Annotated in this window: 48 protein-coding genes, 3 tRNA genes, 2 rRNA genes and 1 pseudogene (2 of these 54 running past the window's edge); 27 read left to right on the top strand and 27 right to left on the bottom strand. The window is 64.1% G+C overall.

Annotated elements, in window-relative coordinates; genetic code table 11:
• The 3 genes from ACWPMX_RS09295 to ACWPMX_RS09285 form a co-directional block, all read left to right on the top strand.
• Positions 1-1,238: ribosomal RNA gene (locus ACWPMX_RS09295) — 23S ribosomal RNA — on the top strand; it begins 1,568 nt to the left of the window's first position.
• 152 nt (positions 1,239-1,390) lie between these two features.
• Positions 1,391-1,505, top strand: a 5S ribosomal RNA gene (rrf, locus tag ACWPMX_RS09290).
• 256 nt (positions 1,506-1,761) lie between these two features.
• Positions 1,762-1,838, top strand: a tRNA-Met gene (locus tag ACWPMX_RS09285).
• A gap of 140 nt (positions 1,839-1,978) precedes the next feature.
• On the opposite strand, the gene ACWPMX_RS09280 is transcribed toward ACWPMX_RS09285, so the two are convergent.
• The 7 genes from ACWPMX_RS09280 to ACWPMX_RS09250 all read right to left on the bottom strand — a co-directional run bounded on the left by ACWPMX_RS09280 (position 1,979) and on the right by ACWPMX_RS09250 (position 9,913).
• Positions 1,979-2,269 carry a TauD/TfdA dioxygenase family protein gene (locus ACWPMX_RS09280; protein ID WP_455699744.1) on the bottom strand — a complete coding sequence of 97 codons (291 nt, stop codon included), beginning with the start codon at positions 2,267-2,269 and terminating at the stop codon, positions 1,979-1,981.
• A gap of 5 nt (positions 2,270-2,274) precedes the next feature.
• The gene (locus ACWPMX_RS09275) at positions 2,275-4,533 is read right to left on the bottom strand and encodes a TonB-dependent receptor (protein ID WP_455699743.1); all 2,259 of its coding nucleotides are present in this window, start codon (positions 4,531-4,533) and stop codon (positions 2,275-2,277) included.
• Positions 4,534-4,731: 198 nt separating this feature from the next.
• Complete coding sequence (locus ACWPMX_RS09270; RefSeq protein ID WP_455699742.1) at positions 4,732-5,727, bottom strand: YeiH family protein; 996 nt, start codon at positions 5,725-5,727, stop codon at positions 4,732-4,734.
• 2 nt (positions 5,728-5,729) lie between these two features.
• Complete coding sequence (locus ACWPMX_RS09265; protein ID WP_455700758.1) at positions 5,730-7,022, bottom strand: MFS transporter; 1,293 nt, start codon at positions 7,020-7,022, stop codon at positions 5,730-5,732.
• Between the two features lie 2 nt (positions 7,023-7,024).
• On the bottom strand, positions 7,025-8,074 hold the full coding sequence (locus ACWPMX_RS09260) for a 3-keto-5-aminohexanoate cleavage protein (protein ID WP_455699741.1): 1,050 nt from the start codon (positions 8,072-8,074) through the stop codon (positions 7,025-7,027).
• A 16-nt stretch (positions 8,075-8,090) separates the two neighbouring features.
• The gene (locus ACWPMX_RS09255; RefSeq protein WP_455699740.1) at positions 8,091-8,939 is read right to left on the bottom strand and encodes a TauD/TfdA dioxygenase family protein; all 849 of its coding nucleotides are present in this window, start codon (positions 8,937-8,939) and stop codon (positions 8,091-8,093) included.
• Positions 8,936-9,913, bottom strand: a complete 978-nt coding sequence (locus ACWPMX_RS09250; protein WP_455699739.1) for a quinone oxidoreductase family protein — start codon at positions 9,911-9,913, stop codon at positions 8,936-8,938. Before ACWPMX_RS09250 ends, ACWPMX_RS09255 begins: the two co-directional genes overlap by 4 nt.
• Before the next feature lie 109 nt (positions 9,914-10,022).
• On the opposite strand from ACWPMX_RS09250, the gene ACWPMX_RS09245 reads away from it, so the two are divergent.
• From ACWPMX_RS09245 to ACWPMX_RS09235, 3 genes are all read left to right on the top strand, one after another.
• Positions 10,023-11,039: an AraC family transcriptional regulator ligand-binding domain-containing protein gene (locus tag ACWPMX_RS09245; RefSeq protein ID WP_455699738.1), complete on the top strand. Its 1,017-nt coding sequence runs from the start codon at positions 10,023-10,025 to the stop codon at positions 11,037-11,039.
• Positions 11,040-11,844: 805 nt separating this feature from the next.
• On the top strand, positions 11,845-12,591 hold the full coding sequence (locus tag ACWPMX_RS09240) for a cytochrome c oxidase assembly protein (protein WP_455699737.1): 747 nt from the start codon (positions 11,845-11,847) through the stop codon (positions 12,589-12,591).
• Positions 12,588-13,259 (top strand): cytochrome b, encoded by a 672-nt coding sequence (locus ACWPMX_RS09235; protein WP_455699736.1) that lies wholly within the window; start codon positions 12,588-12,590, stop codon positions 13,257-13,259. The genes ACWPMX_RS09240 and ACWPMX_RS09235 overlap by 4 nt, the downstream gene beginning before the upstream one ends.
• 13 nt (positions 13,260-13,272) lie before the next feature.
• On the opposite strand, the pseudogene ACWPMX_RS09230 reads toward ACWPMX_RS09235, so the two are convergent.
• A pseudogene (locus ACWPMX_RS09230) lies at positions 13,273-13,833 on the bottom strand (c-type cytochrome); the annotation flags it as partial.
• Positions 13,834-13,872: 39 nt separating this feature from the next.
• On the opposite strand from ACWPMX_RS09230, the gene ACWPMX_RS09225 reads away from it, so the two are divergent.
• The 8 genes from ACWPMX_RS09225 to ACWPMX_RS09190 all read left to right on the top strand — a co-directional run bounded on the left by ACWPMX_RS09225 (position 13,873) and on the right by ACWPMX_RS09190 (position 22,574).
• Positions 13,873-14,247: a c-type cytochrome gene (locus ACWPMX_RS09225; RefSeq protein WP_455699735.1), complete on the top strand. Its 375-nt coding sequence runs from the start codon at positions 13,873-13,875 to the stop codon at positions 14,245-14,247.
• Positions 14,240-15,265 carry a cytochrome c oxidase subunit II gene (locus ACWPMX_RS09220; RefSeq protein WP_455699734.1) on the top strand — a complete coding sequence of 342 codons (1,026 nt, stop codon included), beginning with the start codon at positions 14,240-14,242 and terminating at the stop codon, positions 15,263-15,265. Before ACWPMX_RS09225 ends, ACWPMX_RS09220 begins: the two co-directional genes overlap by 8 nt.
• Positions 15,262-17,805 (top strand): cbb3-type cytochrome c oxidase subunit I, encoded by a 2,544-nt coding sequence (locus tag ACWPMX_RS09215; protein WP_455699733.1) that lies wholly within the window; start codon positions 15,262-15,264, stop codon positions 17,803-17,805. Before ACWPMX_RS09220 ends, ACWPMX_RS09215 begins: the two co-directional genes overlap by 4 nt.
• A complete protein-coding gene (locus ACWPMX_RS09210; RefSeq protein ID WP_455699732.1) occupies positions 17,805-18,086 on the top strand; it encodes a hypothetical protein in 282 nt (93 codons plus the stop codon). Before ACWPMX_RS09215 ends, ACWPMX_RS09210 begins: the two co-directional genes overlap by 1 nt.
• 70 nt (positions 18,087-18,156) lie before the next feature.
• Positions 18,157-18,594: a DUF2231 domain-containing protein gene (locus ACWPMX_RS09205; RefSeq protein WP_455699731.1), complete on the top strand. Its 438-nt coding sequence runs from the start codon at positions 18,157-18,159 to the stop codon at positions 18,592-18,594.
• Positions 18,591-19,913 (top strand): PQQ-dependent sugar dehydrogenase, encoded by a 1,323-nt coding sequence (locus ACWPMX_RS09200; protein ID WP_455699730.1) that lies wholly within the window; start codon positions 18,591-18,593, stop codon positions 19,911-19,913. The genes ACWPMX_RS09205 and ACWPMX_RS09200 overlap by 4 nt, the downstream gene beginning before the upstream one ends.
• Before the next feature lie 74 nt (positions 19,914-19,987).
• Positions 19,988-21,835 (top strand): ABC-F family ATP-binding cassette domain-containing protein, encoded by a 1,848-nt coding sequence (locus ACWPMX_RS09195; RefSeq protein WP_455699729.1) that lies wholly within the window; start codon positions 19,988-19,990, stop codon positions 21,833-21,835.
• A 196-nt stretch (positions 21,836-22,031) separates the two neighbouring features.
• Complete coding sequence (locus tag ACWPMX_RS09190) at positions 22,032-22,574, top strand: pseudouridine synthase (RefSeq protein WP_455699728.1); 543 nt, start codon at positions 22,032-22,034, stop codon at positions 22,572-22,574.
• 9 nt (positions 22,575-22,583) lie between these two features.
• On the opposite strand, the gene ACWPMX_RS09185 is transcribed toward ACWPMX_RS09190, so the two are convergent.
• Genes ACWPMX_RS09185 through ACWPMX_RS09175 form a run of 3 tightly spaced genes read right to left on the bottom strand, consistent with a single transcriptional unit; the run spans position 22,584 to position 25,502 of the window.
• On the bottom strand, positions 22,584-23,729 hold the full coding sequence (locus ACWPMX_RS09185; protein WP_455699727.1) for a JmjC domain-containing protein: 1,146 nt from the start codon (positions 23,727-23,729) through the stop codon (positions 22,584-22,586).
• Positions 23,730-23,737: 8 nt separating this feature from the next.
• Positions 23,738-24,007 carry a hypothetical protein gene (locus tag ACWPMX_RS09180; protein WP_455699726.1) on the bottom strand — a complete coding sequence of 90 codons (270 nt, stop codon included), beginning with the start codon at positions 24,005-24,007 and terminating at the stop codon, positions 23,738-23,740.
• Positions 24,008-24,038: 31 nt separating this feature from the next.
• Positions 24,039-25,502 carry a helicase HerA domain-containing protein gene (locus ACWPMX_RS09175; RefSeq protein ID WP_455699725.1) on the bottom strand — a complete coding sequence of 488 codons (1,464 nt, stop codon included), beginning with the start codon at positions 25,500-25,502 and terminating at the stop codon, positions 24,039-24,041.
• Between the two features lie 161 nt (positions 25,503-25,663).
• Between ACWPMX_RS09175 and ACWPMX_RS09170 the strand changes: the two genes are divergently transcribed.
• On the top strand, positions 25,664-26,461 hold the full coding sequence (locus tag ACWPMX_RS09170; protein WP_455699724.1) for a crotonase/enoyl-CoA hydratase family protein: 798 nt from the start codon (positions 25,664-25,666) through the stop codon (positions 26,459-26,461).
• On the opposite strand, the gene ACWPMX_RS09165 is transcribed toward ACWPMX_RS09170, so the two are convergent.
• Positions 26,462-27,163, bottom strand: coding sequence for a thioesterase family protein (locus ACWPMX_RS09165; RefSeq protein ID WP_455699723.1), 702 nt, complete (start codon positions 27,161-27,163; stop codon positions 26,462-26,464). It lies immediately after the preceding gene.
• Positions 27,164-27,415: 252 nt separating this feature from the next.
• On the opposite strand from ACWPMX_RS09165, the gene ACWPMX_RS09160 reads away from it, so the two are divergent.
• From ACWPMX_RS09160 to ACWPMX_RS09135, 6 genes are all read left to right on the top strand, one after another.
• A tRNA-Cys gene (locus ACWPMX_RS09160) sits at positions 27,416-27,489 on the top strand.
• 62 nt (positions 27,490-27,551) lie between these two features.
• A tRNA-Thr gene (locus ACWPMX_RS09155) sits at positions 27,552-27,627 on the top strand.
• A 108-nt stretch (positions 27,628-27,735) separates the two neighbouring features.
• Entirely contained in the window at positions 27,736-28,125 is a 390-nt protein-coding gene (locus ACWPMX_RS09150; protein WP_455699722.1) for a response regulator transcription factor, read from the top strand.
• Positions 28,126-28,127: 2 nt separating this feature from the next.
• Complete coding sequence (locus ACWPMX_RS09145; RefSeq protein ID WP_455699721.1) at positions 28,128-29,144, top strand: YaiO family outer membrane beta-barrel protein; 1,017 nt, start codon at positions 28,128-28,130, stop codon at positions 29,142-29,144.
• Positions 29,141-30,172 (top strand): HEAT repeat domain-containing protein, encoded by a 1,032-nt coding sequence (locus tag ACWPMX_RS09140; RefSeq protein WP_455699720.1) that lies wholly within the window; start codon positions 29,141-29,143, stop codon positions 30,170-30,172. The genes ACWPMX_RS09145 and ACWPMX_RS09140 overlap by 4 nt, the downstream gene beginning before the upstream one ends.
• Positions 30,169-31,611: a glycosyltransferase family 2 protein gene (locus ACWPMX_RS09135; RefSeq protein WP_455699719.1), complete on the top strand. Its 1,443-nt coding sequence runs from the start codon at positions 30,169-30,171 to the stop codon at positions 31,609-31,611. The genes ACWPMX_RS09140 and ACWPMX_RS09135 overlap by 4 nt, the downstream gene beginning before the upstream one ends.
• Here ACWPMX_RS09135 and ACWPMX_RS09130 read toward each other — a convergent pair.
• From ACWPMX_RS09130 to ACWPMX_RS09115, 4 genes are all read right to left on the bottom strand, one after another.
• Positions 31,608-31,889, bottom strand: coding sequence for an Hpt domain-containing protein (locus ACWPMX_RS09130; protein WP_455699718.1), 282 nt, complete (start codon positions 31,887-31,889; stop codon positions 31,608-31,610). The two genes, ACWPMX_RS09135 and ACWPMX_RS09130, sit on opposite strands and share 4 nt — an antisense overlap.
• The gene (locus ACWPMX_RS09125) at positions 31,886-32,248 is read right to left on the bottom strand and encodes a response regulator (RefSeq protein WP_455699717.1); all 363 of its coding nucleotides are present in this window, start codon (positions 32,246-32,248) and stop codon (positions 31,886-31,888) included. The genes ACWPMX_RS09130 and ACWPMX_RS09125 overlap by 4 nt, the downstream gene beginning before the upstream one ends.
• Positions 32,245-34,353, bottom strand: coding sequence for an ATP-binding protein (locus ACWPMX_RS09120; protein ID WP_455699716.1), 2,109 nt, complete (start codon positions 34,351-34,353; stop codon positions 32,245-32,247). The genes ACWPMX_RS09125 and ACWPMX_RS09120 overlap by 4 nt, the downstream gene beginning before the upstream one ends.
• Positions 34,354-34,419: 66 nt before the next feature.
• Complete coding sequence (locus tag ACWPMX_RS09115; protein WP_455699715.1) at positions 34,420-35,142, bottom strand: Crp/Fnr family transcriptional regulator; 723 nt, start codon at positions 35,140-35,142, stop codon at positions 34,420-34,422.
• A 96-nt stretch (positions 35,143-35,238) separates the two neighbouring features.
• Between ACWPMX_RS09115 and ACWPMX_RS09110 the strand changes: the two genes are divergently transcribed.
• Positions 35,239-35,469: a hypothetical protein gene (locus ACWPMX_RS09110; RefSeq protein WP_455699714.1), complete on the top strand. Its 231-nt coding sequence runs from the start codon at positions 35,239-35,241 to the stop codon at positions 35,467-35,469.
• Here the strand turns inward: ACWPMX_RS09110 and ACWPMX_RS09105 are convergent.
• Both ACWPMX_RS09105 and ACWPMX_RS09100 read right to left on the bottom strand, forming a co-directional pair.
• Entirely contained in the window at positions 35,466-35,606 is a 141-nt protein-coding gene (locus ACWPMX_RS09105; protein ID WP_455699713.1) for a hypothetical protein, read from the bottom strand. The genes ACWPMX_RS09110 and ACWPMX_RS09105 overlap by 4 nt on opposite strands.
• Positions 35,607-35,732: 126 nt before the next feature.
• Positions 35,733-37,256, bottom strand: a complete 1,524-nt coding sequence (locus ACWPMX_RS09100; protein WP_455699712.1) for a CpaF family protein — start codon at positions 37,254-37,256, stop codon at positions 35,733-35,735.
• 151 nt (positions 37,257-37,407) lie between these two features.
• On the opposite strand from ACWPMX_RS09100, the gene ACWPMX_RS09095 reads away from it, so the two are divergent.
• The gene (locus tag ACWPMX_RS09095) at positions 37,408-38,424 is read left to right on the top strand and encodes a glycosyltransferase family 4 protein (protein WP_455699711.1); all 1,017 of its coding nucleotides are present in this window, start codon (positions 37,408-37,410) and stop codon (positions 38,422-38,424) included.
• On the opposite strand, the gene ACWPMX_RS09090 is transcribed toward ACWPMX_RS09095, so the two are convergent.
• From ACWPMX_RS09090 to ACWPMX_RS09065, 6 genes are read right to left on the bottom strand one after another with little or no spacing between them, the layout of a single operon-like run.
• Positions 38,421-39,485, bottom strand: a complete 1,065-nt coding sequence (locus ACWPMX_RS09090; protein ID WP_455699710.1) for a hypothetical protein — start codon at positions 39,483-39,485, stop codon at positions 38,421-38,423. The genes ACWPMX_RS09095 and ACWPMX_RS09090 overlap by 4 nt on opposite strands.
• A gap of 30 nt (positions 39,486-39,515) precedes the next feature.
• A complete protein-coding gene (locus ACWPMX_RS09085; protein WP_455699709.1) occupies positions 39,516-41,360 on the bottom strand; it encodes an ABC transporter ATP-binding protein in 1,845 nt (614 codons plus the stop codon).
• Between the two features lie 22 nt (positions 41,361-41,382).
• Positions 41,383-43,416 carry an HAD family hydrolase gene (locus ACWPMX_RS09080; protein WP_455699708.1) on the bottom strand — a complete coding sequence of 678 codons (2,034 nt, stop codon included), beginning with the start codon at positions 43,414-43,416 and terminating at the stop codon, positions 41,383-41,385.
• Complete coding sequence (locus ACWPMX_RS09075) at positions 43,413-44,504, bottom strand: glycosyltransferase family 4 protein (protein ID WP_455699707.1); 1,092 nt, start codon at positions 44,502-44,504, stop codon at positions 43,413-43,415. The genes ACWPMX_RS09080 and ACWPMX_RS09075 overlap by 4 nt, the downstream gene beginning before the upstream one ends.
• A complete protein-coding gene (locus ACWPMX_RS09070) occupies positions 44,504-46,150 on the bottom strand; it encodes a hypothetical protein (protein WP_455699706.1) in 1,647 nt (548 codons plus the stop codon). The genes ACWPMX_RS09075 and ACWPMX_RS09070 overlap by 1 nt, the downstream gene beginning before the upstream one ends.
• Positions 46,151-46,207: 57 nt before the next feature.
• Positions 46,208-47,221, bottom strand: coding sequence for a glycosyltransferase family 2 protein (locus tag ACWPMX_RS09065; RefSeq protein WP_455699705.1), 1,014 nt, complete (start codon positions 47,219-47,221; stop codon positions 46,208-46,210).
• Positions 47,222-47,395: 174 nt separating this feature from the next.
• Between ACWPMX_RS09065 and ACWPMX_RS09060 the strand changes: the two genes are divergently transcribed.
• From ACWPMX_RS09060 to ACWPMX_RS09050, 3 genes are all read left to right on the top strand, one after another.
• Positions 47,396-48,295, top strand: coding sequence for a DMT family transporter (locus ACWPMX_RS09060; RefSeq protein WP_455699704.1), 900 nt, complete (start codon positions 47,396-47,398; stop codon positions 48,293-48,295).
• 93 nt (positions 48,296-48,388) lie between these two features.
• A complete protein-coding gene (gene glmS, locus ACWPMX_RS09055) occupies positions 48,389-50,212 on the top strand; it encodes a glutamine--fructose-6-phosphate transaminase (isomerizing) (protein ID WP_455699703.1) in 1,824 nt (607 codons plus the stop codon).
• Between the two features lie 286 nt (positions 50,213-50,498).
• Positions 50,499-52,865 (top strand): putative bifunctional diguanylate cyclase/phosphodiesterase, encoded by a 2,367-nt coding sequence (locus ACWPMX_RS09050; RefSeq protein ID WP_455699702.1) that lies wholly within the window; start codon positions 50,499-50,501, stop codon positions 52,863-52,865.
• Positions 52,866-52,883: 18 nt separating this feature from the next.
• Here the strand turns inward: ACWPMX_RS09050 and purQ are convergent, their stop codons facing one another.
• Positions 52,884-53,561: a phosphoribosylformylglycinamidine synthase subunit PurQ gene (gene purQ, locus ACWPMX_RS09045; protein WP_455699701.1), complete on the bottom strand. Its 678-nt coding sequence runs from the start codon at positions 53,559-53,561 to the stop codon at positions 52,884-52,886.
• Positions 53,561-53,800 (bottom strand): phosphoribosylformylglycinamidine synthase subunit PurS, encoded by a 240-nt coding sequence (gene purS / locus ACWPMX_RS09040; RefSeq protein WP_455699700.1) that lies wholly within the window; start codon positions 53,798-53,800, stop codon positions 53,561-53,563. The genes purQ and purS overlap by 1 nt, the downstream gene beginning before the upstream one ends.
• Before the next feature lie 289 nt (positions 53,801-54,089).
• On the opposite strand from purS, the gene ACWPMX_RS09035 reads away from it, so the two are divergent.
• Positions 54,090-56,297 carry a TonB-dependent receptor gene (locus tag ACWPMX_RS09035; RefSeq protein WP_455699699.1) on the top strand — a complete coding sequence of 736 codons (2,208 nt, stop codon included), beginning with the start codon at positions 54,090-54,092 and terminating at the stop codon, positions 56,295-56,297.
• On the opposite strand, the gene ACWPMX_RS09030 is transcribed toward ACWPMX_RS09035, so the two are convergent.
• A protein-coding gene (locus ACWPMX_RS09030) for a M16 family metallopeptidase (RefSeq protein WP_455699698.1) crosses the window boundary here: on the bottom strand, positions 56,291-57,435 show its 3' portion. The gene runs 1,693 nt beyond the window's last position; only the last 1,145 of its 2,838 coding nucleotides appear in the window; its start codon lies beyond the right edge, outside the window; it ends in the stop codon at positions 56,291-56,293. The genes ACWPMX_RS09035 and ACWPMX_RS09030 overlap by 7 nt on opposite strands.

The following is a 57,435-nucleotide window of genomic DNA, read 5'->3' as shown; positions in this document are numbered from 1 at the left end:
TCAGGTAGAGTATACCAAGGCGCTTGAGAGAAGTATCCTGAAGGAACTCGGCAAATTGCCTCCGTACCTTCGGAAGAAGGAGGCCCCATCTTAACGCAAGTTTTGGTGGGGGGCACAGGCCAGGGGGTAGCGACTGTTTAGCAAAAACACAGCACTCTGCTAAGTCGGCTTCAAGACGACGTATAGGGTGTGACGCCTGCCCGGTGCTCGAAGGTTAAGAGGAGGAGTGCAAGCTCCGAATTGAAGCCCGAGTAAACGGCGGCCGTAACTATAACGGTCCTAAGGTAGCGAAATTCCTTGTCGGGTAAGTTCCGACCTGCACGAATGGCGTAACGACTTCCCCACTGTCTCCAGGATATGCTCAGCGAAATTGAATTCTCCGTGAAGATGCGGAGTACCCGCGGTTAGACGGAAAGACCCCGTGCACCTTTACTGCAGCTTCAGAGTGGCATTAGGAAAGAGTTGTGTAGCATAGGTGGGAGGCTTTGAAGCCAGGGCGCCAGCCCTGGTGGAGCCATAGGTGAAATACCACCCTGCTGTTTTCTGATGTCTAACCACGCACCGTTAGCCGGTGTTGGGACCCTCTGTGGCGGGTAGTTTGACTGGGGCGGTCGCCTCCTAAAGAGTAACGGAGGCGCGCGATGGTAGGCTCAGGACGGTTGGAAACCGTCTGCAAGAGTGCAATGGCATAAGCCTGCCTGACTGCGAGATTGACGAATCGAGCAGAGACGAAAGTCGGTCATAGTGATCCGGTGGTCCCTCGTGGAAGGGCCATCGCTCAACGGATAAAAGGTACGCCGGGGATAACAGGCTGATGATTCCCAAGAGCTCATATCGACGGAATCGTTTGGCACCTCGATGTCGGCTCATCACATCCTGGGGCTGGAGCAGGTCCCAAGGGTTTGGCTGTTCGCCAATTAAAGTGGTACGTGAGCTGGGTTCAGAACGTCGCGAGACAGTTTGGTCCCTATCTGCCGTGGGCGTCGATTGTTGAGAGGAGTTGCCCCTAGTACGAGAGGACCGGGGTGAACATACCTCTGGTGTACCTGTCATTCCGCCAGGAGTGCAGCAGGGTAGCTATGTATGGACGGGATAACCGCTGAAAGCATCTAAGCGGGAAGCCTCCCTCAAGATAAGCAATCATCGAACCGTCGTAGACCACGACGTTGATAGGCCGGGTGTGGAAGTGCAGTAATGTATGGAGCTAACCGGTCCTAATAGTTCTGATCATGCTTGAGAATTCCACCATCAACGACAGGCCTGTAAGGGTGCCCACAAAAGGTAGTACTTTTGCGGGATCCCAAAGGCTTGTCTGGAGGAAAGATCAGCCAGACGCTCATCAAGAAACAACACGCATCGATTAAAAACCCGCGCTCCGCCGGCTCTATTGCTTGGTGGCCATAGCGTCTGTGACCCACCCGATCCCATCTCGAACTCGGCCGTGAAACCGGACAGCGCCGATGGTACTAACGCTCAAGCGTTGGAAGAGTAGGTCGTCGCCAGGCATTAAAGCCGGCGGGGCGCGGGTAGGGTCCTATCAAGGTATTACTTTGATGGGTGCCCGAATGCCCATTTACGATTTCAAAAGCCGCTGCCGGTGCGAACCGCGCGGCGGCTTTTTCGTCTCCGGCGGCAGCGCTGGTGGCGGATCGCCGTACGGCTCCCCAGGAGTCGCAACGCCGAACGGTTGCCCGAGCGTATGCGAGGACAGCCAAGCCGACGCATGTCGGCGCCGGCGCTTGAGGCGAAACAAGTAGGTGCCGCGGGGTGGAGCAGTCCGGTAGCTCGTCAGGCTCATAACCTGAAGGTCGTTGGTTCAAATCCAACCCCCGCAACCACCGGTCCAAGCGAAAACAATAACTTAGCGCCGCTTGGCGCGATTGCCTCGTCGGATTGCCCCGGCCTCGCGGCTTGGGGCATTTTGTTGTTTTTGCTTATAAAACTGGCTCACGCGGATCTATCGAAATCCGACCATCCTTCAGGTTGATGACCTGAGGAAAGTTGGTGGAGAAATCCTCGCGGTGGATTGGGGGTGGTCGGGATCGCTGCCCGCCACTGGGTGTTCCTCCAGTTCGCCGAAGCGCCGGGCAAAGGCCACATGATCGGCGCGTGTGATGTCTTGATCGCGCAGGAAGAGCATGCGGTGGTGCAAAAGCAGCGCCCTCATTTCCGCAAACAGCGTCTCGTCGCGAGCCGCGTCGGCCAAGCTCACCCCCGACAGCTCGGCCCCGATCGCGGGACTGAGCTGTCGTATTTGAATCGCGCTCATTTTTCTCAGAATCGGAAGGTTGCACTAGCTCCATACGTGCGTGGTTCGCTCGCCTGGATGCGGTTGGCGGTACTGCCGGGGAAGACGGTATTGTTTAGGCCGAGTGCTCCTGCCAGCGGCTGGTAGACCGACAATGGGCGATAGTGGACGTTGGCAAGGTTCCGCCCGAACACCGCTATCGTCCAGCGATCGTCCGGTCCGTTGAGCGCAAATCGCGCGCCCAAGAGGACATAGCCGTCTGCGAGCGATTGGGGGTTCGCATCGTTCTGGGTGCCCACGTACTGGTCTGACACGAACGAAATGTTGCCGTTGAGGGCCCAGTTCATGCCACTCGCCCCGTTGTCGCCCGATACGTCGACACCCACGTTGCCGACGAACTCGGGTGAGAACGAATTCGGCTTGCCAGTAAGATCCTGCGTGCCGGTCAGGCCCGGCAGGTTCGAAGCTGTGGGGTATGAGGTGAATTCGGAATCGAGATAAGCGAGCGAACCGGTCACCTTGAAGTTGCGCGACGGTGCGACGATCATGTCGTATTCGAAGCCTTGCTGTCGCAGATTGCCCGCATTGCGGACAATGAAGCTGACCCCGTCGAACGCGCGGTCCTGGAACCCGGCGATATCCATCCGGTAGAACGTGAGGTTTGCGGTGAGCGCTTTGTCGAGCCAGCTCGACTTGATGCCGAGCTCGTAATTCTTGACGGTTTCGCGATCGAACACGCGGCGTTGCGGCAAGAAGACGCCATTCACGGTCGTCAGGTTGGTTGCGCCGCCGCCGGAATTATAGCCAGCCGATTTGTATCCGGTGGAGTGATTGGCAAAGAGCAGGATGTCCTCGGTCGGCTCAACGTTGAGCGAGACGCGGTAGGTGAAGCGGCCTTCGTCGATTTCCGGGAAGGTCAGCGACTCCGGCGCGCGCAACGTGAGCGTAAACGGACTTGAGAGCTGCGCATACGTTCCGCGCTTGCGATCCTGCGTGTAGCGTCCTCCCAGGGTCAGCGTGGCCTTCTCGCCGAAATGCAGATTGCCCTGCGCGTACCCTGCCAGGCTGCGAACGTTCTGGAACACATTCTGCACGGTCGCGCCGCGGCCGTTGGCCGTGGCATAATAAGCCGTGCACGCGGTGCGCCCCGCGCCCGCGGGGACCAGGACATTGCAGAAGCTGGTGCCCAGGCTCAGCTGCTCGCCGATCCGGAAATCTTCTTCGAAATAATACAGGCCGGCAACCATGTCGAACATGCCATTCAGCCAACCGCGCTCGGGGGAGATGAACTGCATTTCGTGGTTGTGGCTGTCGGTCTTGAACACGCTCTCGCGGTCCGACAACGAGACCGGAAAATAGATGATGTCGCCGTCGAGTTGTTCGTTGTCCCACACTCGGTAACTGTTGATCAGCTTCAGTGTGCTGTCGCCGACATCGAGCGATGCGGTGCTCGAAACCCCCCAGTTCTTGTCACGCAGTCCGGTGGCCATGAACTGGTTCATCAGCCGGTCGTTCAGGTTCGTGTCCGGACCGCCGTTGAAGGCTGCCTGGACAAACGCCAGCCGGGCCGGGCTGATCGAATTCGCATCGAAGTCGAAATTGGCAACCCCGTCACCTTTCATTTCGGTGTAGTCGCCCCGAACGATCCATTCGAGGTTGCCCAGGTCCGCCCTGACCGAACCGCGGAAGCCGAAGTCGTCGGATCCGCCGTAACGATTGCCGTCGAGGCGGTTCTTCCACGCTCCCTTGTACCATTGGCCGAAGCCCGCCACGCGCGCGGCGACATTCGCGCCGAGCGGTACGTTGACGTGTCCGGACACCTTGTACCGGTCGAACGAGCCGACCTCGCCCGACACCTCGCCGGAAAACTCGTTGCGCGGCAGTGCCGTTCGGAGAGACAGAGCGCCCACGCTGGCGTTACGGCCGAACAGGGTGCCTTGCGGGCCGCGCAGGACCTCTACCCCGTCGATATCCAGGAAAGAACCAAGCACCGAACCCGAACGAGGTACGTAAACGCCGTCGACGAACACTGCGACGCTGGGCTCGATCAGGGTGTTGGCGAGTGCCCCCACGCCGCGGATACCGATGCGGGTCGAACCGACGTTTGAAGACCTTACCGTCTGGAAATTGGTTGCCACCCTGCCAAGATCGAGAACCGTTTCGACGTTGGCGTTTTCCAGCGTCTGCTCTGAGAAAGCGGCAATGGAAATCGGCACGTCCTGCACGCTTTCCGAGCGCTTTTGCGCAGTGACGATGATTTCGGCTCCGGACCCGGTTTCCGACATGCTTGCATCTGGCGCTGCTGCGTCCTGAGCGATGGCAGGAAACGCCCAACCAGTTGAAACGACGATCGCAATTAGGCTCGAACCGAGCCGCACTTTAGCATGAAGCATATTCGTGATCCCTCCCAGACCCCGCTCGCGAATTACACCTCACAACGGACGACGTTTTCACTTTTGGCGACAGGAAGTTTGCATTTCGCGTCAAAGCAATCCGATCGCCATCGCTCCCAGCACCAGCAACGCAAGCAATGCCGCTTCGCCGATCATCAGTAGCGTGGGCCTCCAGCCGAGTTGAACCATTGTGCCGATACGCGTCTTCATACCGACGCTGGCGATGGCGGCGACAAGGCAGGCCCGTGACGCGTCGTTGCCGATCTCGACGAGTGCAACCGGCAGCACGAACGCGCTATTGAGCAAAACGAACGCCAGGAAAGCGATCACGAAGCCGGGGAGGAGTGGTGGCCGGTTGGCCACCTGCGGCTCTTGCCTGCGGGTGACGAGCCCCGCTACCATCACCACCGGCAGCAACATCGCAACGCGCATGAGTTTGACGATGGTAGCCGTGTCGCCCGCTTCGCGAGAAATCGCATATCCTGCGCCGACCACCTGTGCCACGTCATGGATGGTAGCGCCTATGAAGACACCCGCAGCGCGGTCGTTCAGGTCGAGGAAGTGCGTGATCGAGGGATAGACGATCATCGCGGCGGTCGACAGCACCGACACTCCGATCACGGTAAAAAGCGTCGCCTGCTCCCGCTTTTCATGCGCCGGCAGCGCCGCCGAAAGCGCCATCGCCGCGGAGGCCCCGCAAATTGCGGTGGCGCCGCCCGACAAGAAGCCGAACAGGGGATTGAATCCCATCAAGCGTGCCATTGTTGTCGAAATGCCGATCGTGATTGCGATCAAGGCGGCGATCGTCGCGACCGGCGTCCAGCCGAGGGCCGCAATCTGGCTCCATCCGATTTTCAGCCCGAGGAGCGCAACACCCAATCGTAGAACGTGCCTGGCGGTAAAATCGAGACCCGCGGCGAGACGCGGATCGTCGGTGAGAAAATAGAACGCCATGCCGAGAAGCAGGGCGTACAGCATAATCGGAGCGGTGTAGTGCTCGGACAAGAATGCGGCAGCTGCCCCGATGACCAGTGCGCACGCCAGGCCCGGCGCGACCGTCCGCGCGTGAACCACAACCGAGTTCACTGTCAGCGCTCGCCGGTTTTTAAGGTCGCGAGATCGCGGGGATACGAGCTACGCATGGCCGCGAAGCAAACGGCGGCCGCTACACAAACCACCGGGACCACTTGAAAAGCCCCATCCAGACCGATCGCATCGGCTATGCGACCTGTAACGATCGGTCCTGGCGCAAGTCCAAACACGTTGTTGGCGAGCGTCAGCGTGGCGAAAGCGGAGCCATGGATCGCCTGCGGTGTAAGGCCAGCAACCATCGCACCCGCCGATCCTGATGTCCCCGCAACGGTAAACATGGCTACCGCGAGAAAAGCTAGCTGAGCCGGGCCCGGCGGCAGCGCAAAGGCGAGCGACATCGTGATCGCTGTCAGGAAGGAGTACGTCGCAGCCAGAGCCGGTGCGCGATCCGAGCGGTCGCGCACAAGCCGGTCGCTGATCATGCCGCAGCTGATCATTCCAGCGCCGCACATTAGCAGCATAAGGGCCGCCAGACGGCCAGCCTGGTCGACCGGCAGTTCGTAATATCGGTTGAAGAAGCTCGGCAGCCACGCGGGCATCGTGCCCACCGCGAAAAACTGCAGGCCGCTTCCGAGATAAGTCAGGCGCACACTACGGTTGGCGATCAGTGACCGCAGGGGCGGGAGCTTGGCTCCTTGTGCTGCCCTCCCTTGAGGCCCTGCCAATGCGGCTACGCGCGTTTCTCTCACAAGCATCGGGAATGCCAGCCCCAGGATAAGCCCGGCAAATCCGATGGCGAAGAACGCTTCCCGCCACCCGTAAACGGCGGCGATCTGTGCCCCGACAGCCACGCCGAGAATCTGCCCAAGGACAGCTCCCGCCATGAAGGCTGCCGAAAGAGTTGCGCGCATTCGCAGGGGAAAGACGCTGAGGACCAGCGCGATGCCTACGCTACCGTAAGCGGCCTCGCCGATCCCGACGAGCGCTCGACCGACCAGCATCTCGCCGAACCCCGACGCCAACGCGCAGAACACGGTGGCGAGGCTCCAGAGGATCGCCATGATCGTGAGGCTGCGAACGCGCCCCCAGCGATCGGCCAGCAAGGAAAGCGGAAACGTGAGCAACCCCACCATCACCGCGACGACCCCCGAGAGCAGGCCGAGCTCGCTGTCGCTCAGTTGCCACTCGGCCTTGAGCAAGGGAAAAACTGCGTTGAGAACCTGCCGCGCCATGTAGTCGGAGATGAGCAGCCCGAAGCACAGCGCAAAGACGAGCCAGCCGTATGCGACCGGGCGGGATATGCCTCCCTCCCGGTCGCATTCCTCCCCCAAGGAAACGGCAGTCGCCATGACTACGCAGCGGCGCGGATGGTTGCGAGTGCGGACGGTCGGTTGGGAAGCCAGCCATTCTGCTCGAGCGTTTCTTCGATGCTCGAATAGAACGTTCCGATCTTGTAGATCCGTCGCGCCTGCTCGGCTGTGGCGATCGGACGCCAAAGCTCCTCGCTGATCCGCACCATCTTCTCGATCTGCTGGACCGAGGTCGCCCGCTCGCCTTTCCGGCCCCAGAGATTGTCCTCCTGTCCGACGCGCACGTGGCAACCCATCGCGATCCCCATTGTGCACAGCGGATAGACGTTGCGCATCAGTCCTTCGACCGTGAAGACCGCATTCTGTGGCAATCGGTTGATGAATTCCATCAGGTTGCGCGGGTTAGGGCCGTCATGCCCGCCGCCGATCGCTACCCAATTGAGGACCAGCGGCCCCATGTAATGCCCGTTGCGCACCAGCCGCTCGACTGTCTCCAGGTCGCGCGCGCAGCCGACCATGAAGTGCGTCTGGATGCCCGAGGCGGTGAGACGCTTCATATGCTCTTTCATGAACCGCGGGCCGGCTTCGTAGTACATCTCGGTGTAGGCCTCGCGGTATGCCGGTTCGCTCATGCTCGTACCGGCCACATCGCATTCGAGCATAGTCTCCATGACGTTCATCTGGTTTGTATTGACCGCGAGCGTGACTTGGTCGGGGGCGGGATCGAGGTTGGCAAGCATGTGGCGGGTGTCGTCGCTGAGCCACAGCGCCGCCTCGCCCTCGTCCTTCGGTGCGAAGCTGATTGAGCCGCCGACCTGCAAGATCATACCTGGGACTGCGGAGCGAAGCCGGTCGAGCATCTCGTTAAACCGGTCGAGGTTCTTCGAACCGGACCCGTCCGGCTCGCGCACGTGGACATGGAGAACGGTGGCACCCGCGTTGTAGCAGTCGACCGCTTTCTGCACCTGCTCGGCGTAGCTCAGCGGGATGTCGTCCGAATCGCGGGGAAAGAAGCTCGGCGCATACGGCGCGACCTGAATCACCAGCGGGTCCTGGTTTTCGGGCAGAAGGCTGTCGTCGAAGAACTGCATCGTTCGTCTCCTCAAATCAGAAAGGTTTGTCGCCGACGATCCCGGCGCGCTCCATGCGGCGCACGGTCGGCGGATAATCCATTACGGCGTAGTGCTGGGTGCAGCGGTTGTCCCAGATCGCCACCGAATTGGGCTGCCAGCGCCAGCGGACTTGGTATTCGGGGATCGCCGCGCGACTGATCAGGTACTGCAGCAGGTTTGCACCACCGGGTGCGTAATCCTGTCCGTAGCGGACATTTTCGGCGGTGTGATAATTCGTGAAATGCGTGGTGAAGCCGTTGACGAACAGCACCTTCTCGCCTGTCTCGGGATGCGTGCGGACAACTGGATGCTCGGCGTCGGGATACTCGGCCTTGAGCGCATGACGCTCATTCTCGCTCATGCGCGCGCCAAATGTCGCCTCGATCGAGTGGCGCGCCTTGAGCGGGGCAATCGTCGCCTTGATGGGATCGGGCAGGTCGTCATAGGCCTTCGCCATGTTCGCCCACATCGTATCGCCGCCCACTGGGGGACATGCGACGCAGCGCAAGACCGCACCCATCGGTGGGGCCTCGCGCCACGTCGCGTCGCAATGCCAAGAGTTTTCGTAGTAGTCCGGAGCGGACATTTCGTCCTTGTAGATCCGGACGAGGCCCGGGTGATCGGGATTGCTTCCCACCACCGGATGGTCCTCAAGCGATCCGAAGCGCTCGGCAAACGCGACATGGTCGGCGCACGTGATGTCCTGGTCTCGCAGGAACAACACCTTGTGCGCCAAGAGGGCAGAACGGATATCGTGGAACAGCGCATCGTCGCGCGCTGCACGCGCCAGACTCACGCCGAGAATCTCGGCGCCGATATGGCAGGTGAGCGGCGCGACCTTCACAGCACGAACACCGAAGAACCGATCGTGCGGCCCGCCTCGAGATCGCGATGCGCCTGCACGCAATCAGCGAGTTCATAGCGCTGGCCGATCTCGACCTTGATTTTGCCCGCCGCCAGATTGTCGAACCAGAATTTCGAAAGCTCGGCTCGCTCGACAGGATCGGCGTAAAAGTCGGCAAAGGCCGGACGGATGAAGTAGACCGATCCTTGCAGCATGGTCTGGAAGGCGTCGACCGGCGGAATCGGACCGGAGGCCGTTCCGCACCCGACCAGAACGCCGCGTCGACGGAGCGACTTGAGCGACCCCGCGAAGGTGTCCTTGCCGACGCTATCGAACACGGTCTGCACGCCTTTGCCGTCGGTGAGAACCTTTACTCTCTCGGCGACGTCCTCATCGCGGTAGAATATGATCTCGTCGCAGCCCATCGCGCGGGCCTTCTGCGCCTTTGCTTCGTTCGAGACGGTACCGATCACCCGGAGACCCATCAGCTTGGCGACCTGGATTGCCAGTAACCCGACACCTCCTGCCGCGGCATGCAGCAGGATCGTGTCGCCTGCCTTGAGGCGCGGATCGACCCGCTTCAGCCAGTAGGTTGCCGAAAGCCCGCGCATCGTCGAGGCGGCGGCATCCTCCAGGGACACCGAGTCTGGCAGCTTGAAAAGCACAGCCGCCGGCATAACCCGCTCGGTCGAATAGGCCCCAAGCGGACTGCCGTTATAGCTGACGCGGTCACCAACCGCGAATTGGGTGACGCCCTCGCCGACGGCCTCGATAGTACCAGCACCCTCCACGCCAATTCCCGCCGGGAGCGGCGCAGGGTAGTAGCCAGAACGGAAATATGTGTCGGCGAAATTGCAGCCGATAGCTGTGTGGCGGACGCGGACTTCGCCGGCGCCCGGCTCACCGACCACGACATTCTCGATCCGGAGGACCTCCGGTCCGCCTGCCTGGTAAAATCGAACCGCCTTTGTCACGTCAACATTTCCTCTCCAACTCGATACTTAGTCAGCTGGAGGCTTGATCTTTTCACATTTGATGACACGTTTTGTGCAGTTCGCGCCAATTGGTGGAGGCTCGGTGCCAATGTTCGAGACCGTCCGGGTCGCCACGCTGACCGGCTATTCCGAAACGATGGCGAGCTTTGGCAAGGAGCCGTCGCCGCTCCTGCGCGAACAGGGTTTGACGCCCGATCTCCTACGAAACAGCGAAGGATTTATCCCGGCTCGTGCGGTGATCCGCTTACTTGAACGCAGCGCGGAGGCGACTGGATGTATAACTTTCGGTCTGCGAATGGCAGAGGGGCGGACCCTGGCCAATCTAGGCGCGGCAAGCTTGTTGATCGCCCATCAACCCACCCTGCGCCAAGCACTCTCTACGATGTCCGAATTTCGTGCGCGGATCAATTCGACCTTGATTCTTCACATGGAAACCTTCGGCGATACGGTTATCCTGAGGGAAGACTTCGCCTTGCGTCGACCCGAGCCATCACGGCAGGCCTCCGACCTGGCCGTGGGCGTTCTTGGGCACCTGTGCCGGTCCGTAATGGGCCCTGCGTGGCGACCTGAAAGCGTCTGCTTCGCTCATGCGGCGCTGCCATTGACCGAGAGCGGCATCATCGGGCGAGTGTTCGGCTGTCCGGCGAGTTACGATGCGGAGTTCAACGGTCTGGTTCTGCGGTCCAGCGACCTCGAAATCGTGAACCATAGGGCGGACGAGGAACTCGCGGGTCAGGCCCGGCGACTGCTCGGCGCGCCGAGCGGCACGGAGATGCCGACGACTTCGCAAGATGTCGACCAGCTGGTCCGGCTGCTATTGCCGACCGGGCGGGCCAATATCGCAACCTGTGCGGCCTCTCTTGGCGTCACGACGCGCACCCTCCAGCGCGAGCTCGACCGCGAGGGGACATCGTTCACCAAGTTGTTGAACGACGCTCGCGCTCAACTCGCCATTCAGTACCTCGCCAATCCGAGGATGCGTATTACCGATATTGCAGACATACTGGGGTACACCACGGTCGGTGCGTACACCCGATGGCACTTACAAAACTTCGGCCGTTCGCCACGTGAACATCGACGGATTGTGGCAACCACGAAATTTTGAGAACTCTCACCCGATCGACATTGCCCACGCTATCTAACTGTCGGCGAATGTCAGTTTTCAGGTGCATCCGAGCTCTTGCTGAATGTCTGGTTTGAGGGCGGAAAGCGGACAGAAGGAAGTTGCCTGTTGGGCAGGGTGGCACTTAACGTCTCGTACGTCCGCATCCGCGCGCCGCGCTCGCCCCCCACGCCACGCCTGTGCCTTATTCGCCTCGATTTATGCAAGCCGGCGGGCTCGGCGATCTGCTGGGGCTGGGGGGTATGTGCGGCAAACGCATAACATTTGTAACATGGCCCCAGATCGGCCCGAAAAACGGCGGAATTTCGCCATTTCGGCGGTTACGATTCCGCCATTATCTAAATATTTGGTTCAATATATGTAATCTGGCTCTATCAATGTTAGGAAAATGTCACGTCCTAAGTATCTGAAAAGTCAGGGATGTTAGGAATGTACGTCTTTGCCGCGCATACCCTAGACCGCTGGAAGGCTGACGGGTTTCAGCCGTTTTCGCACGAAATTTGGCCGGTCGCGAGGATGTCGCGCCGGCTTGTCAGGTAGATGCGGAATTGTGCGGGAAGCTAGGCAGCGATGCGAAGTGTATGTTCTGCAAATCGTGCCCCGCAACCACCGTCAGTTCTGAAAGTCCTTTTTATTGGCCCCGCTGTTTTCGGCGGGGTTTTTTGCGTCCGGCGCGAAGAGCAATCCACTGGCTGTTCGGTTGTCTGCCGACACCTTGAGGCGAATCTCGTGCACGTCTGGGTAGTTGTGATTGCATGGGCCTCGCCGTCGAGTAGGCTGGCTCCCAATGGCTTTTCTCGCCGCATCGCAGACGTCTCACTGGCGACCCTATTGCGGCGAAGCGCCCGAGCCTGCCCATTGGTTATTCCACTGGAACTGGGATCCTGTCCTGCTGACAGGGCTGGCCGGGCTGCTCTTGCTAAGCGTGTTCGTTCGGGCAGGTTCCGTGCGTGCCAGGCTTGGCGGTATCGCAGTCGTTTTTGCACTGTTCGTCACTCCCTTGTGCTCGTTGGGCTCCGCGCTGTTCATCGCGCGGTCGGTCCATCACCTGGTTTTGGCGATCGGGCTGGCTCCCTTACTGGTTCACGCCTTCGGTCAGCGCGCATTTCCGAAGATTCCGCTCGCCGCCGCGACGTTCGTCCAGGCTGCCATCTTCTGGGCTTGGCACTTGCCCGGTTTCTACGAAAACGCGATGTCGAGCGATCTCGCTTTCTGGGTGATGCAGGTCTCGATAACCGGCAGCGCCGCGGTCTGGTGGGCAGCGTTGCGGCGTGCCCCCGCGCTCGAAACCGGAGCGGCCCTGCTGGCGCAGATGGTCCAGATGGGCGTGCTCGGCGCGCTGCTCGTCTTCGCAGGCAGAGCCTTGTATGCGCCGCACTGGCTAACGACGACGGCATGGGGGCTGACACCTCTTGAAGACCAGCAAGTCGCTGGTCTGGTTATGTGGGTGGCAGGCGGCGGTGCCTATCTATTGATTGCGATGATGATGCTTTGGCGCGCCTTGACCCCGGACAGCCAGACGCGTGCCGCATGAAGCATTCGCTCGAGAATTGGGCTGAGCGTTATCGTTCGCGCGGCCGGTACACGCCCGTTGGCGTGGCGTTTCACTGGATCATGGCCGCAGTGGTTATCTTCCAGCTCGGAACAGGCTGGTGGATCCAGCGCTATCTGGTCGGCGGAGAGAAGCTGGCTGCCTACGCCCTTCACTCGCAGGTGGGACTGACCCTGCTCGTGCTGGGCCTCCTGCGCCTGCTTTGGCGCCTCATCGTGCCGGGGCCGATCAATGACGCGGACAAACCCGGCTTCTCGTCCAAGATCGCGCACCTGACGCACGGTGTCTTCTATGCGCTGTTCACTATCCTGCCCCTGTCGGGCTGGGCGATGTGGTCGGCGATCCAGCCCGCGCAGCCGCTATATCTCGCAGGCCTCGTGCCGATCCCGCCAATGCCGTTCCACGACTTATCGCGTGCGTGGCAGTTTCGCGTGCTCGACTGGGCGATGGACGTGCACCTGGCGGGCGTGGTCCTGCTGGCCTTGCTCGTCCCCGCGCACGCGCTGGCGGCGATCAAGCACCACCTTGTCGACCGGGACGACGTGTTCGAGGGCATGCTGCCCGAGCTGACCGACCATCGCCACCATCCGCAAGGCCCGCAGCATACGCCGCCACCGCTTGCCGATCGCGCGAATGGAGCGCGCGGCTGATGGCGGTCATCGCGCCTTTCGCATCGCCATATCGTTCGCCGCTCGCCCAAGCATCGAGCTGCTGGGCGAGATACGCGGCGGGTTGCCCGGCGAGCGGAGGATTGCCTGCGTCACCGCGTCCGTTCGCGCCATGGCAACTGGCGCATGAGGCAATGCCGCGCGAAGGGACGCCGTCGTGATAGATCGCCGCGCCCGCGCAGCTTATTTCGACGGAGGAAGCAATTTCCCATCCGAATCCGGCATAGTAGGCGGTGACCTTTTCGCGCGCTTCGCTGTCGAGACGTCCAGCGATCCATTGCATCTGCGGGTGTCGCCGCGCGCCGGATGCGAAATTCTCGAGCTGGCGCAGCGCATAGCCTTGGTCGAGCCCGGCGATGCGCGGGGCGCGGTCGCCGTCGCCTTGTCCCGCCGTACCGTGACACGTGGAGCATGCCCCCGTCGGTCCAGCCTCCCCGCCGCTGAATGCGATCGTTTCCCCGGTCGCGGCGAAGGGATCGGCGGTGGTCGCCGGCGAAGAGCAGCCGCCCACTGCGAGAGCGGCCAAGACGAGCGGGAAGATCGGAAGAGAATTCATCGGTCCTCGTTTCAATCCCGCGATCGTGCGCCCGGTTCCATGCTGGGCCGCATCGTGGTCGTCGCCGCGCTGGCAGTGTCTGCCGCGGCGTGCAAGCTGCCTCCCTCGGCTCGGCACGATCTCGACCCTGATGCGGTGGAACGGGGGAGGGCAGTCGTCGCCGAGGCGGGCTGCGCCGCATGCCACGCATTTCCCGACATCGAGTGGCCCAAGGGCCGCGCAGGCCCCGACCTGACCACGTTCGACGGCCGCGGACCGATCGCCGGCGCCCTGCCCAACACCCCGGCCTACCTTGCGGCTTTCGTCCGCGACGCGCCCGCCGCCAAGCCGGGGAGCCCAATGCCCCCGATGCCGATCACCCCGTCCGAGGCGCGCGACGTTGCCGCCTATCTCTATGGTATCGCCGATGACTGACGCTTCGACCGCCTTCAACGCCTGGTGGGGCTGGCCGCCGCCGGTGCTCGACCCGGCCGGTCCCTATGCCGAGAACATCACCACGCTCGCGTGGGCGCTGTTCGCGATGGGCGTGGGTGTGACTGCGATAGTCGCCGCGGCGCTGTTCGTGGCTCTCGCAGGGCCGGTGAAGTGGAAAGCCAGGCTGGGCGGCGAGAAGCTGATCTGGATCATGGGAGTCGCCTTTCCGGCAGTGGTGCTGACCGGGCTGCTGGTATGGGGTCTTACGCTTACGGCTTCGCTCACCGATCCGATCCGGGGAGACGAGCAGCGCATTCGCGTGACCGGGCACATGTGGTGGTGGGACGTCGAATATCTCGATGCGCAAGGCCGCGTCGTTCTGCGCGACGCCAACGAACTGCACCTGCCGGTCGGGCGCCCGGTCGTGATCGAACTGCGCAGCGCGGACGTGATTCACAGCTTCTGGGTGCCGAACCTGTCGGGCAAGGAAGACATGATACCCGGCCGCACCAACCTGCTGAAGGTCCAAGCGGACCGCGCCGGACGCTACGGGGGGGTCTGCGCCGAGTACTGCGGCGGCCCCCACGCTCTGATGGGCTTCGTCGTCGCCGCGCACGGCGTATCGGACTACCGCCGGTTCCTTGCGGGGGAGCGCGTCGCTTCCGGAATTGCAGCACAGCAGGATGTTCCCGGTCGCATACCGTCGGCTGCCCGGACCACTCCGCCGGGTTCGCCAATGTCCGGGGCGAAGGGAGAGGCGCTGTTCATGACGAACGGCTGCGCCGCCTGCCACCGCGTCGCAGGCACCGCTGCCAACGGCCTCTCCGGCCCGGACCTCACACATCTGTCGCGTCGGCTCACGCTGGGTGCCGGGGTGCTGCCGAACAATCGCGGCACGCTCGTCGGCTGGATCACCGACAGCCAGTCGATAAAGCCGGGCAACCGCATGCCGAACTACGACATGCTCTCCGCCGAGGACGTTGCCGCGATCGCCGCGTGGCTGGATACGCCGCGATGAGCGAGACCGGGTTCGATCACGCCCTCTACGACCGCTTCCCCACCAAGGGTCCCCGGCCCGAGGGGGAACTCGAGGAGCTGGAGCGCATCTGGTGCGCGCCGAAGGGGTGGCAGTACCTGACCGCAGTCAACAACAATTACATCGGCATCTACTACATCGGAACCGCGTTCCTGTTCTTCGTCCTCGCAGGCATTCTTTCGCTCGGGATGCGGGTTCAGCTCGCGGCGCCGCTGCAGGAGTTCCTGCCGCAAGGCACCTACAACCAGTTCTTCACCATGCACGGCACGGTGATGATGTTCCTGTTCGCGGTGCCGATGGTCGAGGCGATCGGCGTGCTGCTGCTGCCGCAGATGCTGGCGGCGCGCGACTTGCCGTTCCCGCGCCTGTCTGCCTATGCGTTCTGGGCCTATTTCGTGGGCGGGCTGCTGTTCTTCTGCTCGCTCTTTGTGGGCCTTGCGCCCGACGGCGGGTGGTTCATGTACCCTCCGCTGACGAGCATCGCCTACAGCCCCGGCATCAACACCGATTTCTGGCTGCTCGGCATCGGCTTCATCGAGATTTCCGCCATCGCCGGGGCGATCGAGATCATCGTCGGCGTGCTGCGCACCCGCGCGCCGGGCATGACCTTGAGCCGGATGCCGGTGTTCGCCTGGGCCATGCTGGTGTTCGCGGTGATGATCGTGGTCGCGTTTCCGAGTGTCATCCTCGGCACCCTGCTGCTCGAACTGGAGCGCGCGTTCAACTGGCCGTTCTTCGATCCCACCCGCGGCGGCGACCCGCTGCTGTGGCAGCACCTGTTCTGGTTCTTCGGCCATCCGGAAGTCTACATCATCTTCCTGCCTGCGGCCGGTTTGATGAGCATGATGGTGGCGACCATCGCGCGGACCGAACTGGTCGGGTACCGCCTCAACGTGCTGGCGATCATCGCGACGGGCTTCATCAGCTTCGGCGTGTGGGCGCACCATATGTTCGCGACCGGGATGCCGCGCGTGTCGACCGGATACTTCAGCGCGGCGAGCATGGCGGTGAGCCTGCCCGCCGGCATCCAGGTGTTCTGCTGGATCGCCACGCTCGCGAGCGGGAAGGTCCGCTGGTCGGTTCCCGCGCTGTTCGTGGTCGGCGGGCTGCTGGTCTTCGTCATGGGCGGCCTCACCGGGGTGATGCTCGGCATGGTGCCGTTCGATTGGCAGGCGCACGACACCTATTTCATCGTCGCGCATCTTCACTACGTGCTGATCGGCGGGATGGTGCTGCCGATGTTCGGCGCTTTCTATTACTGGTTCGGCATGTCGAGCGCGAAGCCACTGAGCGAGCGCGTGGGCCGCTGGGTGTTCTGGCTGATGTTCGCCGGCATCCATGTCACATTCCTGCCGATGCACCTCACGGGCCTGATGGGCATGCCGCGGCGGGTTTACACGTATCTGCCGGATCGCGGGCTGGACCTCCTCAACCTGGTCTCGACCTTTGGCGCCTTCATCATCGCAGCGGGGGTCGCGCTGTTCGTCGTCGATCTCGTGCGCAAGTTCCGCTTCTCCGCCGAGGACAGCGCGGGCAACGTCTACGGCGGCGGCACCCTCGAATGGTTGCCGACCGGCCTGTACTCGACGCGCTCGATACCCTTGGTGCGCAGCCGCGAGCCACTGTGGGACCAGCCGGAACTCGCAAAGGATGTCGAGGAGGGGCGGTACTTCCTGCCCGGCAGCGCGACGGGCCTGCGCGAGACGTTGATCACCAGTCCCGTCAACGCCGAGCCGCAGTACCTCCAGATCATGCCCGGCCCGTCGCCGTGGCCGCTCGCCGCTGCCGTGGGGACTGCGCTCCATTTCCTGTCGCTGACGGTGCAGGCCTATGGCTTCGCGCTGTTTTCCGGCCTGGTTGCAATCGCCTGTGTGCTGCGCTGGCTGTGGGAAACCGACAGGCCCCTCAAGCACACCCAAGCCGATGTCGGCGCAGGCATCGTCCTCCCGATCGCGATCACCGGTCCTTCGAGCCACGGCTGGTGGGCGCTCAACACGCTGATAGTGGTGATGGGCATGATCGCCTTCATGGCGGTGTTCAGCTATCTCTACCTCTACGGCATCCACCCAGAAGTCTGGATCGCGTCGCCGCCGCTGTGGCAAACTGCGATGGTGGCCGGGCTCGCGCTGCTTGCCTCAATTCTCGCGGTTCGCTCGCGCCGAGTTCTCGCCCGGTCGGACAGAGATGTATTCCCCGGGCAAGGGCCGTGGCTACTGGCCGCATTAGGCAGCGCCGCGCTCGCGATCGGCGCATGGCTCGACTGGACGGGTTGGCGCGATGCAGGCCTCGATCCTGCCGCGACGGGCCAGGGTGCGACGGTGTTCGCGCTCGTTGCGTTTCAGTGTGTCTGCGCCGCAATCGCCGTTATCATGGGCCTCTACCTCGGCTACCGGAGCGGTCGCGGCCTCGTGTCCGGCCCCGCTAACGTCACGCTCGACGTGGTCACGCGCTTCATCGGCTATGTCGCCCTGCAAGGTCTGGCGATCTCGCTCGTCGTGCGGCTGTTTCCGGGCGGATCGTGATGTCAGGGCCGTTCAGCGAGTCGACCGACTGGCAGGGTACGGCATGGGCCTTCGCGGTCTGGGCCGCGCATTTTTCGGCGCTCTGGGCGGCGAGCAGCGTGTTTCCCGGCGGGGCCGCCGCGCGCTGGATCGCACTCGCTGCGACGATCGGAGCCTGCGCTTCGCTGGCGTGGTTGTGGCGCAAGCGTCGGACCGGCAGCCAGGGCTCGATCCTTGCGCTGTCGATCGCCCTGTCGGCATTCGCGATCCTGTTCGGAGCGACGCCAGCGTTGATCGGCTGAAGCGACGGCCGGACCCTTTTGCAGGCTGGCAGGTTTGTTCCTCATCAGCTTCAACCGCCGGAGTTCCGCCATGTCAGACCCTGGGGTGCGCGCCGCGCCGCTCGCCAGCCCGATACACGCCATCCTGCTGGCCTTTCCGGTCGCGCTCTATCCGGCCGCACTCGTCAGCGACGTCACCTACTTGCGCACGTCCGTGATCCAATGGACCAACTTCTCGCAATGGCTGATTGCAGGTGCGGACCTGCTTGCGGGCCTGCTGCTGGCGTGGGCGCTGGTGTCGTTCTTCTTCGGCCGTGCCCGCCGCGCGCGTGGTCGTGGTGCGCTTTACCTGCTGGTGGTCGCGGCGATGTTCGTGATCGGAGTCATCAACGCATTTCAGCATTCGAAGGACGGCTGGGCCTCGGTCGGCACCGCGGGTGTCGCGATGTCGGTGGTCTGCACCGTACTGGCGCTTGTCGCCGCCTTTCTCGTCCATTCCAAAGCCGTCGTCCGGGAGTATCGCTCATGACGCGCCTGCCGCTCCTGTCGCTTCCGCTGCTCGCACTCGTCGCCGCCTGTTCGCCCTCGTCGGAAGGTCTCGACCAGACCGGCGGATCGCCTGCGCTGCCGCGTCAGGCAAACAGTCTGGTGCCTGCGATCGCGATTGCCCCGCCGGCAGGGTGGGGCGGCGAGATGCCGACCGCGCCGCAAGGGTACACCGTCACCGCGATTGCCAAGGACCTGAAGATCCCGCGCCAGATGCTCGTCCTGCCAAATGGCGACGTGCTGGTGGCCGAAGGTTCGGGCGGCAAGGCGCCCAAGCTGCGCCCGAAAGACGTGATCGCCGGTGTCTTGAAGGCGCGCGGCAAGAGTCCGGTCAAGGGCGGGGACCGCATAACGCTTCTGCGCGACAGCAACGGTGATGGGCAGACGGACCTGCAGACCACTTTCATCTCCGGCCTCGACGCGCCTTATGGCCTCGCATTTGTGAACGGCGCAATCTATGTTGCCAACCAGGGCGACCTGATGCGCTTCCCCTATACCGAGGGCGCGACAGCCCTGACCGCGCCGGGCGAAAAGGTCACCGACCTGCCGGCGGTCATCAACCATCACTGGACCAAGTCGCTCGCTGCCAGCCCCGACGGGTCGAAGCTCTATGTCGGCATCGGATCGAACAGCAATGTCGGCGAACGGGGAATGGACGCGGAGGAAGATCGTGCTGTCATCTGGGAGATCGATCCCGCGACCGGGAGCAACCGAGTGTTCGCGAGCGGTATTCGCAACCCCACCGCGTTGGCCTTCGATCCGTGGGGCAGCCGGCTGTGGTCGGTCGTCAACGAGCGCGACGAACTCGGTCCCGAGCTGGTGCCCGATTACCTGACTTCGGTGCGCGATGGCGGATTTTACGGCTGGCCGTACAGCTATTACGGCCAGACCGTCGACCCGCGGGTTCATCCGCAGAAGCCGGAGATGGTGAAGAAGGCTCTGAAGCCCGACTATGCGCTGGGCAGCCACGTCGCCGCGCTCGGCCTGTCGTTCGCAACCGATGGCGGGATGGGCGGACGCTTCGCAGAAGGCGCATTCGTGGGCCAACACGGAAGCTGGAACCGCGACGACCGTTCGGGCTATCGAGTCGTCTTCGTCCCGTTCAGCGGAGGGCGGCCCTCCGGCAAGCCGATCGACTTCCTCACCGGCTTCCTGAAGGATGGAAAGGCGCGAGGGCGACCGGTCGGCGTGTTGTTCGATGCGCCGCGCGGGCGCCTGCTGGTCGCCGATGACGTGTCCAACACGGTTTGGAGTGTCACTTTCAATCGCCCGCGGCCGCCATCCACGTCGAGCAGCACCTGATTCAGGGGCGCGCTCACAGTTCTGTCACCAAGCGTTTGGGCTAATCGGCGCCACCTGCTAGGGGCCGCGCCGCAATGATCACGATCGACAACCTTACCGTGCGGCTGGGCGGGCGCGCCATTCTGCAGGACGCCTCCGCCGCCATTCCCACAGGCGCACGCGTAGGACTTATCGGGCGCAACGGCGCGGGCAAATCCACGCTGATGAAGGCCTTGATCGGGGAACTCGAGCCGGACCAGGGATCGATAGAAATGCCCCGGCGATCGCGCGTCGGTTATGTCGCGCAGGAAGCGCCCAGCGGATCGATCACGCCGTTCGATGCGGTGCTGGCGGGCGATGCCGAGCGGGCAAGCCTGCTTGCGGAGGCGGAGACCTGCACCGACATGGATCGGCTGGGCGACGTGCATGACCGGTTGCTGGCGATCGATGCCTACGCAGCTCCGTCGCGGGCGGCGATCATCCTGACCGGGCTGGGTTTCGACGAGGAGATGCAGGCGCAGCCTCTCGATACTTTTTCGGGCGGCTGGAAGATGCGGGTCGCGCTCGGCGCGCTGCTCCTGTCGAATCCCGACATCCTGTTGCTGGACGAGCCATCGAACCACCTCGACCTCGAAGCGACGCTATGGCTCGAGAGCTTCCTGAAGTCGTACCAGGGCACACTGGTTGTCATCAGTCACGAACGTGACCTGCTCAACAACGTGGTCACCGCGATCCTGCACCTGCAGGATGGAAAGGTGACGCTGTACCCCGGGGGTTACGATGCGTTCGAGAAACAGCGCGCCGAACGCGCCGCGCAGCTGGCGGCAGCAAAGGCTGCGCAGGATGCTCAGCGCGCCCGGCTGCAGGACTATGTCGCGCGCAACAGCGCCCGCGCGTCGACCGCCAAGCAGGCGCAGTCGCGCGCCAAGATGCTCGCCAAGATGCAGCCGATCGCCGCGGTCATGGAGGATCCGAGCCTCAGTTTCGATTTCCCGAGCCCCGACGAGATGCGCCCGCCGCTGATTACGCTTGATCTCGCGGCGGTCGGATATGGCGACACGCCGATCCTCCAGCGACTGAACCTGCGGATCGACCCCGACGATCGGATCGCGCTGCTCGGCCGGAATGGCAACGGCAAGACAACGCTCGCGCGTCTGCTGGCCGCCCAGCTCGCACCGATGGACGGGGCCATGCAGGCTTCGGGACGGATGCGGGTGGGCTATTTCACGCAGTATCAGGTCGAGGAATTGTCGTCCGACGGCACTCCGCTCGACCATATGACGCGGGCAATGGAGGGCGCGACGCCCGGCGCGGTGCGCGCGCAGCTCGGCCGGTTCGGATTTTCCGGTCACCGGGCCACGACGCGGATCGGCACCCTTTCAGGCGGCGAACGCGCGCGGCTGGCGCTGGCGCTTATCACCCGCGATGCGCCGCACCTCTTGATCCTCGACGAGCCGACCAACCACCTCGACGTCGATGCGCGCGAAGCGCTGGTGCAGGCGCTCAATGCCTTCGACGGCGCGGTCATCCTCATCAGTCACGATCGCCACATGGTCGAACTGACTGCGGACCGGCTCGTCCTTGTCGACGGCGGCACGGCGAAGGAATACGCCGGCAGCATCGAGGACTACATCGACTTCATCCTGGGGCGGAACCAGCCGCGTGCAGCCGATGGCGGCAAGGCGAAGAAGGACAAGCGCGCGTCGGGCAAGGATCGCGAGGCCCTGCGCCTCGCCCGCAGCAACGTGACGGCAAGCGAGAAGGCGATGGCGCGCCTGCAGGGTAAGCTCTCAGCGCTCGACGCGTCGTTGGCAGGTCCCGCCGCCGCCAGCGCCTCGGCCAGCGACCTCTTGCGCGAGCGGGCGACCGTCGCGGCCGAGCTTGAGGAGGCCGAGCTGCAATGGCTCGGTGCGCAGGAGATGCTGGAGAAGGCGGAAGCCTGACCGGGATGCGAACCCGCCTCAGCGTCTGCGCGCGCAAGCGGCGTTTCGGTTCAGAGGGCGAGGCGCTCGCAGCGGCTGGGACAGCTAACGCCGCATTGCGGCATTACCGCTGCGATCGCTGCGGTGCATTTCATCTCACCAGCCGCCGTAAGGGCAAGCGCATTCCCCGCCCCGCGGCGGCTTTAGGGACCGGGCTGTGAGCGGGATCATACTGTTCAACAAGCCCTATGGCGTCCTCTCGCAATTCACCGACGAACGGCAGGGCGCGCCGCGCCCGACGCTGGCGCAGTTCATCGACGCGCCCGGATACTATCCGGCCGGTCGGCTCGATTTCGACAGCGAGGGGTTGCTGGTGCTGTGCGACGACGGCCGGATGCAGGCTCGCATCGCCGACCCGCGCTTCAAGCTGCCGAAGACCTATCTCGCACAAGTCGAGGGCGAGCCCGACCCGGCGGCGCTGGATGCGCTGCGGCGCGGGGTCAGGCTCAAGGATGGCCAGACCCGGCCCGCAGATGCCGAGCGGCTGGAAGACCCGGCCCTCTGGCCGCGCGATCCCCCAATCCGTTTCCGCAAGTCCGTGCCCGATAGCTGGCTGCGCCTGACGATCACCGAAGGCCGCAATCGCCAAGTTCGCCGCATGACCGCCGCGGTCGGCCATCCCACCTTGCGGCTCGTCCGCTGGTCTGTCGGCGAATGGTCGGTTGGCACGCTGGCACCGGGAGAATGGCGCCGCACCTGATACGGCGGGTCAATCCGGCTCGCTCTGGGCCAGACAGCCGCGATTGACGAGGTCGACGATCAGCACGGCGACGTCGGGCAATGCGAGTTCGTCAGGCTCTATGACGATTGATGTCTTTTCGCACATCCGCTCTGCGACCCGCGCTACCGGGCCGCGACAGGTGAAGGATACGCCATCGACGAACAGTTCCACCGCGTTGCCTTCCTGTCGGACGAAAGAGAAGCGGCTCGCGGGATTGCGGTCGAACAAGCACGGGCCACACCCGGCGGTCAGGTCCGCAGCGGTAATTTGGTCCTCCGGAGTCCAGTCCAGCAACTCGTCCTTGGGTTCGGTGACGTAACGACCGAACCAAGAGGCGAACGCTGCCCGGTCTCCCAGCGCGCCCATCACCATATCCTGCAGGCGCACGAGGGCAGTCGCCGAAATCTCTCCGGGATTGGCATCGGCAGGCAGGCCAGAATCGGTGTAGCGGTCGTCCTCGTCCAGCGTGTCGAGCACGTGGTCGGTCCAGGCAGAGGCGAGATCGCCGCGCGAGGGGGCGCGAAAGCCGACCGAATAGGTCATGCAGTCGTCTCCCACCGCCACGCCATCGTGCGCGAAACCGGGCGGGACGTAGAGAATGTCGCCCGGTTCGAGCACCCACTCTTCCTGCGTCTCAAACTCGGCGAGCAGGCGCAAGCCGTCGTGCGGAAGAAGGGGGGTTGTGTCGTCGCACCGCTGGCCGATCCGCCAGCGCCGCCGGCCGAGGCCCTGCACGAGGAAGACATCATAGTGGTCGAAATGCGGACCCACGCCGCCGCCGTCGCTGGCGTAGCTGACCATCACATCGTCTATGCGCCAGTTGGGGATGAAGCGGAACGGCTCGATCAGGGCGGCGACCTCAGCCACGTGATGGTCGACGGCCTGAACGAGCAGCGTCCACGGGCACGCACCAAGCTCGCCGAACCGGTCTGGCGCGAAGGGACCATGCTCAAGCTCCCATTTGCCGGGCGCGGGCTGCCGTACCAGCCGCGATTCGACCTCCGGCTCGCAGGCGAGTCCCGCCAGCTCGTCCGGCTCGAGGGGGTTCGACCACTCTTGCCAAGCATTCCTGAACAGGATCGGGCGCTGCTGCCAAGTATCGCGAAGGAAAGCGGCGACATCCAAATCACGCAACGCTGACACTACGGATCGAGCCTTTCGTCGGCTTCGGCCATCAGATCCATGAAGTTGCGGGCCGCGTCCCGGTCGGCCGGATCGGGAAATGCGACATCGAGGTCAGGCGCAGCTCCAAGCATATACAGGACCGACCAAAGGGCGAACCGTTGCCCGCGATCGCGTGACAGGCCGAAATCGACCTGCATCTTCTCGATCCCCGCCGCCCTCGCGCTTTCGGGCAGTGATTCGGCAGAGTCGGTCCCGAAATAGCGATAGAAAAGGTCGTCGAAATTCATCGCGGCGCGCTACCACGACCGCGTGGCAGCGTCACGCCATCGCGGTAGCAACGTCGAGCCGCGGTATCGCGACCGAGCGGCGACCGGAGAAATCGGTACGCACGACGACTAGGTCGCTCTTTTCCAGATGCTCGAGCATACGCCGTGCCCGCCCGATCGACCGGGTGCCGTAGAGGACCGCGAGCCTTTCGTCGTCAGGGCAGGGTGCGCCGGCGATGGCAGCCTTTCCGATCGCCAGGAAGGGCGCCATCAATTCGGCAGGGATCGTATCAGCGAGGCCCATCAGGCGGGCATCCTGCTCATCCGGCTCGCCGAGTTCGAGGCCCGCAAGCGCGCGCGAAAAACTCCTGCGGAACTCTGCAGCGTCGAGTCCGGGGCTTTTCAGACCGCGCATCCGGCACCGCACGGTGAAATCCTGAAACACCGCGGCCGAGGGCAGGTAGGTGCAACCAGCCTCACCCGCCATCTCCTCCAGCACGGCGCGGACGACAGCCGCGGACTCTTCCGGCGACAAGTCCGGCTGCGGTGCGATCTCGGCGGCGATGTCCTGGCGCGCCATCGACGCTTGGAGCGAGGCGGCGCCAGCCGGCGCGGGCGAAGGTTCTGCCGCGCCCCAGAGATCGGCCTGCGCGGGCGGCGTCACAGGTGCGGCGTGGAGCAGAGCGGACATGTCGTCGCCATTCGCGAGTGGTGGCGGCGTAAGCCCTGCAACGGTCGACTTGGCGCGCGTCTGCACGCTGCCGATCCTCACGGCGACGGGACGGCGACTGATCGCCGGACCGAGCCCCAGGAAATGGCCACGCTCGAGATCGCGGATCTGTTCGGCCTGTCGCCGCTCCATCCCGAGCAGGTCCGCCGCGCGCACCATGTCGATGTCGAGAAAAGTGCGCCCCATCAGGAAATTCGAAGCCTCTGCGGCGACATTCTTGGCGAGTTTCGCCAGCCGCTGTGTGGCAATCACCCCAGCCAGTCCGCGCTTGCGGCCCCGGCACATCAGGTTCGTCATCGCCGCGAGCGAACTGCGACGCGCATCGTCGCTTACCTCGCCCGAAGCGGATGGGGCGAACAACTGCGCCTCGTCGACGATCACCAGCGCGGGATACCAGTGCCGATCCGGCGCATCGAACAACGCGGACAGGAACTGCGCGGCGCAGCGCATCTGGTTGTCGATCTCAAGCCCGTCGAGCGCGAGCACGACCGAGGCGCGATGCTCGCGCGCTCGCGCTGCCAGCCGCGCAATCTCGGTATCCGAATAGGCAGACCCGTCGATGACCACATGGCCGAACTCGTCGGTGAGACTCACGAAGTCGCCTTCGGGATCGATAACGACCTGCTGGACGATCGCGGCGCTCTTCTCGAGCAGGCGGCGGAGCAGGTGCGACTTGCCCGATCCGCTGTTGCCCTGGACCAGCAACCGGGTCGCGAGCAGTTCCTCGATGTCGAGGTAAACGGATGCACCGCTGGCGTCGGCCCCGAGATCTATCTGATTCTTCACCCGTCATTCGTAGCAAGCTCGGCCGCTCGCTCACCTCGGGTAATCGGGTTTTCCGCAGCTTTGGTCGAAACGGCGCGAGTTCGGAACCGGCGAGCCGCCAACTGGACAAGCTGCGGCCCTTGCGCGATGGATCGGCAGCAGATCGACGGGAGAGGCCGACAATGCGCGAGAACGACAGGGTGCGGATCGAGCTTGGCAATGATGGCGTCGCCCAGGTACGCCTCATCCGCGCGGACAAGATGAACGCGCTCGATGACGAGATGTTCGCGCGCCTGATCGAGGCGGGCCAGTCGCTCCACGACATGAAGGGGCTGCGTGCGGTCGTCCTTTCTGGCGAGGGGCGGGCCTTCTGCGCCGGGCTCGACCTGTCGAGCATGGGGCCGGACCGGTCGAACAAGCCGCCGCTGACCGAGCGCACCTATGGCAATGCCAACGGGCCGCAGCAGGTCGCAATGCAGTGGCGCAAGCTGCCGGTACCGGTCATCGCCGCGATCCACGGCGTCTGCTTCGGCGGCGGCCTCCAAATCGCCAGCGGTGCCGATGTCCGCGTGGTTGCGCCCAACACGCGGATGTCGATCATGGAGATGCGCTGGGGCCTGGTGCCCGACATGGGCGGTTATGCCTTGTGGCGCGGCCTGGTGCGCGACGATGTGCTGCGCGAACTGACCTACACCAACCGCGAATTCTCCGGCGCTGAGGCGCACGCGCTCGGCCTTGCGACATACGTCGAAGCCGATCCGCTCGCCCGCGCGACGGCGATCGCGGCGACGGTCGCCGATCGCAGTCCGCATGCCATTCGCGGGGCCAAGCGTCTGGCGAATGCCATGTACGACAAGACCGGAAGCGACCTGCTCATGGCCGAAAGCCTCGAGCAGCATCAATTGCTGCGGTCGAAGAACCAGATGGAAGCGGTCATGGCGGGGCTGGAGAAACGCTCCGCGCGCTATGAAGACGTCTGATCAGCCGAAGATCGCGGCAGCCTGCATTCCGGCGAGGACCTGAACGCCGTCGGCGTTCCACAGGCGCAGACGCTCGCTCGAGTAGCCGTGATCGGCATGGTCGCTCGCAGTTTCGGCGAGGAACCAGCCGTCGCGGGTCGCGGCTGCCGGATCGAGCAGGTTGAAGCTCCAGTTGATCGACGACAGGGTGCCTTGCCGCCGCATGGCGCGCATCGACCCCGGCGGCAAAGCGTCGCCGAGCACGATCGCCTGCACCACCGGGTCGAGATCCTCGCGGTCCTTGAGGCGGACCCACCGGCGCACGATCGGGGTGCCAGGCCCGGTCTCCGCCTGCGCGCGGCGGATTTCCATGTTCTGCGTGAAGAATTGCGGTCCGCCACCGCCGACGTCCTCGGCATCTTCGGGCGGGCCGGGCCACGGATCGGCCTTGCCGGCCGGGTGCAGCGCATTCGCCTCTCTCGTGTCGCCGAACAGCATCAGCGAAGTGAGGGCCAGCTTGCCGTCCGATGCGATGTCGCTGCGGACCTGGGTCACGTTGCGGCCTTCGCGCACGACAGAGACCGTAAATACGAGGTTCTCGCCCACCGGGGCGACAAACCCGACCTGCGCGCCGCGGAAGGGTGGAAGGTGCGGCAGCGCCTTGCGCGCCGCCACCAGTGCGAGCGCGGTCGACGCTCCTCCGAACAGGGTGCGGCCCTGCATCCATCTGTCGGCAGCAGGCAACAATACCGGACGATCATCGGCGGGCACTACGTCGACAAGATTGGCAAATCGCATAGGGAAGGGGGCATAGCATTGAGCGAACCGTCGTCCAGTATCTAGTTGCCAATCGGCACTCAATCCCGCGGTGGTGCAAGCGCGGCGATCATTCGTTCGCACGGCGTTGCCATGCGCCGAGCAAGGCGCTAGGGGGCCGCTTCCCCGTTTCGAGCCGCCACGCTCGGACGGGGACGAGGCCCGATGGCGGAGTGGTTACGCAGAGGACTGCAAATCCTTGCACGCCGGTTCGATTCCGGCTCGGGCCTCCAGTTTTTCGCCCCTCGCGGCGGATTGCAGCAACGCTGCGCCGCCGCTAACGGGGCACCGGAGTGCCGCTTTAGCTCAGTTGGTAGAGCACATCATTCGTAATGATGGGGTCACAGGTTCGAGTCCTGTAAGCGGCACCACCTCTCATCGCTCCCTCGCCTGCGCGCCGATAGAGCGGTCGGCTAGTAAGTTATTCGGAGCAAAATGTTATTTGTTTGGTAACCATGATTGGGCATGGAATCGATCCCATGTCGATCGCAGCGCCCGCCACCGTTCTCATCGCGGATGACGAACCCCTTCTCACCGAGTTGCTCGAGTTTCGCCTGGGCGCGCGTGGGTACGAGACCGTCGTCGCGCACGACGGTCGCGAGGCGCTCGCAAAGCTGGAAGAAGCTCAGCCGCAGGCGGTGGTGCTCGACATGATGATGCCGGTCCATGACGGGCTGGAAGTCCTGCGCAGGATGCGGGCGAGCGAGCGTCACGCCGAGACGCCCGTCATCATGCTGACGGCGCGGCGCGGTGAGGCGGATGTGGTCGGCGCGCTGGAACTGGGTGCGAACGACTACCTCGTGAAACCTTTCCTCCCGGAGGAGCTTCTTATCCGGCTGGCGCGCTTGCTGGCCGGCAAGAAGGTTTGATCGTGGCTCAGAAGTTGTTTGCCTTGGCGACCGTCATGGCGGCCATGCTGGCTGCACCCGTGGCGGCGCAGGAGCAGAATTCCTACGAAGCGGGCGTCGCTGCGCGCCAGGCCGGCCAGCCCTCCGAGGCGCGGCGCCTGCTGTACGAGTGGCTCGCCGCCCACCCCGACGACGTGGATGCGAAAGTGCAACTGGCCTACGCCGAGCTAGCGCTCGGCAATCTCGAAGCCGCCGAAGCTGGCTTTGCGGACGTCTTGCGCGCGGCCCCCGAATACAGCGACGCGCGTGAGGGCCTGGCGCTGGTCGCAGCGCGGCGGAGCACCGGGCCAGCATCGGCGCGCGGCTTTGTCCTGGTCGAAGGCGCCTTGAGCGATTTGTCGGGCGGCGCTCGCAACTGGTCCGAAGTCGCGGGTGAAGTCCAGGTCCCCGCAGGTTCGGTCACGCTGGGCGCGCGCGCCGGCTGGTATCGCCGGTTCGGCCTCGACGATCTCGAGATGACCGGGCGCATCGGTCTCCACCCGTCCAAGAACGTGTGGCTTCGGGCGCACGTCGGTGGAACGACCAAGGCCGATTTCCGCCCCGAACTCGATCTGGGCGGCGGGATCGACGTGCGCCTTGGTGACCGCAGTTCGACCGTCCTGACATTCGACGGGTCCTGGCAGCGTTTCCCGGTGCAGGACGTGGTGACGATCAGCCCCGGCGTGATCCAGTACCTTGCGGGCGGGAAGGCGTGGTTGACGCTGCGCGGCATCGGTGTCGTGGCCGACAGCGGCCCGCTCGAAGTGGGCGCGCTCGTCCGGGCTGACTATCAGCCAAACGACGGTTGGCGGTTGTTCGGCGGAGCGGCAAACGGCCCCGATACCGATCTCGGCGTCGTCACCCGCGTCACCAGCGTGTTCGGCGGGGTCGAAGCGCCCCTTGGCGACCGCTTCGGACTTAACGGATCGATCGCTTGGGACTGGCGCGATGGCGGCTTTGATCGCACCGAATTCCGGCTGGGCCTGAAGGCACAGTTTTGACGACGCTCACATCGCTGTGGGAGGCGTCGCTGCTGCTGTGCGCGGTGGCACTGTTGGGAGTGGCCGCATTGCTGCTCGCGCGCGTTATCAGCGAAGGCCGCGTCGCCCGTCGCGAGGCAATGCGCCGCCAGTTGCTGCCCGCGCTGCTCAAAGGCGATACTGTCGAGACCTCGGACCGCGGGCTTGCGCGCAAGGTGGCCGCCACGCTCACCATCGAACTTGCCGAACTCGTGCGTGGGAGCGACCGCGAGGCGTTCGTCAACGCGGCCGAAGCAACGGGCGCGGCCGACGAACTCGCGCGCAGGCTGCGCTCGCGCACCGCGCAGGACCGCCTCGTTGCCGCGGAGGCGCTCGCGATGTTCCCGTCGCGCCGCGACGCGGTGGCCAAGGTCGCGCGGGAGGATCGCAACCCCGACGTCCGCCTCGGCGCTACGCTGGCGTTGGCAGGCGAGGGCCGCGCGCCCCCGATTGCCGATCTAGTGCGCAAGCTCGGCATCGGCTCTGAAGAAAACTCGCTGCTCGTCGTCTCGCTCATGCGCGATTTCGTTCGCACCGATCCCCACGCGGTCGAAGCGCTGCTCTACAATCTCGACGTGCCCGATGCCGCCAAGCTCGCTGCAACCGATGCACTGGCCGAAAGCGGCGCGGTCGATCACGCCCCCCTGGTCGCATGGATGGCGGAAGCGTCGGGCGAGGAGACGGACCTGCGACCGCGCATCTTCCGCGCGCTTGGCCGGATCGGCCATCCAGCGGGACACGAGGCGATCCTGTCCGGCCTCGACAGCGATGCCTGGTTCGTGCGTGCCTCCGCAGCCGAGGCGGCGGGTCGCTCGCGTATCTCGGCCGCCGCTGAACGCCTCGGCGAACTGCTCGACGACGAGCAGTGGTGGGTCCGGTTCCGCGCCGGGCAAGCGCTGACGAGGCTGGGTTCGGCCGGCCAGCTCGAACTTCACCATGCGGCGATCGGGTCCAACCCGGTCTCTCGCATCGCGGCGAAGACCACCCTTGCCGAGCAGGGCCTGCGATGAGCGCGCCGTTCACTACGGAAGCGGCTGCATGGATGGTCGCCTCGGCCGAGGCAATCGCGCTGGTCGTGATCGTGACCGGGTTGCTCCAGGTCGGATTCTACATCGTCCAGTTGATCTTCGCTGCCTTCGCGCTGTCGAGCCGGCCACCCGTGCCGCGTGGGGCTACGCTATGGCGCCGCTATTCGGACCAGGCCCCGCCGATCTCGGTCCTGGCGCCCGCGTTCAACGAGGAGTTGACCGTCGTCGAGAGCGTGCGCTCGCTCCTCGCCCTGCAATATCCTGATTTCGAGGTGCTGCTGATCAACGACGGGTCGAAGGACGGCACGCTCAAGCGAGTGATCCAGGAATTCGGCCTCGAGCGAGTCGATCGCTATGTCGATGACGCGGTCAGCCACGCCCCCGTGCGTGGCTTCTACGCCAGTCCTGCGCTGCCGCGGCTGCTGGTGATCGACAAGGAGAACGGCGGCAAGGCCGACGCGCTCAACGCCGGCATCAACGCCTGCCGGACCTCGCTGTTCTGCGCCATCGACGCCGATTCAATCCTCGAATCCGACGCGCTGCTGCGCGTTGTCCGACCGTTCATCGACGAGCCCGACCTGACGATCGCGGCGGGCGGAACGATACGCATAGCGAACGGCTGCACGATCGATACCGGCCGCGTGACCGCAGTGCGACTGCCGACCAACTTCCTCGCGCTCGTGCAGATCATGGAATACCTGCGCGCATTCCTGATGGCCCGGCTTGCGCTCGGCAAGATGCAGGTGCTGACGGTGATTTCAGGCGCATTCGGCCTGTTCAAACGCCAACGCGTGGTGGAAGTCGGCGGCTACAGTCACGCGACCGTGGGCGAGGACATGGAACTCGTCATCAAGCTGCATCGTCACATGCGCGACCTCAAGCAGCGGTACCGCATCGAGTTCATCGCCGAACCTGTCTGCTGGACCGAGTGCCCCGAGGACGTGAAGGTCCTCGGACGTCAGCGCAGCCGCTGGCAGCGCGGCGCGCTCGAGTGCTTCGCCAAGCACAAGGATATGTGCTTCAACCCGAAGTACGGCCGTGTCGGCTTCATCGGCTTCGGCCAGATTCTTCTCGTCGACGTGGTGGGACCGCTGGTCGAGGTGATCGGCTACATCCTCATCCCGCTGCTCTACGCGCTCGGGCTGCTGGCGCTGCCGTGGCTGCTGGCGTTCCTTTCGGTCACGTTCACCTTCGGCATTTTCGTGAGCGTCGCGACATTGATCCTCGAGGAAGTGCAGCTTCGCCGTTTCCCGCGTGCGCGCGAGATTGCAATCCTCGCGGTCGTCGCGGTGGTCGAGAATTTCGGCTACCGGCAGCTGTCGAACATCTGGCGCCTGCAGGGTTGGTGGCAGTTCGTCCGCAAGCAGCAGGGCTGGGGCACGATGACCCGCAAGGGCTTCGGCGGCTCGACCGCGGCCTAGAGCGCCGCCAGCCGTCCCAGCAGGCGGTTTGCCGCCGGTTTCAGTTCGCCGCCTGTCTCGGCCGCTTCTTCCAGTTCGAGCGCAGCGGCGCCGATTTCGGGATGACCGAACATGCCAGCGTTGCCTGCCAGTGTGTGCGCACGCCGGGCGATCGCCGCGCGGTCGCCGTCTGCCAGCGCCTTTTCGATCGCGGCGCGCTCGTCCGCGGCGCGGCTGGCGAAGCGCTGCGAGAGTTCGGCCAGCTTCGCCGCGAGCGCGGCCGACGGGCGTTCGCTCACAGCAAGTCCCTGACCTGGCCCGCGAGGCTCATCGGATCGAACGGCTTGGCGATCACGCCCACCGCGTCGAGCGTGGCGAAATTCTGGATCTCGCTCTTCTGTGCACGCGCGGTGACGAAGGCGACCTTAAGGTCGGCGGTGGCCGCGTCTTCACGCAAGCGGGCGAGAACCGCGGGACCGTCCATCCCGGGCATCATCACGTCGAGCAGCACGATATCGGGCCGCCACTCCGATATCGTCGCAAGCGCGGCTTCGCCTCCAGAAGCAGTCCTTACGTCGAATTCGGGGTCGAGCCCGAGCGACATCTCCGCGATCTCGCGGATGTCGGGTTCGTCGTCGACGTAGAGGACACGGGTCATGCGGCCTCTCGGGCGGCTCGGGCGACGAGCGCCATGGTGGTTTCGACGAGGGTGTCGAAGGAGGTGCGGCTCTTGACCATCACGGCATCGACTCCAGAGGGGGCATGCACGTCATCGTGCGCCGAGAAGACGACGATCGGCAGGCCCGGAGCGATCTTGCGCAAGGCGGGAATGAGGTCGAGCCCGTTATCGGGCGGTACGACAACATCGACGATCGCGCCCGCATAGCGCCTCGCTTCGACTGCCTGGCGCGCCTCCGCCATCGAGGCGACCGAATGGATCGTGGCGCGGCCTGAAAAGGCGCTGGCGACCACCGACAGGCAATCGCGATCATCATCGATGTGGAGAACCAGCGGCAAGCTCTCGTCCACCTCGCCGACCGCGATGTCTTCGCAGGTAGCAAGCGGCAGTTCGAAGAAGAAGACCGACCCGCCGCCTTCGCGGTCGGAGAAGCCGACGGTGCCTGCGTGCCGTTCGCCGATCTCGCGGGCGATCGCTAGGCCGAGACCGGTCCCGCCCCGTGCACGGCTGTCGGAGCCGTCGGCCATCGCGAATTTACCGAAAATCCGGTCGCGGAAATCGTCAGGCACGCCCGCACCGCGGTCGCGTACCTCGATCCGTGCCTTGCCGTTCTTGGTCAGGAGGGCGAGGTACACCGTCTCTCCATCGGGCGAATGCTTGACGGCGTTGGAAACGAGGTTGGTGAGCAATTGTTCGAGCCGGTCGGGGTCGCCCATCACCGAGATGGGCCAAGGCGGCATTTCGGACACGATCTCGACCCCGCGATCGGCCCCGAACGCCCGGTTGGAGGTCGCGGTGCGCACGATAAGCGGTCCGAGAGGCATGCGGCGCAGGTCGAACTGCATCTTGCCGGATTCGATCTTTTCGATGTCGAGGATGTCGTTGATCAGGCGGATCAGCCGTTCGCAGTTGTTGTGCGCGATCTGGACCAGCCTCGCGGCCTTGTCGTTGAGCCCGCCGACCGCACCCGAGGCCAGCAGCCCGAGCGAACCGCCGATCGACGTCAGGGGCGTGCGCAATTCGTGGCTGACGGTCGAGACGAACTCGGTCTTCATCGCCTCGATCCGCTTGCGTTCGGTCACGTCGCGAATCACCGCGACGTAACCCATTTCCTCGTCGTCGGCGAAGCGGCTGATCGAAACGTCGGTGGCGAGCGTGGTCCCGTCTGTCCGCCGCCCAATGAACTCCTGCTGTGCTCCCGACCCCTTAGCGCCCGCCGACCCCACGTGACGGAGCCACGCCTTGCTTTCCTCGATCGTCGGCGGCGTGGCCATCAATCTGGTGTTGTGCATTCCCACGAGGCTTTCGGGTGTATGACCGAACAAGCGGGTAATGCTGGGATTGGCTTCGCGAATATAGCCTTCTGCATCCAAGACGAGCATTCCATCGACCGCGCTTTCGAAGGTCGCGCGGTTGCGATCGCTGAGTGCACGCACGCGCACGAGCGCGGCCTGGCGCTGGCTGAGGGTCCGCCACACTACGAAGCTGAAGATGGTGAGCAATATCGCCAAGCCGACCAGCGTTAGGTTGATGACCCGCTCGGTCTGCGTGCGCGCATCGGTACGGGCGCGGGTGAGGTCGGTGAGTCGCGCGGCCTCCTTGCGGTCCAGTCGGCTGATCTCGGTACGGATCGCGTCCATCAATCGCTTGCCTTCGCCGGCGGCAACCAGTTCCCGGGCCTCGACAGACTGGCCTTGTTCGACGAGTGCCACCGTCCGGGCGGCGAAAGCCATCTTGGCATCTTCAAGCCGGGCTAGCCGGCGATACTCGTCACTCACATCGCCGCGGGCCGCTAGTGCTTTCTGTCGCGCCTCGATCCGCTGGCGCGCCGAATCGTAGGGTGCGAGGAACTCGTCATTGCCGGTAATCACATAGCCGCGCTGGCCCGCTTCGATGTCCTGCAAATCGGAAAGCGATTGGAGCAGGTCGGCACGCACCCCGACCAACTTCTCGAATGCGGAACGCAGGGCGCGATTCTGCGCGAACTCCTCCTGAACCTGAAGGAACACGACGAGTAGGCCCATGGGAACCGCGATGAGCAGCAGTGCGGCGAGCGCGCGCCGACGGACGAAGCGACCAGTCATGAAACGTGCCTAACACACGGTTATGACCGATCCATCAACGCCTTGCCGCGAATTTTGCTTCGCCGATCAGCTTGCCCTGCGGGTGAGTTCGTCCCGGTCGAGGATCTTAATCTCTCGCCGCGAGGAAGTGGCGATAACGCCGTCATTACGAAACCGGGTGATCTGGCGGCTCACCGTCTCGATTGTCAGGCCGAGCACGTCTGCAAGCTGCTGGCGCGACAGCGGCAGGGTGATGCTGTTCAGCGCGGGACCCGCGTCGCTGCAGGTCGCCGGGGTCATCCTGTCGGACAATTCGAGCAGGAAGGTCGCGAGCTTCTGCTCGGCATTCATGCGCCCGAGAAGGAGCATCCACTTTCGCGTCCGGTCGAGTTCGCCAAGCGTGCGCTCGAGGAGCTTGTGTTCGAGGCGCGGGTGCTCGCGCGCGAAACGATCGAAATCGGCGCGTTCGAACACGCACACCTGGGCGTCCGTCAACGCTTCGACGCCGTATGGGGTGGACGACCCGAACGGGCGACCGAGGAAGTCCGAAGGATAGGCGAGGCCGACGATCTGCTCGCGCCCATCGCGCGTTCCCGACGAGAGTTTGAGCACCCCGTCAATCACGTTCGCGACCAGGATCGCATCGTCGCCTTCCCACAGCAACTGTTCTCCCGCCGCCAGTTTGCGGCGGCGGCCGATGCGGTTGAGCAGGCCGATCTCGCCTTCGTCGAGGTCCGCGCAGATCGCGCGATTGCGGACGGCACAAGCCTGGCAGAAATTGACCGTGCGCTGGTCCGGGGTGAAATCCATCAGCGCCATCCTATGGGCCCTTGCGGCTGTAGCCAAGACACATTGCCGGACCGAATCGCCACTGGCGACCGCGGCCCGGCGCCCCATATACGCGCCATGACGCTGCACAACGAACTGGTCTTCGCGAGCGACGCCGAGATCGCCACGATTGCGGGCGGGGTGTTCGTGCTGCTCGCGCTCGTCTGCCTGGTCATGGAGCGGCGACGGATGGGTGCGGCCGCAATCGACCGCATCGGCTGGGTTCCCTGGACCGGCCTGTTCCTGATGTGCGCGGTCTTTGCCGGGGGCCTGCTCGCCTTGGGAGTGCCGGCGATGCTGCGCGGCTAGGCGTTGCGCGAGCGCGCACGCATATCGTTGAACGACTGCATGAACAGCGCTTCGAAATGGTGCCGGCGATCCTGACCGCGACGCCCGCTCAGGCGTGGCCGGGTCTGGTTGGTAAACTGGAAGAGTCTGCGAAGCATGGGGTCCATCCTGGGTACCCCACGTCTATGCCAGATTCCGCGCCGGCTCCCTTGTAGGAAGCCGACGGAGGAGCGGTTACGCAGCGAATTATTCCGGCTTCGATCTGGATCGGGCCGCGCGAACGATCAGAGGCAGGCCTCGAGATAGGCCTGGTCGAAGCCGAACTGACGCGCCTTTTCAAGTGTGTAGGGGCGCAGGCCGGACGAACGGAACTCGCCGAGGATCTTGCCGTCCTCGCTCTCGTCGAGATACTCGAACTTGAAGAGCTCCTGCGTCACGATCACGTCGCCCTCCATGCCGATCACTTCGGTCACGTTGGTTGTACGGCGCGAACCGTCGCGCAGGCGTTTCACCTGTACGATCAAGTCGACCGATTCCGCGATCTGGCGGCTGATGGCTTCCTTCGGGATCTTGATGTCGCCCATCAGGATCATGTTTTCCATACGGCCGAGGCACTCGCGCGGACTGTTCGCGTGAAGCGTGCACATCGATCCGTCGTGGCCGGTGTTCATGGCGGCGAGGAGGTCGAAGCACTCCGCGCCGCGAATTTCGCCCAGGATGATGCGGTCGGGGCGCATACGCAGGGCGTTCTTCACGAGGTCGCCGATGGTAATGGCGCCCTGGCCTTCGAGGTTCGGCGGGCGGGTTTCCAGCGGCAGCCAGTGCGGCTGCTGCAGCCGGAGTTCGGCCGCGTCCTCGATGGTCAGCACGCGCTCGCCCGGGTCGATCATTTTCGACAAGGCATTCAGCATCGTCGTCTTGCCCGAGCCGGTACCGCCCGAGATGACGACGTTCATCCGGCACGCACCGGCAATCTTAAGCGCGGTCGCCATCTTGTCGCTCATGCTGCCGAAGTCCCGCAGCATGTCGATGGTGATCGGCTTTTCGGAAAACTTACGGATCGAGATCGCGGTGCCGCGCAGCGAGAGCGGCGGCACGATCACGTTGACGCGGCTGCCGTCCTTGAGGCGGGCGTCGGCCAGCGGGGTGGTCTGGTCGACGCGGCGGCCGACCTGGTTCACGATCCGCTGGGCGATCTGGAACAGGTGCTGCTCGTCGCGGAACCGGATCGGCGCGATGGTCAGCTTGCCCTTCTTTTCGATGTAGGTCTGGTCGGGACCGTTGACCATGATGTCGCTGACATCGGGATCGTTGAGCAGTTCTTCGAGCGGACCGAAGCCGAGCAGCTCGTCTATCAGCACCTTTTCCAGCGCGAACTGTTCGCGGCGGTTGAGGGTGACCTTGAGCTCGGCGAGAACCTCGAGGATGATCGGGCGGAATTCTTCCGACAGCTCGTCCTTGGTCAGCGTGGCGGCCGCTTCGGGGTCGACGCGTTCGAGTAGGCGCGGGAGCACCTGTTCCTTGATCTTGTGGACACTGGCTTCGAAGCCGCCGACCTGCTGCTGCTCGTGGATGGCGTTGGCGCGGTCGGCCAGGCGGGTCATCGCGTCGGCCTGCTTGTCAATGCCGCCGCCGCCACCCCCGCCATGACCGGCGAACGGGTCTTCCTCGGGCAGAGGCGGGAACTGGTCGCCCCCTTGCGGCGCACCGCCTGGCACGCCGCCCTTCATGGGCCGAGCAACACCGAACGACGGGCGAGCCCCCGGGTTCATCCCGGCCGGCCCGTTCTTTCGTCCGAATGCGCTCATCTGTGGTCCCCAACCCTTACGAAAATCAAACACATCGCAGTTTGCGCCGGATGGCGAAAATGCGATTTGCGGAGATGGTGAATATCGTCGAAAGCTTGAATATTCCTAAATGACCCGACGCTTCGCGCAGCGGGCAACGCACAGGGGCCGGATGACGGGAATGCATGTCTGGATGCCGCTGGTCCGCACGGGTACCGGTTCCGAGGCGTACACTCATATGCTCGCCCGGCGTCTGCGTGAGCGCGGTCACCAGGTCACGCTCGATGCCGTCCCCCACGGCTTCCAGTATGCGCCCTGGCTCGCGGCGCTGTCGGTCCCTCGGGACGCGGACGTGACTCTCGCGAATAGTTGGAACGCCGCCGCTTTTGCGTCGAACCGCGTCCCGCTGGTGTCGGTTTGCCACCTAGTCGTCCATGACGAGCGATTGGCGCCCTACAAGTCGCATGCCCAGTCGTTATTCCACCGACGGTTCGTACTGCCCATGGAGCGCGCCTCGATCCGCAAGGCGGCGATCAACGTGGCGGTCAGTCCGATGGTGGCTCGTCAGATGGAGACCATCCTCGGCGCCGGACCTGTAATGACAGTCAACAACGGGGTGGATGTCGACTATTTTCGCCCCCGCGACGACCTTGTCGCAAAGGCCGATCGTCCTTTCCGGCTACTCTTCGTGGGCAAGCCCAGCCTTCGCAAGGGCTTCGACATCGTCGATCGGATTGTCGATCGCCTCGGCGACGAGGTCGCCTTCACCTGTGCGGGCGGATATCCAACCCGCGACCTGCCGCGCCCGACTGGCACCTATACCGGCGTTCTCGACAGGGCCGAACTGCGAGAGGCATATCGCGGCGCCGACATGCTTCTGTTTCCCTCGCGGATGGAAGGCCTCAGCCTGGCAGTGGCTGAAGCGATGGCGTGCGGGCTTCCGGCCGTCGTGTGCGAAGGATCGGCCATGGAAGACTTCGTGCCACACGAGGCAGGGATCGTACGTCGGGAAGACGACATCGACGGATTCGTCGAGGCGATCTCCGAAGTCATGCGGGATCCCGCGCGTCACCACTCGATGCGAACGCGAACGCGGGCCTTCGCGGCCGAACACCTGTCCGAGGAGCGGTGGGTGGACGGGATGGAGGCCGTATTACGGAAGGCCTGCTCGCCTGACGCGATCGATTAGCGAAAACGGCGCTTGATCGCAGCAAGGTGGTCGCCGATCCTCGTTTGCCGGAGCTTCTTGAGACTGAGCGCGCGCCATTCCGGCCAGGTCATATGCCCGTGTTCCAGGTAGGTGGCAGTTCCTTTCCACGCATTGGCCTGTGCCATCCAACTGCCGATCGCCGTACTCATGGCTGCCGCCGCATCGAGATCGGGGTGACGGGCGAATGTCTTGGACCGCGCGCGCGCAGCGAGTTCATCCAACACCTTGCCAAGTCGGGGCTGCTCCGGAGGGGTCCAGTACCGATGCCCGGCGACGATCTCGTCAGCGATGGCTGCCGCGTCGAGCTTGCGGCAAGTCGGTCGACCGGAGAAGTTGTTCGCCTCGCTGGTCGCATAGTTCTCGGGACTGATATAACCATCGCCTCCGAAACGATCGTACATGTAGACCGGCGTTCTCGAGGCGAGGGCATAGCGAACCGTCTTGCCAATCGTAACGACGCAGTCGGCCCATTCGATGTCCGAAGGCTCGAGCCGCTTGAACTCGCGGCTCCTGCCCAGAAAGCGGGTTTCGAAACCGCGCACCCTCAGCATCGCTTCGGCTTCCAGCAGTTCGGCCGGTTGATTGTTGCTTACGAAGAGAATGCGGCGCAGCGGACGTTCCGCTCGATCGAAATGAAACGGGTTCGGGGCTGCATTGTCAAAGTGGGTGGAGGCACCGCGCGCAATGGCGGTTTCGCGGCTGTTGCAGACCACTTCATCGGCGTACGTATCGAGGATCCCGGGCGGGAGCTTATCCATCAAATCGTAGGGTGACAGCGAAACCCATACGATGAAGGGCACGGAAGTGCCCGGTGAAAGCCGGTCGAGCAGCGGAAGCACAGCGTGTTGCTGCGCCCACACCAAGTCGAATTCGGACAGATCGATGGTGTCGAGCGGGCGCCAGTCATGCAGGAGCGACCTGACAGGGTCGACGCACCAGAACGAACTGGTCGTCGCCCCGAAATGCTCTGCCACCTCCAGTGCGACGATCTCGGAGCCGGTCCATTCGGCAAGAAAGTCATTCAGAACGAGGACGCGCATCTGGTGGGAATGAGGCAGGTCGAATAAAAATCAAGCGGCTTTTCCGGCCAACAGCTGCGTATGATCGCCCGCCGTCGCCAGTCTCGCGAACGCCGGGACGTTCTGGGCAAGGTCGGCGAAGCGTCCCGAAGCCACCAGTGCGGCGGATTCGAAATAGTGGATCACGTCGCAATCCCTGATGGTGCTGAGCCGGTGCGCGATACTGACGATGGTGCGGTCGCCGCGCATGGCATGGATCGCTTCGGTTATGGTGCGTTCGGTGAGCGGGTCCAGCGCCGAGGTCGCCTCGTCGAAAAAGATCACGCTGGGCCGGTTGTAGAGAGCTCGGGCGATGCACAGCCGTTGCCGCTGGCCACCGGACAGTCGGCTTCCCTCGTCGAGCATCTGGCTGTCCAGTCCGTCGGGCATTGCCTTCACGACATCGGCGAGAGCTGCCATCTCGAGTGCGTGCCATACCTGGTCGTCGTCGACAGATTCCGGCACGCGGCCGAAAGCGACGTTGTCGCGCAGCGAACGCGAAGACAGGTAGGGCGATTGCCCGACGTAACCGATGCTGCGATACCACTGGCGGCGAACAGCGGGCATCGGCATTCCGTCCACGGTGATGCTGCCGGACCCAGGTTCAAGCAGGCCCATGGCGATCAACGCCAGCGTGGTCTTGCCGCTGCCAGACGGGCCGCACAGACCGACGAACGAGTTCGCCTCGATCGCGAGGGTGACGTCGCGAACCGCCGGAGCATTGCTGCCAGGGTAATGATAGGTGACATCTGCCAGCGCCAGTCTGCTGAGGAGGGGGGCAACCTGGGCCTGTTCCTCAACCGGCACGGCCGGTGCAAGTCGGTAGCTATCTTGCTCGGCCAGGTCGTACTCCTGCTCGAACAAGTCCATCAGGTGCTGTCCGTCGCGAACCCGCTGCAGGTTCTCGGTGGTTCGCGACAGGATCGACGTCAGCCTCAATCCCACGAAGCCGAGCAGGGCCAATGCGGGAAAGGCCGATTCGATGCTCTGTTGCGAGCGAGCGAAATATGCCGCTGTGAGCACGATCGCTCCGGCAATGACGAGTTCGTTCACCGCGCGCGGCAGAAGTTCCATGCCGCGCACCCGCCGTTCGGTCAGCGAGAACACCCCGTTTGCCTTGCTGAATCGATCGACGACGGTCGGGACGGTCCCGCTCAACCGTAAATCGACCGCACCGCGGAATCCGTCGGTGCGAATGAAGTTGAGGTTGCGCAGTGCGTCTTCGCGCAGGATCGCGAGACGCTGGGCGACGTTCTTCGTTCCCTTGAGCATGACCGCCTGCGCGAGTCCCAAGGTGCCGACGATCAGCATCAGCAGCCACGGATCGACGAACGCCACCAGCAGTCCAAGCATGACCACGACGAGGATAAGGTCGACGATCACCATCACGGCAGAGGTCAGCACAGCGCGAAACAGGGTGACCGTGATGTTGAGGGAGTGCTGATAATCCTGCACCGACCGGGTCAGGAACTTCTCGAGCGGACGGTCAAGCAATTGCGCGAAGAAGCGTGACGAAACCCGCTCGTAGGTCTTGAGCACGAACCGCATGAGCAGGAACCGGGTTGTTACATCGAGCAGGTTCTTGGCCAGGAACACGGCCATCAACGCGAGTCCGCCGTAGATCGTGCGATCCCAGGCGGTCTCGACCTGGAAGTCCGGCAGGCGCGACAGGACTGCCGAAGCGATATCCGTCTCGTGGCCCACGACTACCGCGATGTAGCTGAACAAGGCCATCGCCGCGACGACCTCTGCAAGGCTGCTCACGATGAGGAATGCCAGCAGCGCACTCAGGTGAACCCTGTCGCCGGCATTGAGATGCCGCCAGAGAAGGCGAAGGGAAGGAAAGAAGTTGTCCATCGGGGTGTCGTTGAATCCGGTGTCAAATGAACTTGCGAAGGACGGCTTCGGCGCGGCGCAACTGGTGCCACGCCGCGGGGGGCAGGTGCCACTTCAGGTATCGGCGCAAGAATGCAATCCGATACGCGCGCGCCGTCGGAAAGGTCTTGCGGTCTGGTGTTTGGTACCGCCAGTTGGGCAGCCACAACTCGCCGATCGTGCGCCAAATCCGCGTGCCTGCAAGCGCGTCATGTGGCACGACCGACAACCGCTTGTAGAGCGCCGCAGGCGGATCGGTACACAGCCGCTTCCAGACCGCGCGATTGTATGTCCGCAGCTCGGACGAGGCGACAAAGCGAAACGAGCGACAAAACTCCTCCGCGAACCTGCGCACACCCGACCGCGCGGCGCGAATGTGCGCATCGCGTACCTTCTCGGCAGGGGACTTGGCATAGTGGACGACTTCGGTGCCTTGCGGCGTTCGGCGGAGCCAGGCCGCACTTGGTGCCGAATCCGCAAACACGAGCTCGAAAAGCTCGACCGAGCGCATCATCACCTTCGAGAGGTCGTGCGGACGCCCACGGTTGAACAGATATCCTTCGAACCCCGGTGACGGGTTCGCATCGGCGTGCGAACCGATGAAGAAGCCGGGAATATCGTGCCCGAGCAGCTCGTTCAGCCGAGAAGGGGAGGTCAACGCCCAGCCCACGTCGACCCAGGCGAACCGGCGTCCGACGTCCAGCATTGCGAGCTCGTCCTTGAGCAGGTCTTGCAGCGCGGCCTTCTCGCTTTGCGCCTGCTCGATCAGCAGGGGCTTGAGCTCGTCAACAGCTTCCCGGACATCCTGGACCGCGTCGACGCCGCTCATGCTCTCGGCCAGGTGATCGAGGCGAAGAACCGACAGGATCTGGCGCTTCGACAGGCGCTTCTGGCCCGCGAACAGGCTCTTTATCTTGCCGAAATCGCCGCTCTCGAAGGCGGGGAATACTGCGAGCCGGCGCGACGCGGGCATGAGGCGCCAAGTGATCCCCTCGGGTGCCAGGACGTCGAGGACCTCGCCGACCACGCATCCGTCGCGGGCCAGCAGAACCAGATGCTCGATCCCCTGTGCCCGGCAGCGTTCGAGGATGTGCGCAACGAAGCCGACGACGAGGGGGCCGCCGAAGTCGTGTCCAAACGTATCGATCGAAGAAGTCAGCGACTGCCGATCGTTCAGTTTGTCGCGGGCAATCGCTCCCGCCACCAGGCTGGTGGTGGTGCCGCCATGCTCTTTCAGAATCGCGGCAAAGTGTTCGCAATTTGCACCGAGAGATGCGGTCGGATGCTGCGACTGGAGGGCGACGACGCCCTGCTCCAGGGCCATCGCGACGTCTGCACTCGAATGGTCTCCGGTGTGGAACAGCTCGTGTGCTTCGATGCCTTCGGCCTTGCAGACGACAGGATAGAGCGCCCCGTTGTACTTGCCGCAATTCGCCTCGCGATGGTCTGACGATGCGTAGATTGCATCGAACTCGTACCCTTTGGATGCCAACAATTCCCCAACCTGCGACGCGCTTAGGTAGGTGTCGGTGATTGCGATCACTCTCTTACCCATGCTGCGCAGCTTTCGCACGAGCGCAAGCATCGCGTTGTTCGCGAAGAGGAACTCTCCTTCGATCTCCAGTTCGACTGCCTGCGCAATGTCCGCGTCGGGCAGGAAGCCTGCGGGGAATGCGGCGTAGATTTCATCGAGGCTCACTTCGAACGAGTCCGCACGCGTCGTGCGCCGCGCCCGCGCCTCAGCCTCGAAACGCGCTTCGGCAAAGCCCGGCACGCCAAGCCGCTCGCCAACCAACGTGAAAATGTCGCGTGGAAGCACAACCGCGCGGTGAACGAGCGTGTCGAAGACGTCGAAACTGACGACCTTGGCGGCCTCGGCCAAGACGAGGAATTGATCGTGATCGATCGACAGCAGAGACGTCGGTTCGCGCGACGACTCGTTCGCAGAGCGCGAAAAAATCAACTTTTGGGCAGACTGGAGCCGGACGGGCGAAGGCGCAGCCTTCGGCTGGTGGGCAACGGACCCGGTGATACTCATGATGGGATCACTCCGTAGAACTTCATGGTTTCGCGGGCGACACGCGGCCAGGCATATTTCTCGCGGGCCCGCGCAGTCGACGCCTTCACGAAATGGGCGCGCCGATCTGCGCTCCACGCGGATACGGTTTCAATTGCCTCGGCCCAGGCCGGCGCATCGGCGGACTGGAGGAGAAACCCCGTTTCGCCGTCACAGACCGCTTCGACCAGGCCGCCGGTGCGCGCAGCAAGGACGATTCCGCCGGCTGCAGCCGCTTCGCACGCAACAAGCCCGAATCCCTCGAACTCGCCGTTGGCCGGCTCGATGTTGGGCACGACGACGCACATCGCCCGCGCATAAGCTGCGCTCAGCGCCTCGCGATCGAGCGGCCCGAGAAACTCGACCTGGGGGTGCGCGAGAACATGGCGTTCACTCGCATCCCAAGCGGTTCCGGCGATGCGAAGCCGGGTCGAGGGCGAAAGCAGCGGCAAGACCTCGCGAACGAACCAGCCGCAGCCCTTCCGCGTCACGAGACGGCCAGCGAACAGCAAGCTGCCATCATGTCCGGCAGGTGTCTCGCGGGGTGCGATGTCGGTGGCGAGCGGTACGACTGCTGCCGTGCTCCAGCCGGTTTCGGCGGCTGCCGCAGCGGTCGCGGAAGAATTTGCGATCACGCGAGCGCGGCGCATCAGTCGTGCCCCTGCTTGCAGGTAAAGGCCGTACAGAGTTCCCTTCACACCGCCGCGCCGGTGATAGGCGACATCGGTGCCGTGCGCCGAAATGACCACGCGCTGCGCAAACAGACCCAGTGGCCACAACGCCATGTCACCCAGATGCATGGTCGCCGTAGTCGCGCGAACCGTGAACAGTGCCCAGATCACCTTGAAGGGAAACAGGAGCAAGCGCCATGTGGCTGGCGGCCGCCCGTCGATACGCCCAGGCAACGCGACGACGCGTACGGGGCCGAGGCGGGCAAGTTCTTCCGCCATCCGGTATGACCAGGTTTCCATTCCCCCGACCGCGGGCGGCCATTTGCGGGTCACGAACACAACCTGCGCCGGGTCCAGTTCGGACGCGCAAACAGGTGCTTCGGTTGACAGCCCGGTCATCAGAAGTCGGTCCAGTACGGGCGTGGAGGAGGGGGAGTGCTCGGCCGCGCGAGACGATCGCCCCAGAACAGACGCGCGGACCGATCACCTCTGGCTGCAAGTGTATGGAAGCCGCGCTCGACGTGAATGACGTCCCCCGGAGCGTACGCGCGGCCATCGATTTTCACCGGGCCGTCGTAGACAGTGTAGGGGCCGGGAACAAGGAATTCGGAGCGGCGGGGGGGGCGATGGGCCGGCACAGCCTTGCCGGCGATCCAGTAGGGACCCCAGAACCGCAGGTAATTGTCCCGCAGAGCGGCGGCGTCCGCGGCGACGAAATAGGGCGAACGGCCTTCGGAGGTCAGCATCTGCTCGAAGGTCAGGTAACTTTCCTGCTCGCTGGCAAGGACCAGCGGTACGGTGGTCTGCTCCATTCGCTGGCGCATGACCGGCACATCAGCGATGCGGTAGCTGACGATGCCCCAGGTCGTCATGAATACGTTGGCTTTTTCGAAGGTGCCGAGCATGCCGGCGAAATCGAAATATGCGACGGGCTGCGGAAAGATCGTGTCGGCCGCTTCCACCAAGGTGCGCTGCCGGTCGATCAGGTTGGTCGGGGTGACGATCCAGCTTGCAATCGGCGCAACCGTCACGACAGCCGCCAGCAGAGCCGGGGGGAACTCATCGAGCATTTCGCGCAGTTTGGGTGCAGCACCGCAAAGCAAAGGCGGGAGGATGAAGGAGTAGAAATAAGGCAGCGTGTTTCGGTAAATGAAGAACACCAGCGCAGTGGCAAGCATCCCGGCCAACGCGGCCTTGCGAGCGGGGGGCATTTCGGCACGCAGGATTGCGATGGGCGAAAGAAGGATCGCGACCACCTGCAACAAGCTCCCGAGCGTGAAGCCTCCGAGATATTTGGGGAATGCGGGCAGGCCAAGAGCGATGACGTAGCTCGTCGAGCTGCTGACCGTCGCTTTGCTTGCCGTATAGGCCATCCCTGATGTCACTGCTGGGCTCGTCAAGGACCACGAATGGAGCCCGTACAGTACGCCGAACACTGCAAGCGCGGCAGCTGCACAGGCGAACAGGCGTGCCGCATAGGTCCACGCATGATTGGCCTCGCTCCAACGCATCCAGGCCACGCCGACGAAGGCCGGGGCCAGCAAAACCGACTTGATCGTCACCATGCCGGAGAGACCGAGCATTATCGCGACCGCAGCAATATCGATGAGACGCAGGCGCGAAGTCAGAAGGATCGCAAGCGCAGACATCGTCAGTGCGGTCGCGAGCGGATCGACGCGGAATGCGTAGCCGTGCTGGAACACGTAAATGGACCCGAGGTAGGCGAGAGCGGCCATCCTTCCGGTTTCTCGGCCGGCGAAATGTGCGGCGATGCAGAAGATGGCGACCGTGGTCGTCAGTTCAGCAGCGAACATTACCAGGCGCCCGGCCACGATATGATCGACGCCGCTTCCGGGAAGCGATGCTAGCCAGGCGAACAACTGGACATGGAAGGTCTGCAATGGCGCGGTCAGTCGGCCGGCCACGTATTGTTCGACTTGCGAGTAGAAGTAGAACTCGTCCCAGTTGATGGCCCGCGCAAAGACGTGGTGCACTTGGAGCGCGAGGATCAGCGCGATGCAGGCCGGGACGATTTTTTTCTCCACTGCGCCGAGCAGTGAATGAAACCCCGAATTTTGGCGGAGAGCGAGAGACGCCATTCGTCAGGCCGCAATTTCTGCGTGCGGAACCTCAGCCTCGGGCTCGGCACCATTGCGGCCTCGCTCGATCCTGGCCAGTCGGGCCTCGATCCGGCGGACGTGTCGCAGGTTCGTCTCGATCAGCTTGCGATTTGCGGCAATAAGGTCGGCAAGGATGCCGAGCACGGCAACCAGCACGCCGAGAACCAGCAGCGATCCGCCGAGAACCAGCGACTGGATGTGTCCATCGCCATCTCCTGCCACGAGAAACGCCAGGAAGCGGACGATCGGAAGCATTCCGACCAGCGCGATGGCGCCGCCCGCGAGCATGAACACGCGCAGTGGATTGTACGTCGTATACGCGCGGGCGATGGTGATGCCGGTCTGGGTGATGAACTGGGGGATCGAGCTGAACAGGCGGCTTGGGCGTACCGCGCCATTGGTGCGAATCGGAACACTGACGACCTTCATCCGCTTGCGACCGGCCTGGATCAGCATGTCGGTGGTGTAGGAGAATTCGGTGGTGATCGTCAGAGCCTGAGCCGCTTCCCGCGTAAAGGCACGAAAGCCGCTGACCGCGTCCGTAATCTCCGTGCGCGAGAGAGTTCGCACGACAAGGCTGCCGAACCGCTGGAGGCGGCGCTTGAAGGGGCCGAAATGCGCGTTGCTGGCAACGCCGCGGTCGCCAATCACGATATCCGCTTCTCCGGCGACGAGCGGTGCGACCAGCTTGGCAATGTCCTCGCCGACATACTGGCCGTCGGCATCGGTATTGACGATAATGTCGGCGCCTTCCCGCAGTGCACGGTCGACTCCGTTCTGGAAGGCTGCGGCAAGCCCGCGGTTGCCGTTATGCTTGACGATGTGATGGACGCCCCAGCGCCGGGCGACTTCGAACGTGCCGTCACTCGAGCCGTCATCGATTACCAGCAATTCGATCGTGTCGATCCCGGCGATCTTGCGCGGGAGCGCGAGGATCGTTTCCGGCAAATGATCGGCTTCGTTAAAGCACGGGATCTGGATGATCAGCTTGGTCATGTGGCCCCCGAGGGCACGCGACGAACCGCACCCTTCCGATGCCGGTTTTCGCCGCGAGCGATTAAGAAAGCGTAAACTACGTTTGGCAGGAAAGCGGTGATGTCCGCCCGATGCGACTGGCGCCCGGTCGTCCAACTGGTATTGGCCTTGCCGACGAAGGGTTCGGGGGTCTGATTGCAACGCCAAGATCGCTCAGGCCTGCTCATCGCGCTCGTCGGTTTCGCGATGCTTTCCGTTGGCGATGCCGTGGTCAAGACGATGGTCGGCGATTGGCCGCCGACGGCAATCGCAGCATTGCGCTACATGATCGGCGCTGCAGGCCTGTCGGCGGTTCTATTGGCCAAGGAAGGTGTGGCGGGCTTCCGGCTCGTCTCACCGGGGCTGCAACTGGTTCGCGGCCTCGCGGTGGCGGTCGCAACAGCAGGCTTCTTCGGATCCCTGTTCCTCATGTCGTTGGCCGAGGCCACGACGATCGTCTTCGTCAGTCCGTTGATTACCGGGTTGGTGGCCCCGCTGGTCTTGAAGGAACGATCGAGTGGGGCGACATGGATCGCATCTTCTGCCGCGTTCATCGGTGTGCTCATCGTCCTGCGGCCGAATGTAGAGGAGATCGGCTGGCCGGCCATCCTTCCGCTCGGCGCCGCTTTCGCGATGAGCGCCCTGTTCATGGCCAACCGTGCTGCCGCAGGAATGGCAAGCGCGCTGGCGATGCAGGCCTGGCTGGCGATCGTGGCGGCGCCTACCCTTATGTTCGTGGCGTTCTTCGGGCATCTTTCTGGTGAGGCTGCTCTCGTGATTGCCGCGCCGTCGGTCTCGGTGGTCGCGAAGTGCGCAGTCGTGGCGTTCACAGCGAGTATCGCGCATTGGTTGATCTATCTCGGCACGACCCGCTCGGGCGCCGCCAGCGTCGCACCGATGACCTACGTCCAACTTGTCGTCGCTACTACCCTGGGCTGGTGGTGGTTCGCCGATCGACCCGATACGGTGACCCTGATCGGTGCGGCGGTCATCATCGGCGCGGGGCTTTATCTGTGGCATTCCGAAAAGAGAGCCGAGGCGCACGGCAAGGTTTGACGTATGCCCGCCGATGTCGCAGTTCGCGCAAACTTTCGGGCAGCCGAACCAAAAGGCGCTGCCCCTGCCCGGCTGCGTTAAGGAACGAAGAATATGTGTGGAATCATCGGTATCGTCGGCCGGGAAGAGGTTGCGGACCGCTTGGTCGATGGTCTGAAGCGGATGGAATATCGCGGGTACGACAGCGCAGGTGTCTGCACGATCGAAGGCGGCCAGCTCGTTCGTCGACGCGCGCAGGGTAAACTCGCCAACCTTGTGCACGAGCTCGCCAACAATCCCGCACCGGGCCTGGTCGGTATCGCCCACACCCGCTGGGCGACCCACGGCGCGCCGACTGCCCACAACGCCCATCCGCACGCGACCGACCATGTGGCGCTGGTCCACAACGGCATCATCGAGAACTTCAAGCCGCTGCGCGATGAACTTCTTGCCAATGGCCGGTTCCTCGAGAGCGAGACCGACAGCGAAGTGGTAGCGCACCTGATCTCGCAGGAAGTCGAAAGCGGTGCATCGCCCGAAGATGCGGTGCGGACCGTGCTGCCGCGCCTGCGCGGGGCTTTCGCGCTGGCGATCGCTTTCCGCGATCATCCCGAATTGCTGATCGGCGCCCGCCTCGGGTCACCGCTTGTCGTAGGATACGGCGAGGGAGAGACCTACCTCGGCTCGGATGCCCTCGCGCTCGCGCCGCTGACGCAGCAGATCGCCTATCTCGACGAGGGCGACTGGGTCGTCATCCAGCGCGACGGCGTGCAGGTCTACGACGTCGAGAACAACCCTGTCACGCGGGAGATCACGACCTCGGGCGCTTCGGCTGCTGCGGTCGAGAAGGGCAATTACCGCCACTTCATGCAGAAGGAGATCTACGAGCAGCCGACCGTCGTCGCGCAAACGCTCAAGAGCTACATTCGTCAGACCGAGAACACCGTCGCGCTGCCGCAGATCGATTTCGACCTGTCGTCGGTCCGCCGCGTGACGATCGTCGCCTGCGGCACGTCGTTCTACGCCGGGATGGTCGCCAAGTACTGGTTCGAGACCTTCGCCCGAGTGCCCGTCGACATCGATTTCGCGAGCGAGTTCCGCTACCGCGAACCGGTGCTGGAACACGGCGGGCTGGCGCTGTTCATCAGCCAGAGCGGCGAAACCGCCGATACGCTCGCGGCGCTGCGCTATTGCAAGGAGAACGGCCAGACGATCGCCGTGGTCGTGAACGTGCCCACCAGTTCGATGGCGCGCGAAGCCGACTTGCTTCTCCCGACGCACGCGGGACCCGAGATCGGCGTCGCCAGCACCAAGGCGTTTACTTGCCAGCTCGCGGTGCTGGCCGCGCTCGCGGCGCACCTCGCGGTGAAGAAGGGGCGAATGGACCGGGCCGAGGAGGAGGACATCGTCCGCCATCTCCTCGAGGCACCCGCCGCGCTCAACGCCGCGCTCGACCACGACGAGGACATTGCCGGGATGGCGCACCTCATCGCGCCGGCGCGAGACGTACTCTATCTCGGGCGCGGGCCGGACTATCCTCTGGCGCTTGAAGGCGCACTGAAACTCAAGGAAATAAGCTATATCCACGCCGAAGGATATGCGTCGGGCGAGATGAAACACGGCCCGATCGCGCTGATCGACGAGACGGTTCCCGTCATCGTCCTCGCCCCGTCGGGCCCGCTGTTCGAGAAAACCGTATCGAACATGCAGGAAGTCCGCGCGCGCGGCGGCAAGATCGTCCTCATTTCCGACGAAGAGGGCTTGGAGGAGGCGGGTGAGGGCTGTCTCGCCACGATCCAGATGCCCAAGGTCCACCCGCTCATTGCGCCACTCGTCTATGCGGTCCCGGTGCAACTCCTCGCCTACCATGTTGCCGTGGCGAAGGGGACCGATGTGGATCAGCCCCGTAACCTCGCGAAGTCGGTAACGGTCGAATGAGTTAGGCCGAAACGCGTGTTCGATTCGAGTGCACATCCAGAAGGGCATATTCGCGAGGATTCTTCGGGTGGCACGGTGCCGTGAAGGCCTGTTGGCCGACGCGCATACGGACACAAAGGCGGCTGCAAGGGCAATTTCCCGCCGCTTTCAGAGGGTTCGACGCGCATTTCGCGGCAACCGTTGCTAATGCGGGGATGGTTAATTTTGGGTTGCCCCGACCTAAGGAATTATCGTTTTTCTAAAGGGGTTTACTGGCGAATAACCTTTACTGCCTAAACGCGGGCGAGTGAGGGAAACCAGCGTCTCCAATTCGGAACTACCGGCCGAAGTGCCGGTGCTTGCGCTGCTCGGGTTGCGCGAGCCGGCGGGGGCCGACTGGCAGCGGCTGCGCGCCATGCAGTTTTCCCAAGTAAGCGACAACGCTTCGCTGCGCACAGTGGTGCACCTGATCTGCGCGATGCTGGCAATCTCGATCAACATCGCAATCGTGCCTTCGTATCTGTTCCTCGGCTTCGCCGCGGCTCTGGGAGCGTCGCTGATCTACGCTCGCCGGTCGGACCGCGCCTTATCGGGTGCCGAGCGACTGCGGATCGGGCGTGAAGAAATGCGCAGCAAGATACGCGCAACTGTGATGGTAGCGATCGCGTGGTCGATTCCGATCGTCGCGTTCGGTCAGTTCGGCGGCGATGCCGAGCGCAACGCGACCGGCTTGCTCATCGCCATCCTCCTTATCGGCTCAACGCTCGCGCTGGGTGTTGCGCCGATCGTGACGGTCGTCTTCGGTAGCATCGTCGGCGGCCTCGCAATCCTCTCATTCATTTGGTTCGGCCAATGGGACATGGCCGCGGCGACGATTCTGCTGATGTCAGTAGTGGCCGTCGGCATCGCTGGGGTGGCACGCATCCACTTGACTGCGTGCAAGGCCGAGGCGGGCAATGCCGAGAAGAGCGAGGTCGTCTCTTTGCTCCTGCGGGAGTTCGAGGAGAACCAAGCCGACTGGCTCTGGCAGATCGATACCAATCGCCTGATCCGTTCGGCATCGCCGCGTTTTGCTTTCGCGCTGGGCAGCAGGGTGGAGGACGTCGAGGGACGGCCGTTCCTGGAACTGATCAGCGGCGACGCCTGGGCAACGGGCAAATTCCCGTCGAGCCTCCACGATCTCGCCGAGCGACTGAAGCGGCGAGAGAGCTTCTCGAATCTGCTGGTCAAGGTCGCGATCGGCCGCGAACACCGTTGGTGGGAGCTGTCCGGCACGCCAATCCTCGACGACAATGGATCCTATCTGGGTATCCGCGGCGTCGGCTCCGATGTGACCGAGCAGCGCGAATCGAGCGAGAAGATCGCTTACCTTGCCCGCTACGATACGCTGACCGGCCTGCCCAACCGCCTCATGCTGACCGAGGCGCTCGGGGATGCACTGCGTTATGCCGAGCAGTGGCGTACGCGATGCGCGTTCCTGATGATCGACCTCGACCGCTTCAAATCGGTCAACGATTCCCTCGGCCACCAGGTCGGCGACAAGCTGCTGGCGCAGGTGTCGGCACGTCTGAAAGCGCTGATGGGCGACAACGAACTCTGCGGCCGGCTGGGCGGCGACGAGTTCGCGGTCGTGATCCGCGACGCGAGCGATCGGGGATGCATCGAACGGGTAGCGAAAAGCATCATCGCCCGCCTGTCGATGCCGTACGAGGTGGACCACCACACGCTCTACGTCGGGGCCAGCGTAGGCTCGGCGGTCGGACCGCGTGACGGCAAGACCGTCGAGGAACTGATGCGCAACGCCGACCTTGCGCTGTATCGCGCGAAGGACGACGGCGGCGGCGAGCACCGGAACTATGAGCCCTCGCTCCACGCCAATGCCGAAGAGCGCCGCCAGCTCGAATTCGCGCTGCGCCGCGCGCTGGAGAACCGCGAACTCGAGCTCAACTACCAGCCGGTTGTCGACGCCATCAGCGAGCAGGTCGTCAGCTTCGAGGCCCTGGTCCGCTGGAACAGCGCGCAGCACGGCTCGGTCAGCCCCGGCAAGTTCGTACCCATCGCCGAGGATACGCGCCTGATCGTGCCGATCGGCACGTGGGTCATGGAACAGGCTTGCCGCGAGGCGACCCGCTGGCCCGACAACGTCCGCATCGCGGTCAACGTCTCGCCAGAGCAGCTGTTCGAACCGGATTTCGCCTCGACCGTGGTGCATGCACTGACGATCAGCGGGCTCGAAGCCCGGCGTCTGGAGCTGGAAGTCACCGAGTCGATCTTTCTGCGCGATGCGAGCATCGCCCGCGCCTCGCTCGAGCAGTGCATGGCGCTCGGCTGCACCGTCGCGCTCGACGACTTCGGCACCGGCTATTCGTCGCTCGGCTATCTGCGCAAGATTCAGTTCTCGACCATCAAGGTCGATCGCAGTTTCGTGCAGGGCGCGGCGCAGGACAGTAAGGAAAGCCTCGCAATCATCCGCGCCGTGGTCGCCATGGCTGACAGCCTGGAAATGACGACGACTGCCGAGGGCGTCGAAAGCGCCGAGGAAGCCGAATTGATCCGCCGCTTAGGCTGCACCAAGATCCAGGGGTACTACTTCGGCCGACCGATGCGAGCCGATGATGCGCTGAAGCTCTTCCGCCGCCGCGCGGCTGACGAGCCGGATCGCTTGCGCGCCTGAGAAGCGCGGTCACGTGTGTCAGGCGCTGACGAGCGCTCCGACCGCGCTTTCGAAGAGGATCCGCCCGTCGCTGCCGCCAAGCTCGGGCTCGATCGCCCGCTCGGGGTGCGGCATCATGCCCAGCACATTGCCGCCGACATTGAGGATGCCGGCGATCCGGCGCTGCGAGCCGTTGATGTCCTCGGCATAGCGGAACGCCACGCGGCCTTCACCTTCGAGCCGGTCGAGCGTTTCGTCGTCGGCGAAATAGTTGCCGTCGTGGTGGGCAACGGGGAAGTGGACCGTCGAGCCCGCGTCGTAGCCGCCGGTGAACAGCGACTGGCTGTTCTCGACCACGAGCGGCGCGTTGCGGCAGGTAAAGTTGAGCTGCGCGTTGCGCATCAGTGCGCCGGGAAGCAGGCCGCTCTCGGTCAACACCTGGAAGCCGTTGCATACGCCCAGCACGGGCACGCCCCCCTCGGCTGCCTTGATCACCCCGCGCATGACCGGGCTGCGGCTGGCGATCGCCCCGCAGCGCAGGTAGTCGCCGTAGGAGAAGCCGCCCGGGATCGCGATGAAATCGAGCCGGTCGGGAAGGTCGGCATCGCCGTGCCAGACGCGCAGCGCCGGTTCGCCGGACACTTTCTCGATCGCCACCGCCATGTCGCGATCGCAGTTCGAACCCGGGAAGGTGATAACGGCGCCGCGAAAGGCCATCACGCCGTCTCCAGCTTCTCGATACGGTAGTTTTCGATCACCATGTTCGCGAGAAGCTTGCGGCACATCTCGTCGAGCGCGGCGTCGGTCGTGTCGTCGGCGACGTCGAGTTCGACGAGCTTGCCGACCCGGACGTCCTCCACCCCGGCAAAGCCGAGGCCTTCTAGCGCATGGTGGACCGCACGGCCCTGCGGGTCGAGCACACCGGGTTTGAGGCTGACGTGGACGCGGACTTTCATGGACGGAGCCTCGTGGCGCTGGTTGCGAGAAGGTTCGCCGCGCCTATGCCGATCCTGCGGAGGAAGGGCAAGGCGCGGACGGGCCGCTATCCGCCAGGACGGGCTGATCATCTTAAGAAATGTTGCCTAGCGAACACACCGTCGGGGCAATCCACGCATCCCGACCGCACGACAGCGGAAAATCGCCCTTCCGGGACTCGCGGGACTCACCCGTTTTGTTGCACTGCAATGGAACCTTTCCAAGTCTGGTCGGATCACATGACCGGGCGCCAACCGAGGGACCATACCCATGTCCGTCCACGCCTCCCGACTTACGATCCGTCTTGCTCTGTCTACTGCACTGACCTGCGGCTCGCTCGCTGTTGCCGCGCCCGCTTTCGCGCAGGACGCCGCCGCCGAAACGCACGATGGCCAGCTCGATGCGATCATCGTGACCGCCAACCGCCGCGAGGAAAACCTGCAGGACGTGCCGGTCTCGGCAGCGACTCTGTCGGCGGACACGGTCAAGACCGTCTTCGACGCCGGCGGTGAAGTGACCGCGCTGGCGGGCCGCGTGCCGGGCCTGTTCGTCGAAAGCTCGAACGGCCGCGCCGCGCCGCGTTTCTACATCCGCGGCCTTGGCAACACCGACTTCGACCTTGCCGCTTCGCAGCCGGTTTCGGTGGTGATGGATGACGTCGTGATGGAAAACGTCACACTCAAGAGCTTTCCGATTTTCGACATCGACCGGATCGAGGTGCTGCGCGGTCCGCAGGGTACGCTGTTCGGCCGCAACACCCCTGCCGGCATCGTCAAGATCGACACCGTCAAACCGGGCGACGAGCTCACGGCGAACGGCTCGTTCAGCTACGGCACTTTCAACACGTTCTCGATCGAGAGCGGCATCACCATCCCGATTGCGCCGGGCGTCGCCTCGATCCGCCTGTCGAGCATGTGGCAGCACCGCGACGACTGGATCGACAACGCCTTCACCGGGGTCGACGATTCCATCGGCGGTTACAACGATCGCGCAGGCCGCGCGCAGTTGCTGCTGACGCCGACCCCGTCGCTCTCGCTGCTCGGCTCGATCCAGTACCGTCGCCTCAACGGCACCTCGACCCCGTTCCGCGCGAACATCCTCGGCCCCGGTTCGAACGATCTCAATGCCAACTACGATCGCAATACGGTCTATTACGATGCCGGCGGCGGCAACGTGGCTCGCTACAAGGCGCTGATCGGGTCGCTCAACGCGCAGTACGATTTCGGCGGCGCGACGCTGACCTCGATCACGGCGTTCGCGAACAGCAAGGGCCGCAGCCGTGGCGACATCGACGGCGGCAATCTGGTAACCGGGCCGGGATTCATCCCGTTCCCGTCGGACACGCAGGACCAGATCGACCTCGACCAGTTCACGCAGGAAGTCCGCCTCGCCTCCGACGTGGGCGGTGTCTTCTCGTGGCAGGTCGGTGGTTTCTACTTCGACAGCGATTTCGACGTGACGACGGTGGGCTTCACCTTCCCGCCGCCGGTTACCGTCAACCACACCAACGAAAGCTGGGCGCTGTTCGGGCAGGGGACCTTCCAGCTGTCGGACCGCGCCAAGATCACCGCAGGTCTGCGCTACACCGAAGACGAGAAGGACTTCGTCGTCGTCTCCGGCGCCGCCCCGCAGCCGACCAGCGTGTCGGATGAGCGGCTGAGCTGGGATTTGTCGGCGTTCTTCGACTTGACCGACGATGCCAGCGTCTTCGCGCGCATCGCCAGCGGTTTCCGCGCGCCGACGATCCAGGGCCGCGACGTCGCCTTCTTCTCGCCGCCGTCGATCGCGACGAGCGAAAAAATCATGAGCTATGAGGCGGGCTTCAAGTCGGAACTGGCCGGGCGCACCGTGCGCATCAACGGCGCGGTGTTCTATTACACGATCGACGATCCGCAGTTCTCGGCCGTCGGCGGGGCGGGCAACCTCGTCCAGCTCGTCAATGCCGACAAGGGTCGCGGTTACGGCTTCGAACTCGACACGGCGTTCCAGCCCACCAGTGCACTCCGGTTGACCGCGGGCGTGAGCTACAACAACACGAGGATCCAGGATCCGAACCTGTTGGTGGGCGTCTGCGCGCAGTGCACCGTCACCGACCCGCTGGTCACCGTGGCGGGAACTCCGCGCGCGCGGGTCGACGGCAACCCGTTCCCCAACGCGCCGAAGTGGATCGGTGACGTGACCGCGCGGTACGGCGTGCCGATCGGCGCGGACGGAGAGCTGTTCGCCTACACTGACTGGACCTATCAGGGGGCGACCAACTTCTTCCTCTACGAGAGCCGCGAATTCAACGCGAACAACCAGTGGGAAGGTGGCCTGCGTGTGGGCTACGCGCGGACCGACGATTCGCTGGAAGTCGCCGCGTTCGTGCGCAACATCACCGATGCCGACAACGTGAAGGGCGGCATCGACTTCAACAACAACACGGCATTCGTGAACGACCCGCGGGTGTTCGGCGTATCGCTGCGCGCCCGCTACTGAGCGGGTGCTGACGGCGCGGCGGCGGGGAGGACGGCAACCTCCACCGCCGTCGGCACCAGGAACTTTGCCGCAGTAGCCTGGATGTCTGCCGGGGTGATGGCGCTCAGGGCATCCTTCGCACCGAGGAAACGGTCGATCCGGTACACCTCGGTCTGCGACCGCGCGACGAGCGGCAGCCACCCTCCGTTGCTCTTGAGCCCGTTCTCGTAGCTTTCGAGCAGCGGGCGCCGCGCCCTTTCGAGCAGGTCGGCGGAGACCGGCTCGGCCAACAGCCGCGCGACGACGGCGGCGATCGCCGCACGCGTTGCATCGACGTCGCTCACATCCACCGAGGCAGCGAGCGAGAACGTGCCGAAATCGCGCCAGATGTCCGACGGGTTGCTCGACGCGCTGGGCGAATAAGCCTTGCCCAGCCGCTCGCGGATTTCCTCGGTCAGTTCGAGCCGCATCACGCGTTCAAGCAGCTTGAGCCGCAGGACTTGGCCGAAGTCGCGATCGTCTGTCGTAGGCCAGGTCAACTGCAGCAGCGCCTGGTCCGCCTCGCCGGTGTGGGTCACGCTGCGCGCCGAGCGGTCGGCGGTGAAAGTGCGCTGGCGCAGGTCCTCGCGCGGGAGGAAATCGGCTTCGCGCGCCGGCAGCGCGCCGAGCGTTCGCCCGACGAGCGCGATGGCCGCGTCTTCATCGATGTCGCCGACCAGCGCCAGTTCGATCGCTCCGCGCGCCAGCCGGTCGCCGATCGCTTCTCGCAGGCCCTCGAACGTCAGTTTCTGGTAGTCGGCGGCGGGCTGCACGGTGAAGCGCGGATCGCCGTCGGACAGGATACCGCCGATCGCCGCACCCAGAGCGCCGCCGGGAGTGGCATCCTTGCGCTTGAACCAGTTTGCGATCTCGCGCTTGTAGCGAACCTCGCCCTCGCGCCGGTATCCGGGATCGCTGAGTCCTGCCGCGAGCAGTTCGAGCTGCAGGCCAAGGTCGCGCGGCGTGGTCGTGCCGCCGCTGAGGAATTCATCGCCCTGCGTCCCGATATTGAAGCTGACCGTCCGCCCGGCGAGCAGGGTGTCGAGCTCGTCCTGCGAATGCTTGCCGAGCCCGCCCGTGGGCAGCGATCCGACCATCGCGGTCGCCAACGGCTGTTCGC

This window comes from Tsuneonella sp. HG094, assembly GCF_053819285.1.
Note: the sequence above shows the minus strand (reverse complement) of the source record. Positions and strands in the feature narration are given on the sequence as shown.

Coding starts and splice junctions, on each gene's coding strand:
- ACWPMX_RS09280 (WP_455699744.1), bottom strand. CDS start 2,269: ATGAGCGCGATTCAAATACGACAGCTCAGTCCCGCGATCGGGGCCGAG.
- ACWPMX_RS09275 (WP_455699743.1), bottom strand. CDS start 4,533: ATGTCGGAAACCGGGTCCGGAGCCGAAATCATCGTCACTGCGCAAAAG.
- ACWPMX_RS09265 (WP_455700758.1), bottom strand. CDS start 7,022: ATGGCGACTGCCGTTTCCTTGGGGGAGGAATGCGACCGGGAGGGAGGC.
- ACWPMX_RS09260 (WP_455699741.1), bottom strand. CDS start 8,074: ATGCAGTTCTTCGACGACAGCCTTCTGCCCGAAAACCAGGACCCGCTG.
- ACWPMX_RS09245 (WP_455699738.1), top strand. CDS start 10,023: ATGTTCGAGACCGTCCGGGTCGCCACGCTGACCGGCTATTCCGAAACG.
- ACWPMX_RS09240 (WP_455699737.1), top strand. CDS start 11,845: ATGGCTTTTCTCGCCGCATCGCAGACGTCTCACTGGCGACCCTATTGC.
- ACWPMX_RS09235 (WP_455699736.1), top strand. CDS start 12,588: ATGAAGCATTCGCTCGAGAATTGGGCTGAGCGTTATCGTTCGCGCGGC.
- ACWPMX_RS09225 (WP_455699735.1), top strand. CDS start 13,873: ATGCTGGGCCGCATCGTGGTCGTCGCCGCGCTGGCAGTGTCTGCCGCG.
- ACWPMX_RS09220 (WP_455699734.1), top strand. CDS start 14,240: ATGACTGACGCTTCGACCGCCTTCAACGCCTGGTGGGGCTGGCCGCCG.
- ACWPMX_RS09215 (WP_455699733.1), top strand. CDS start 15,262: ATGAGCGAGACCGGGTTCGATCACGCCCTCTACGACCGCTTCCCCACC.
- ACWPMX_RS09210 (WP_455699732.1), top strand. CDS start 17,805: ATGTCAGGGCCGTTCAGCGAGTCGACCGACTGGCAGGGTACGGCATGG.
- ACWPMX_RS09205 (WP_455699731.1), top strand. CDS start 18,157: ATGTCAGACCCTGGGGTGCGCGCCGCGCCGCTCGCCAGCCCGATACAC.
- ACWPMX_RS09200 (WP_455699730.1), top strand. CDS start 18,591: ATGACGCGCCTGCCGCTCCTGTCGCTTCCGCTGCTCGCACTCGTCGCC.
- ACWPMX_RS09195 (WP_455699729.1), top strand. CDS start 19,988: ATGATCACGATCGACAACCTTACCGTGCGGCTGGGCGGGCGCGCCATT.
- ACWPMX_RS09180 (WP_455699726.1), bottom strand. CDS start 24,007: ATGAATTTCGACGACCTTTTCTATCGCTATTTCGGGACCGACTCTGCC.
- ACWPMX_RS09170 (WP_455699724.1), top strand. CDS start 25,664: ATGCGCGAGAACGACAGGGTGCGGATCGAGCTTGGCAATGATGGCGTC.
- ACWPMX_RS09165 (WP_455699723.1), bottom strand. CDS start 27,163: ATGCAGGGCCGCACCCTGTTCGGAGGAGCGTCGACCGCGCTCGCACTG.
- ACWPMX_RS09150 (WP_455699722.1), top strand. CDS start 27,736: ATGTCGATCGCAGCGCCCGCCACCGTTCTCATCGCGGATGACGAACCC.
- ACWPMX_RS09135 (WP_455699719.1), top strand. CDS start 30,169: ATGAGCGCGCCGTTCACTACGGAAGCGGCTGCATGGATGGTCGCCTCG.
- ACWPMX_RS09125 (WP_455699717.1), bottom strand. CDS start 32,248: ATGACCCGTGTCCTCTACGTCGACGACGAACCCGACATCCGCGAGATC.
- ACWPMX_RS09120 (WP_455699716.1), bottom strand. CDS start 34,353: ATGACTGGTCGCTTCGTCCGTCGGCGCGCGCTCGCCGCACTGCTGCTC.
- ACWPMX_RS09115 (WP_455699715.1), bottom strand. CDS start 35,142: ATGGATTTCACCCCGGACCAGCGCACGGTCAATTTCTGCCAGGCTTGT.
- ACWPMX_RS09110 (WP_455699714.1), top strand. CDS start 35,239: ATGACGCTGCACAACGAACTGGTCTTCGCGAGCGACGCCGAGATCGCC.
- ACWPMX_RS09105 (WP_455699713.1), bottom strand. CDS start 35,606: ATGCTTCGCAGACTCTTCCAGTTTACCAACCAGACCCGGCCACGCCTG.
- ACWPMX_RS09100 (WP_455699712.1), bottom strand. CDS start 37,256: ATGAGCGCATTCGGACGAAAGAACGGGCCGGCCGGGATGAACCCGGGG.
- ACWPMX_RS09095 (WP_455699711.1), top strand. CDS start 37,408: ATGACGGGAATGCATGTCTGGATGCCGCTGGTCCGCACGGGTACCGGT.
- ACWPMX_RS09090 (WP_455699710.1), bottom strand. CDS start 39,485: ATGCGCGTCCTCGTTCTGAATGACTTTCTTGCCGAATGGACCGGCTCC.
- ACWPMX_RS09085 (WP_455699709.1), bottom strand. CDS start 41,360: ATGGACAACTTCTTTCCTTCCCTTCGCCTTCTCTGGCGGCATCTCAAT.
- ACWPMX_RS09080 (WP_455699708.1), bottom strand. CDS start 43,416: ATGAGTATCACCGGGTCCGTTGCCCACCAGCCGAAGGCTGCGCCTTCG.
- ACWPMX_RS09075 (WP_455699707.1), bottom strand. CDS start 44,504: ATGACCGGGCTGTCAACCGAAGCACCTGTTTGCGCGTCCGAACTGGAC.
- ACWPMX_RS09065 (WP_455699705.1), bottom strand. CDS start 47,221: ATGACCAAGCTGATCATCCAGATCCCGTGCTTTAACGAAGCCGATCAT.
- glmS (WP_455699703.1), top strand. CDS start 48,389: ATGTGTGGAATCATCGGTATCGTCGGCCGGGAAGAGGTTGCGGACCGC.
- purQ (WP_455699701.1), bottom strand. CDS start 53,561: ATGGCCTTTCGCGGCGCCGTTATCACCTTCCCGGGTTCGAACTGCGAT.
- purS (WP_455699700.1), bottom strand. CDS start 53,800: ATGAAAGTCCGCGTCCACGTCAGCCTCAAACCCGGTGTGCTCGACCCG.
- ACWPMX_RS09035 (WP_455699699.1), top strand. CDS start 54,090: ATGTCCGTCCACGCCTCCCGACTTACGATCCGTCTTGCTCTGTCTACT.